45 protein-coding genes and 1 tRNA gene (2 of these 46 cut by a window edge) are annotated in these 57,671 nt (G+C 31.7%); 17 read left to right on the plus strand and 29 right to left on the minus strand.

Annotated features, from left to right (window positions below; translation table 11 throughout):
• The 4 genes from FQU21_RS05495 to FQU21_RS05510 all read right to left on the minus strand — a co-directional run.
• Positions 1 to 917 carry the 5' portion of a YveK family protein gene (locus FQU21_RS05495; protein ID WP_147676997.1) on the minus strand. The gene continues 139 nt to the left of window position 1, outside the view, so only the first 917 of its 1,056 coding nucleotides appear in the window; the start codon lies at positions 915 to 917; its stop codon lies beyond the left edge, outside the window.
• 4 nt (positions 918 to 921) lie between these two features.
• Complete coding sequence (locus tag FQU21_RS05500) at positions 922 to 2,607, minus strand: DUF6909 family protein (protein ID WP_147676998.1); 1,686 nt, start codon at positions 2,605 to 2,607, stop codon at positions 922 to 924.
• A 46-nt stretch (positions 2,608 to 2,653) separates the two neighbouring features.
• Positions 2,654 to 4,138, minus strand: coding sequence for a GH3 auxin-responsive promoter family protein (locus FQU21_RS05505; RefSeq protein WP_147676999.1), 1,485 nt, complete (start codon positions 4,136 to 4,138; stop codon positions 2,654 to 2,656).
• Between the two features lie 253 nt (positions 4,139 to 4,391).
• Entirely contained in the window at positions 4,392 to 5,261 is an 870-nt protein-coding gene (locus tag FQU21_RS05510) for a M23 family metallopeptidase (protein ID WP_147677000.1), read from the minus strand.
• A 142-nt stretch (positions 5,262 to 5,403) separates the two neighbouring features.
• On the opposite strand from FQU21_RS05510, the gene tatA reads away from it, so the two are divergent.
• Positions 5,404 to 5,589, plus strand: coding sequence for a twin-arginine translocase TatA/TatE family subunit (gene tatA, locus FQU21_RS05515; RefSeq protein WP_147677001.1), 186 nt, complete (start codon positions 5,404 to 5,406; stop codon positions 5,587 to 5,589).
• A 74-nt stretch (positions 5,590 to 5,663) separates the two neighbouring features.
• On the opposite strand, the gene FQU21_RS05520 is transcribed toward tatA, so the two are convergent.
• From FQU21_RS05520 to FQU21_RS05530, 3 genes are all read right to left on the minus strand, one after another.
• On the minus strand, positions 5,664 to 6,674 hold the full coding sequence (locus FQU21_RS05520; RefSeq protein WP_147677002.1) for a DUF4837 family protein: 1,011 nt from the start codon (positions 6,672 to 6,674) through the stop codon (positions 5,664 to 5,666).
• 18 nt (positions 6,675 to 6,692) lie between these two features.
• Positions 6,693 to 8,246, minus strand: a complete 1,554-nt coding sequence (locus tag FQU21_RS05525) for a lytic transglycosylase domain-containing protein (protein WP_147677003.1) — start codon at positions 8,244 to 8,246, stop codon at positions 6,693 to 6,695.
• 79 nt (positions 8,247 to 8,325) lie between these two features.
• Entirely contained in the window at positions 8,326 to 9,513 is a 1,188-nt protein-coding gene (locus tag FQU21_RS05530) for a phosphoglycerate kinase (protein WP_147677004.1), read from the minus strand.
• A gap of 580 nt (positions 9,514 to 10,093) precedes the next feature.
• Between FQU21_RS05530 and FQU21_RS05535 the strand changes: the two genes are divergently transcribed.
• Positions 10,094 to 11,248, plus strand: coding sequence for a DNA polymerase III subunit (locus tag FQU21_RS05535; RefSeq protein WP_147677005.1), 1,155 nt, complete (start codon positions 10,094 to 10,096; stop codon positions 11,246 to 11,248).
• 224 nt (positions 11,249 to 11,472) lie between these two features.
• On the opposite strand, the gene FQU21_RS05540 is transcribed toward FQU21_RS05535, so the two are convergent.
• From FQU21_RS05540 to FQU21_RS05560, 5 genes are all read right to left on the minus strand, one after another.
• Entirely contained in the window at positions 11,473 to 12,003 is a 531-nt protein-coding gene (locus FQU21_RS05540; RefSeq protein WP_147677006.1) for an OmpH/Skp family outer membrane protein, read from the minus strand.
• A gap of 348 nt (positions 12,004 to 12,351) precedes the next feature.
• Positions 12,352 to 13,212, minus strand: a complete 861-nt coding sequence (locus FQU21_RS05545) for a class I SAM-dependent methyltransferase (protein ID WP_147677007.1) — start codon at positions 13,210 to 13,212, stop codon at positions 12,352 to 12,354.
• 758 nt (positions 13,213 to 13,970) lie between these two features.
• Positions 13,971 to 15,842 (minus strand): tRNA uridine-5-carboxymethylaminomethyl(34) synthesis enzyme MnmG, encoded by a 1,872-nt coding sequence (gene mnmG / locus FQU21_RS05550; RefSeq protein ID WP_147677008.1) that lies wholly within the window; start codon positions 15,840 to 15,842, stop codon positions 13,971 to 13,973.
• Between the two features lie 85 nt (positions 15,843 to 15,927).
• Complete coding sequence (gene ybeY, locus FQU21_RS05555) at positions 15,928 to 16,338, minus strand: rRNA maturation RNase YbeY (protein ID WP_147677009.1); 411 nt, start codon at positions 16,336 to 16,338, stop codon at positions 15,928 to 15,930.
• Complete coding sequence (locus tag FQU21_RS05560; protein WP_147677010.1) at positions 16,331 to 19,747, minus strand: DUF4175 family protein; 3,417 nt, start codon at positions 19,745 to 19,747, stop codon at positions 16,331 to 16,333. The genes ybeY and FQU21_RS05560 overlap by 8 nt, the downstream gene beginning before the upstream one ends.
• Positions 19,748 to 19,916: 169 nt before the next feature.
• Here FQU21_RS05560 and gltX point away from each other — a divergent pair, with 169 nt between their 5' ends.
• Complete coding sequence (gene gltX / locus FQU21_RS05565) at positions 19,917 to 21,428, plus strand: glutamate--tRNA ligase (protein WP_147677011.1); 1,512 nt, start codon at positions 19,917 to 19,919, stop codon at positions 21,426 to 21,428.
• A 336-nt stretch (positions 21,429 to 21,764) separates the two neighbouring features.
• Positions 21,765 to 22,697 carry an SPFH domain-containing protein gene (locus FQU21_RS05570; RefSeq protein WP_147677012.1) on the plus strand — a complete coding sequence of 311 codons (933 nt, stop codon included), beginning with the start codon at positions 21,765 to 21,767 and terminating at the stop codon, positions 22,695 to 22,697.
• A gap of 68 nt (positions 22,698 to 22,765) precedes the next feature.
• Here FQU21_RS05570 and FQU21_RS05575 read toward each other — a convergent pair whose 3' ends face one another.
• The 3 genes from FQU21_RS05575 to FQU21_RS05585 form a co-directional block, all read right to left on the minus strand.
• On the minus strand, positions 22,766 to 23,923 hold the full coding sequence (locus tag FQU21_RS05575) for a GNAT family N-acetyltransferase (protein ID WP_147677013.1): 1,158 nt from the start codon (positions 23,921 to 23,923) through the stop codon (positions 22,766 to 22,768).
• A 129-nt stretch (positions 23,924 to 24,052) separates the two neighbouring features.
• Complete coding sequence (locus tag FQU21_RS05580) at positions 24,053 to 25,135, minus strand: TPM domain-containing protein (RefSeq protein WP_147677321.1); 1,083 nt, start codon at positions 25,133 to 25,135, stop codon at positions 24,053 to 24,055.
• A gap of 25 nt (positions 25,136 to 25,160) precedes the next feature.
• On the minus strand, positions 25,161 to 27,170 hold the full coding sequence (locus FQU21_RS05585) for a glutamine--tRNA ligase/YqeY domain fusion protein (RefSeq protein ID WP_147677014.1): 2,010 nt from the start codon (positions 27,168 to 27,170) through the stop codon (positions 25,161 to 25,163).
• Positions 27,171 to 27,284: 114 nt separating this feature from the next.
• Here FQU21_RS05585 and FQU21_RS05590 point away from each other — a divergent pair, with 114 nt between their 5' ends.
• The 3 genes from FQU21_RS05590 to FQU21_RS05600 all read left to right on the plus strand — a co-directional run bounded on the left by FQU21_RS05590 (position 27,285) and on the right by FQU21_RS05600 (position 27,979).
• Complete coding sequence (locus tag FQU21_RS05590; protein ID WP_147677015.1) at positions 27,285 to 27,494, plus strand: zinc ribbon domain-containing protein; 210 nt, start codon at positions 27,285 to 27,287, stop codon at positions 27,492 to 27,494.
• Positions 27,494 to 27,856, plus strand: a complete 363-nt coding sequence (gene folB, locus FQU21_RS05595) for a dihydroneopterin aldolase (RefSeq protein ID WP_147677016.1) — start codon at positions 27,494 to 27,496, stop codon at positions 27,854 to 27,856. Before FQU21_RS05590 ends, folB begins: the two co-directional genes overlap by 1 nt.
• A gap of 52 nt (positions 27,857 to 27,908) precedes the next feature.
• Positions 27,909 to 27,979, plus strand: a tRNA-Cys gene (locus FQU21_RS05600).
• A gap of 180 nt (positions 27,980 to 28,159) precedes the next feature.
• Here the strand turns inward: FQU21_RS05600 and FQU21_RS05610 are convergent.
• Together FQU21_RS05610 and FQU21_RS05615 are read right to left on the minus strand one after the other, a co-directional pair.
• On the minus strand, positions 28,160 to 28,378 hold the full coding sequence (locus FQU21_RS05610; RefSeq protein WP_147677017.1) for a hypothetical protein: 219 nt from the start codon (positions 28,376 to 28,378) through the stop codon (positions 28,160 to 28,162).
• Positions 28,379 to 28,389: 11 nt separating this feature from the next.
• The gene (locus FQU21_RS05615) at positions 28,390 to 29,070 is read right to left on the minus strand and encodes a LysE family translocator (protein ID WP_147677018.1); all 681 of its coding nucleotides are present in this window, start codon (positions 29,068 to 29,070) and stop codon (positions 28,390 to 28,392) included.
• Between the two features lie 285 nt (positions 29,071 to 29,355).
• Between FQU21_RS05615 and FQU21_RS05620 the strand changes: the two genes are divergently transcribed.
• The 3 genes from FQU21_RS05620 to FQU21_RS05630 all read left to right on the plus strand — a co-directional run bounded on the left by FQU21_RS05620 (position 29,356) and on the right by FQU21_RS05630 (position 31,583).
• Positions 29,356 to 29,715 (plus strand): hypothetical protein, encoded by a 360-nt coding sequence (locus FQU21_RS05620; protein WP_187269331.1) that lies wholly within the window; start codon positions 29,356 to 29,358, stop codon positions 29,713 to 29,715.
• A 60-nt stretch (positions 29,716 to 29,775) separates the two neighbouring features.
• Complete coding sequence (locus FQU21_RS05625; RefSeq protein WP_187269332.1) at positions 29,776 to 30,138, plus strand: hypothetical protein; 363 nt, start codon at positions 29,776 to 29,778, stop codon at positions 30,136 to 30,138.
• Positions 30,139 to 30,251: 113 nt separating this feature from the next.
• Complete coding sequence (locus tag FQU21_RS05630) at positions 30,252 to 31,583, plus strand: sigma-54-dependent transcriptional regulator (RefSeq protein WP_147677019.1); 1,332 nt, start codon at positions 30,252 to 30,254, stop codon at positions 31,581 to 31,583.
• On the opposite strand, the gene FQU21_RS05635 is transcribed toward FQU21_RS05630, so the two are convergent.
• Together FQU21_RS05635 and FQU21_RS05640 are read right to left on the minus strand one after the other, a co-directional pair.
• Entirely contained in the window at positions 31,576 to 33,990 is a 2,415-nt protein-coding gene (locus FQU21_RS05635) for an ATP-binding protein (protein WP_147677020.1), read from the minus strand. The genes FQU21_RS05630 and FQU21_RS05635 overlap by 8 nt on opposite strands.
• 150 nt (positions 33,991 to 34,140) lie before the next feature.
• The gene (locus FQU21_RS05640; RefSeq protein WP_147677021.1) at positions 34,141 to 34,809 is read right to left on the minus strand and encodes a head GIN domain-containing protein; all 669 of its coding nucleotides are present in this window, start codon (positions 34,807 to 34,809) and stop codon (positions 34,141 to 34,143) included.
• A 459-nt stretch (positions 34,810 to 35,268) separates the two neighbouring features.
• Between FQU21_RS05640 and FQU21_RS05645 the strand changes: the two genes are divergently transcribed.
• Entirely contained in the window at positions 35,269 to 35,796 is a 528-nt protein-coding gene (locus FQU21_RS05645; protein WP_147677022.1) for a sigma-70 family RNA polymerase sigma factor, read from the plus strand.
• Positions 35,797 to 35,804: 8 nt separating this feature from the next.
• Here the strand turns inward: FQU21_RS05645 and FQU21_RS05650 are convergent, their stop codons facing one another.
• From FQU21_RS05650 to FQU21_RS05660, 3 genes are all read right to left on the minus strand, one after another.
• Positions 35,805 to 38,024, minus strand: a complete 2,220-nt coding sequence (locus FQU21_RS05650) for an FUSC family protein (RefSeq protein ID WP_147677023.1) — start codon at positions 38,022 to 38,024, stop codon at positions 35,805 to 35,807.
• Between the two features lie 410 nt (positions 38,025 to 38,434).
• Entirely contained in the window at positions 38,435 to 40,630 is a 2,196-nt protein-coding gene (rnr, locus tag FQU21_RS05655; protein WP_147677024.1) for a ribonuclease R, read from the minus strand.
• A 193-nt stretch (positions 40,631 to 40,823) separates the two neighbouring features.
• Entirely contained in the window at positions 40,824 to 41,678 is an 855-nt protein-coding gene (locus tag FQU21_RS05660; protein WP_147677025.1) for a leucine-rich repeat domain-containing protein, read from the minus strand.
• 750 nt (positions 41,679 to 42,428) lie between these two features.
• On the opposite strand from FQU21_RS05660, the gene FQU21_RS05665 reads away from it, so the two are divergent.
• The 3 genes from FQU21_RS05665 to FQU21_RS05675 all read left to right on the plus strand — a co-directional run bounded on the left by FQU21_RS05665 (position 42,429) and on the right by FQU21_RS05675 (position 44,400).
• Positions 42,429 to 42,863 carry an RpiB/LacA/LacB family sugar-phosphate isomerase gene (locus FQU21_RS05665; RefSeq protein WP_147677026.1) on the plus strand — a complete coding sequence of 145 codons (435 nt, stop codon included), beginning with the start codon at positions 42,429 to 42,431 and terminating at the stop codon, positions 42,861 to 42,863.
• Between the two features lie 95 nt (positions 42,864 to 42,958).
• Positions 42,959 to 43,867 carry a cation diffusion facilitator family transporter gene (locus tag FQU21_RS05670; protein WP_147677027.1) on the plus strand — a complete coding sequence of 303 codons (909 nt, stop codon included), beginning with the start codon at positions 42,959 to 42,961 and terminating at the stop codon, positions 43,865 to 43,867.
• 89 nt (positions 43,868 to 43,956) lie between these two features.
• Positions 43,957 to 44,400, plus strand: coding sequence for a GNAT family N-acetyltransferase (locus FQU21_RS05675; protein WP_147677028.1), 444 nt, complete (start codon positions 43,957 to 43,959; stop codon positions 44,398 to 44,400).
• A 3-nt stretch (positions 44,401 to 44,403) separates the two neighbouring features.
• Here FQU21_RS05675 and FQU21_RS05680 read toward each other — a convergent pair whose 3' ends face one another.
• From FQU21_RS05680 to FQU21_RS05700, 5 genes are all read right to left on the minus strand, one after another.
• Positions 44,404 to 46,038, minus strand: coding sequence for a S41 family peptidase (locus tag FQU21_RS05680; protein ID WP_147677029.1), 1,635 nt, complete (start codon positions 46,036 to 46,038; stop codon positions 44,404 to 44,406).
• 11 nt (positions 46,039 to 46,049) lie between these two features.
• Positions 46,050 to 46,424, minus strand: coding sequence for a ribonuclease P protein component (gene rnpA / locus FQU21_RS05685; RefSeq protein ID WP_147677030.1), 375 nt, complete (start codon positions 46,422 to 46,424; stop codon positions 46,050 to 46,052).
• 140 nt (positions 46,425 to 46,564) lie between these two features.
• Positions 46,565 to 48,412, minus strand: a complete 1,848-nt coding sequence (locus tag FQU21_RS05690) for a M1 family metallopeptidase (protein WP_147677031.1) — start codon at positions 48,410 to 48,412, stop codon at positions 46,565 to 46,567.
• A gap of 49 nt (positions 48,413 to 48,461) precedes the next feature.
• Entirely contained in the window at positions 48,462 to 50,069 is a 1,608-nt protein-coding gene (locus tag FQU21_RS05695) for a S8 family peptidase (RefSeq protein WP_147677032.1), read from the minus strand.
• 21 nt (positions 50,070 to 50,090) lie between these two features.
• A complete protein-coding gene (locus tag FQU21_RS05700) occupies positions 50,091 to 50,951 on the minus strand; it encodes an MBL fold metallo-hydrolase (RefSeq protein WP_147677033.1) in 861 nt (286 codons plus the stop codon).
• Positions 50,952 to 51,255: 304 nt separating this feature from the next.
• Between FQU21_RS05700 and FQU21_RS17400 the strand changes: the two genes are divergently transcribed.
• The 3 genes from FQU21_RS17400 (at position 51,256) to FQU21_RS05715 (ending at position 55,291) form a co-directional block, all read left to right on the plus strand.
• Positions 51,256 to 51,465, plus strand: a complete 210-nt coding sequence (locus FQU21_RS17400; protein WP_187269333.1) for a hypothetical protein — start codon at positions 51,256 to 51,258, stop codon at positions 51,463 to 51,465.
• A gap of 134 nt (positions 51,466 to 51,599) precedes the next feature.
• Positions 51,600 to 53,918: a TonB-dependent receptor gene (locus FQU21_RS05710; protein ID WP_147677035.1), complete on the plus strand. Its 2,319-nt coding sequence runs from the start codon at positions 51,600 to 51,602 to the stop codon at positions 53,916 to 53,918.
• A gap of 134 nt (positions 53,919 to 54,052) precedes the next feature.
• Positions 54,053 to 55,291, plus strand: coding sequence for a PepSY-associated TM helix domain-containing protein (locus tag FQU21_RS05715; RefSeq protein WP_147677036.1), 1,239 nt, complete (start codon positions 54,053 to 54,055; stop codon positions 55,289 to 55,291).
• A 53-nt stretch (positions 55,292 to 55,344) separates the two neighbouring features.
• Here the strand turns inward: FQU21_RS05715 and FQU21_RS05720 are convergent, their stop codons facing one another.
• Both FQU21_RS05720 and FQU21_RS05725 read right to left on the minus strand, forming a co-directional pair.
• Positions 55,345 to 57,543, minus strand: a complete 2,199-nt coding sequence (locus FQU21_RS05720; RefSeq protein ID WP_147677037.1) for a SulP family inorganic anion transporter — start codon at positions 57,541 to 57,543, stop codon at positions 55,345 to 55,347.
• A protein-coding gene (locus FQU21_RS05725; protein WP_246124776.1) for a universal stress protein crosses the window boundary here: on the minus strand, positions 57,540 to 57,671 show its final stretch. It continues 738 nt past the right edge of the window; 132 of the gene's 870 nt are visible here — the last part of the coding sequence; the start codon falls outside the window, past its right edge; its stop codon occupies positions 57,540 to 57,542. Before FQU21_RS05725 ends, FQU21_RS05720 begins: the two co-directional genes overlap by 4 nt.

Consider the following 57,671-nt stretch of genomic DNA (forward strand, 5'->3'; position numbering starts at 1 on the left):
CTAGAAATAATATCAAAATAAACATCTTCTTCTACCTGTTGTGCATCTAGTTGTGTTAATTCATTTCTAAGTTCTAATTCCTTATCTAATAATTCATATTCTTTAGTTTTAACACGTTCTTGCACCAAAGCCATGCTTCCTTCTTTATAACTTAAAGGAGAATCGGCTGTTGATTCTTTTTGAACTAAAGAAATATACATCCTCTTTAAAGAATCTACTTCTACTAAATCTCTTTGAATACGAGCTCTGCTTAAACTTATTAAAGAATCTCGTTTTTTCATTTTCTTTACAGAATAATTATTAGAAAATGTAGAATTTATACCTTCCTCTAATGCTCTAAAAATATCTTTATTATGTGCCTTTACACCAATTTCAAAAAATTCCCCAGAATACACACTTCTATTTGCTAAGAAATCTTCATAAGATATTTCTTGTGCTCTCACACTATCTACGGCTCTAATAAATCTATCATACTGTAATATACGCTCGTTTTCTGTTTCTGGCCCTGGCTGAACGGTAAACTCAACTAAGCTATTAGCAGCTTCATTATCAATCTGAAATAGATTACTTAATTCTTGATAATCATTATCTTCAATTAATGCATTATAATAATTAATATTAGTAACCAATTGAAACTTACTTTCAAAATATGGTCTCACTAACATATGAGATTTATAAACAGGCGATTGTGTTTTTTCTAAACCATACCCTATTGCTGCCGCAACTAAAACAGATATTAAAATAATTTTAAAATTTAAGATTATAGCCTTTAATGCATAAATAAAAATTGAAAACAAAAAGCTAACTATAGATCCTATAAACTTAAATAATCTTTCAAACAAATTACCTATAAGGTTAAACAACTTTACCAAATCTATTTCTTCAGATTGTTGTAATTGTGGTGATTCTTTACTCATAATTTTAATTTAATATTTGTTCTAAAATAGTTCTTGTAATTATATATGTTGGCCTTACGCCTGAAGTCCCTAATCCTCCCGATGCTAATGTAGCACCTGTTTCTAATGGGTTATCACTAGCATAATAAGCATATCTCACTTTTACGTTTTCCCTTATACTACCCCTAACTTTAGATGCCGCTTGTATGGCTTTTTGATAATGTGCTCCCTCCATTTCTAAGCCTATGACATTCCATGTGGAATTATAAAAAAACTTCAATATATCTTTATTTTGAAGCGATGTTCCTAAAACAGTTATCATGGAACCGTTATAAACATTAACGCCTTTACCTTCTAAATCTTCTCGTTTTAATTCGTTTTCAAAAGGATAATTATCGGCTGTACCTTCAAAAATATGTGCCGATGGTATCATAATATCACCCTTACCGCCTTCTAGAATTCCAGCTTTACCCATTATAGATAACGATTCTACATTTAAATGTAGTTTTTTATTTCCTTTTAAAATATATGGTTTCAATAGCTCGTCTATAGTTTCATAAGCTTGCTCTCCAAAAGCATAGTCCATAACTATAATGACTGGTTTTTTGTCTTTTAAACCCGCCTCAGTTACCTGAATATCTAATTTTGAAAGATCTATTTTATCGGTATCAAATATTTGTACATCTATATTGGCTCCCGAAGTATCTTTAATATAAAACATCCCTTTCTGCAGGGCCTCTTTAGTTACTTTATGACGCAAATTTTCGTTATGACTTAACGACTCATAAACTTGAAATATGTCTTTTTTTCCTATAATAGATTTTAATGCTGTTGGTGCAAAAAGTGTATTCATAACACTATGCATATTTGCACTAATAACATGTATTGGTCTTTCTAACAAGCCGTTTTTATGCAAAGTTTCTTTTATAGTATCTGCCCATATTTCACCGTGAATATGATGCCCTATACGCTCCCTTAAAACAGGACTAAAAGTAATGGTGCGTTTATCTTTACCTACCAACTCCTCTATAGCTAACTTCCCTAACCAATACACAATATGTAATAAACGTTCCGGCTGTAAAGGCGTAGAAAAGGCATTATAAACGGTAGTAATTTCCTTAAATGTTCGTCCTAAAATATTTGCTGTATGTGATATTGCAACTTCTCGTTCTTCCTGTGTAAGTTTCTTTTTAGATAAAACGGTATTTTCTAGTTTTATCCAATCACGTGTGGTATCTCCATCTTCATTAATAAGTACCCGTGTACTTATTTTATGCGATTCGACAAAAAGAAAAGTAAGGTGGGTTAAAATATCATAAATTTCCGAACGTCCGCGCGTAATTTCAATATTCATTTGCTCATCATCAATACGATAACAATTACGACGCCTTTTTGGTGGAATAATAGGTTCAAAATGCGAATCGCCATAACCTTCATCACTCGTTAAATTGATAAACGTACACTCTTCAATACCAATTGGCAGTCTATCAATAACATAAAGTAAACCTTCAAGCTCGGCCTTTTCATCTCCAATAGAACCATAAATTTCTGGTCTTAGTAACAATAATGAACTTCTAAGCGTTTCGCCAGAAATCCCCATAGGCTTATAAAAACCGCGATTAAACAGGTGCCGCATAGTAATATACAGCCGTTCAATGGCATTCGAGCTTTCTTGTGCTCTAGTTCTTTCATGTCGCTTTTTACTGTTCATAGTTTATTTTGGAGCGGCAAAGGTAATACTATTTTAATTAATTTTCTTACTCAAGTAGATCAACAATTTTTCTATCGTTAGAAAGTCTTGGTATTTTATTTTGTCCGCCAAGCTTTCCAACCGATTTCATATAGTGTTGAAAACCACCTTTTTCAACCTTTTTAATTTTTAAGGGTTGCAACACTTTACCTTCAATTAAATCGAAATAATAACTGTTTTGCCTTTGAAGTGATTGATCTAATTTTTGCGCTAAAGCGGAAAGGTTTTGGGGTTCATTTTCAAACTCTACAAACCATTCATGATATGGTAATTCTTCCGATGGATTAATTTGAGGTGCTACTGTAAATTCTGAAACGCGAATATCGGTATTGGCTGTTGCTTCTTGCATAGCTTGCTCTACTTCTTTCCCAATAACGTGCTCACCAAAAGCAGAAATAAAATGTTTTATACGTCCCGAAACGATAACCCTATAGGGTTTTGTCGATGTAAACTCAACCGTATCCCCAATATTATAAGCCCAAAGTCCAGCATTTGAGGAAATAATCATCACATAGTTTACACCAACTTCAACATCCTTTATGGTGATTCGTTTTGGGTTGTCCTCAAAAAATTCATCAGCCTTTATAAACTCATAAAAAATTCCTGAATTTAATTGAAGTAACATCCCTTTTTCGTTCTGCTTATCTTGAAAGGCGAAAAACCCCTCGCTTGCCGGATAGAGTTCTATACTATCTACTTTTCTTCCGATAAGGTTCTCAAATTTTGCACGATAAGGCTCATAATTAACGCCACCAAATATAAAGAGGTTGAAATTTTTAAAAATGTCACCAACCTTTTTTCCTGTTCTTTGCTGAAGTTTTTCAAAATACATTTGCACCCAAGATGGAATTCCCGAAATAATGGTCATATCCTGCGGTAACGTTTCTTCAACTATAGCATCAACTTTGGTTTCCCAATCCTCAATACAATTAGTTTCCCAAGACGGTAACCTATTTTTTTGCAAATATTTAGGCACATAATGCGCAACAATTCCCGACAACCTCCCTAATTGCACGCCATTTTGCTCTTTTAAAATAGGACTTCCTTGTAAAAAAATCATTTTTCCATTTACAAATTTAGCATTACCTGTTTCATGAATGTACATTAAAATGGCATTCCGTGCCGCATTAACATGGCTTGGCATACTTTCTTTTGTAATAGGAATATATTTAGAACCCGAAGTAGTTCCGGAAGTTTTAGCAAAATAAATGGGTTTCCCTTTCCACAGGATATCCAGCTCGCCAGCAACTACTTTTTCAACGTAGGGTTTTAAAGCTTCGTAATCTCGAACAGGTACACGTTTTACAAAATCTTCAAATGAATGGATACTACTAAAATCGTGATCTTGTCCAAATTTAGTGCCCGCAGCCTTTGCTATTAAATCTTTAAATACCTTTTCCTGTGTTTCTACAGGATGATTTGCCCATTTTTGAATGGATTTAAAAACCCGTTTTGCGAAGGGTTTTGCTAATGCAGATTTTAATGAAAGCATATTATTTTGAATGCATTTTAAACCAGTTAATAATTAAACAATCTTCTTCAATATTAAAATTTAATAAGCTCATATTTCTTTTATGAAGTGATTGATACTTAAAACTTGTAATTCCTTATATATTGGCATAACAAATAAATACTGATTTGTATATTTCCGTATGACAATATACGCAGAACGGTTAAAATATTTTAAATTAGTTTAGAATTGTATTTTAAATTTTCTCCTTTAAAATATTATTCTTTCAAATAGCTTATTTGAAATCTATAAAGTTTGTTGGGTTTATAGGGTAACCATCGTTCCAAAGTTCGAAATGTAAATGAGGACCTGTAGATAACTCACCCGTATTTCCGGCAGTTGCAATAACTTCTCCTGCTTTTACTAAATCGCCTTGTTCTTTAGTTATACTAGCATTGTGTTTATATACCGAAATTAAACCATAACTATGTTCTAGAATAATAACATACCCCGTGCTAGCTGTCCATTCTGCAAAAATAACAATACCGTCGGCTGTTGCTTTTATAGGGGTATCTTTTGATAATACAATATCTACGGCATAATGTTTTTCTTTTACATTATACGGAGCACTAATAGAACCACTTGCTGGAGGAAATAATATAAAATTACTAACCGATGTTGCCGACTCGAATAAATTATACTTATCTTCTTTATCAACCTTGTCCCGAAGTAAAGAATCGGCTGGCGACGGATTTAAATCGACCTCACTGGCTTCTAATTTAACGGCTTCAATTATAGAATCTTTATTAAAATCGGACGGACTTAAATCGCCTTTTAAAACCTTTTTAATGGAGGCATAATACTTTTCGTTAACAGAAATAACGTTTTGTAATGAATCGGTTTTATAATTTAAGGCTATGGCTTTCTTTTTTAAAGCCGTAGAAGAATAGCCAGGAATATATTCTCTTAAAGGTGTAAATGCAATTAAGGCATAAGTTGCTGCAACTAAAAAAATGGACGATAAGGTAACTAAAACAAATACGTTTAAACGTGTTAATTTAAGTGACAACCGTTCCTCAAACGTGTTTTCATTTAGAATAACAAGTTTATATTTATCGAGTAATTTTCGTTTTATTTTTTTAGCTTTTTTCTTTTTTTCTTCCATCGTAAAAACAAAAATAAATAGAATTATTAAGTAATTATCAATACAACGATACAAATTAAGCTTTGCTCAATATGCTAAAGTTATGTTTAAAACGATGTTATTTAAGTTTAATTATTAACTTTGCATAACAAAATTAAAAGTTATGATATTATCAAACATATTTTTAGGCATGATTGGGCCAATGCAAATAGCGCTAATTGTAGTGATTGTTTTGCTTTTATTTGGCGGTAAAAAAATACCCGAATTAATGCGTGGCCTTGGTAGCGGTATCAAAGAATTTAAAGATGCTAGCAAAGAAGAAGATCCTGCAGGTGAAAAAAAAGAATAAAACTCATTATAGTTTAAAAAAAAAGACCAATATTTTAATAAATATTGGTCTTTTTTTATGTTCATATTTTATACCTATTCTATTTTAATCGATTTAATTATAGCTTCAAGTTCTAGCATATAATTACGTTTATCGACAGATGGTGCAAAAGCAAAACCTTCAACAACGACCCAACGTTTATTAATTTTATCTTCAATCACATAATTAATAAATGGTCCACCCATAAAATCGCCTTTTAAATCCCATAATCCTTTAGTTTCAAAAGCGGGTTTATTATCTACTATCGTTTCACCATAAAAAGGCGTATAAGCATTCTCTGTAACCATATACGACTCTATTTTTTCACCATTAGCTTTTAATTCACCATCTTGTCTTCCACGAATGTATAACTCACCAACAGAATCTCTTACTTTTATTATTTGATTCACCACACTATCGTTTCTTTTTATGGCACTATATGGTAAAGTGTAAAGCATTAAATTATTGGTTCCTGTTGTAATTTCTTTTCTTATCCAGAAAAAATTATCACTCTCTTTTGCTATTCTATAAATTGAAGGAAACTGGATAGTAAATCCTAACTTTTCTTGAATTGCAGTATAGTTATGCTTCGATTTACTCATTTGATTCATACGCTCATTAAGCTCTGTATTCCTAAAAACTTCTATAATTTTGGCTGAATTTTCATTAAGCGTACTTATAATCTCTTGTTTTGTTTTCCCCGAAATAGTAATCACCTTTTGCGGCTTAGCATATACATTATCGGCAATATTAATTCCAGCTGGTTTATTAGGTGCAATTTTTAAAATGGTTCGGTTTTTAGTTACAAAACCAGAAAAAACCGAAGTTGGAATCTGACTAACCGTAAACATAGGTTCGTCCTGTGGCAACCCATAAATAGGAGTTCCTAATATATTTCGAATAGCATCTCCTACACTGCCATCCCACATTTCGTTATTTAACACTACCGACACATGACTTATGTTTCCAGAAGAATCTGGTAACATATCTTGTTTTTCTGTTTTTTTTTGATCGCCACAAGACACTAATAGAATTACTGCCATTGCATAAAAAATAATTTGTCGCATAATACTTGTTTTTAGAATTTAGCCTTTGGCTATTTTAAGTTTCATTCCTATCTTTAATTTAGTACCACTAATACCGTTCCAATCTTTAATATTTTGTACAGAAACTCCAGGAAATTTTTGTGCTATAGTCCAAAGAGAATCTCCATTGGCCACTGTATAATAAACAATAGCCCCTTTAATAGGTTTTTCTTTTATTGTTTTTGATGATGATGAACTCCGGGAAACATGAGGTTTCTTAGGATAAATAGTTAATCGCTGGCCTATTTTTAAACTATTACTTCTTAGTCCGTTCCAACGTTTTATTTCACTCACCCGAACCCCGTAAATTCTTGAAATTTTTCCTAAATAATCACCAGATTTTACACGATATGTGGTTTTATCATCTGCTTTAAAAAATTGAGGTAACGGTTTTTCGCGTTTTGCAAATTCCGCTTTAGCAAATTCATAAATTTTGTCTTCATTATTAACAAAAGTTCCTATCACTTCATTGGGTAATCTTAAACTATAATTTTTATCTTTTATAAACGGAATAACATCTAATTTATATGAAGGGTTTAAGAACTGAAGTTTCTCTATGGGCACATCGGTTACTTCAGATACTTGATCGAGTGTAATCATTTGTTTTACCCGAATGGTATCTGTTTCAAAATATGCTATTTCAGGTTTATATCGTTTAAAACCATGTTCTCTAGCGTATTCAAAAATATACATATTTGCTAAAAAAGCCGGCAAATATCCTGCAGTTTCACGAGGTAAATTATGTCTAATATTCCAATAATTTTTATAACCACCCGAACGCCTAATCGCTTTGGTTACATTACCCGGGCCAGAGTTATAAGCGGCTAAAGCCAAATCCCAATCGCCGAAAAGACCATATAATTTTGATAAATATTTTGTTGCGGCTATTGTCGATTTTATAGGATCGCTACGTTCATCGACATAACTACTAACATCCAATCCATATTCTTTTCCGGTAGTGTACATAAATTGCCATAACCCAGTGGCTCCAACTCTAGATTTAGCACGTGGTTTTAAAGCAGATTCTACAATAGCCAAATATTTTATCTCTAAAGGAATATTTTGATTGTCTAATTCGCGCTCAAACATCGGGAAATAGAACGCACTAAGTGTAATGAGTTTCTGTAAATATTTTCGTCTGTACTTTAAATACGATTTTATAACACTTTCTAACGATGGATTATACTCCACATTAAAGGGTGTTTTGGCATCCAATACCTTTAAACGCGCTTTTAATGTTTCAGTAGATAATTCGGGGTAATCTACAGGCTCGTAAGTGAGCTCACTAACCGAATCGTAAATAGTATCGAAAAGGTTATTACTATAAAGTTCATCATACCATTCTTGATCAATTTTAGCCGCATACACATCGTCTAATAGTTTTTCAAAAGACATACTATCCTTATCAAGATCAATACCTATAACCGTTTTCAATGTATTGTCTATTAAAGAATCTTTTATAGATTTACTTTTAACCAAAGTAGAATCTACCTTTTGCGAAAAACAAAAATGAATACTAAAAAACAATACTATTGTAAAAAAACGAAACGCCATAAAATCTATTCAGTAAGTTATTGAATGATATTATGGCGAAATTCGTGTTTTTTAATAGAATTTAAAAACTTAATTCTATTTATTCTAATATAGCAGCAATTCCTGGTAGCGTTTTACCTTCTAAACTTTCTAACATAGCACCACCACCAGTACTTACATAACTCACTTTATCTTCAAAACCAAATTGTTTTACAGCGGCAACAGAATCTCCACCTCCAACAAGTGAAAAAGCTCCATTTTTAGTAGCTTCGGCAATAGAATTTCCTAATTCAATAGTGCCTTCAGCAAATTTTTCCATTTCAAAAACACCTAATGGTCCGTTCCAAAGTATGGTTTTACTTTGCATAACTACATCATGAAATTGTGCTCTAGATTTTGGTCCAGCATCTACGCCTTCCCAACCATCTGGAATTTCATTAATATCCACAACTTGCGTGTTTGCATCGTTACTAAAATCATCTGCAGCAACGGTATCTACAGGAATATGAATTTGTACATTTTTCTCTTTTGCTTGTTTTAAGATATCTAGTGCCAAAGGCATTTTATCATCTTCACAAATCGAGTTACCTATTTTTCCACCTTGTGCTTTAACAAAGGTAAAAGCCATACCTCCACCAATAATTAGGTGATCTACTTTATCTAAAATATTTTCGATAATGGTAATTTTAGACGATACTTTTGCACCACCAAGAATAGCTAAAACAGGTTTTTCTCCAGTTTTCATTACTTTTTCAATACTTTCAATTTCCTGAGCTAATAAATTTCCAAAACATTTTTTACCTTCAAAAAACTGAGCAACTATAGTTGTAGATGCATGGGCACGGTGAGCTGTTCCAAAGGCATCGTTTACATAAATATCACCTAATTTAGATAGTTTTTCAGCGAAATCTTTATCTCCTGCAGTTTCTTCTTTATAAAAACGTAAGTTTTCTAATAATAGAACTTGTCCTGGTTTTAAGTTTGCGGCTAAGGCTTCAACATCATCACCAATACAGTCGGCAGCCATAATCACTTCAACACCAATAATATCTTCAACTTTATTTACAATGTGTTTTAATGAAAATTCATCTTGAAAACCTTTTGGACGACCTAAATGAGACATTAAAATACAGCTACCACCATCTTCTAAAATCTTAATAATTGTTGGTTTAGCCGATACTATTCTAGTAGCATCAGTAACTTCAAACTTTTCATTTAATGGGACATTAAAATCTACACGGATTAATGCTTTTTTATTCTCGAAATTAAAATCGTTAAGCGTTTTCATTTTATTTATATGTTTTAATTTTTAACTATTTGATTCACAAATGTAACTAAATAAATAGCCAATTAAAACGAGTTTTTTCACGAAAACGATATAGTCTTAAATATTTTTTAGATTACAGTAAAACAGAAAAAATAAATAAAATTGTTATTAAAAACACAGTCTACTAATAACCGACCGAATACATTTAAAATATCGTAAAATAAAATGGTTTGACTATAAAAAATTACACCCAATTTTTTCATTAAAAACCAAATATTTTTAAATTCATTATTTCAACTAAACCCTTTTATTTATTGATAAAATGAATACCACGATATTAACTCAAAATTTATTTTATGCCATTTTTTTTATTCTGATTTTTTTACCTTTTAAAATTTTAAATCCATCAAAATTATATACTATTTTCATTTAAAATCACTTTATTCAATAATTAACTTATTTACATTAATAAGTGCTTATTTCGATATTCCATATAAATGATTAATAAAAGGAAAAAATAAGGTTAAAACAACAACACAATAATCCAATTAGATTGTAATTTCAGTAATAAAAATTTAATTTTTTTATGTAGGTTTGTTTTATGCTATTTAAAGACGTTTTAGGACAAGATCATATAAAAAAACATTTAACCACAAGTGTTGATAATGGACGAATTGCTCACGCCCAATTATTTGTTGGTAAAGAAGGTTCGGGCACATTACCCATGGCCATAGCTTATGCGCAATACATATTATGCTCCAATTCTGCTGGAGAAAACAACACCGGAAACCAAGCTTGCAACCTGAAATTTAACAATCTTTCGCATCCAGATTTACACTTTGCGTTCCCAGTAACCACCAGTGATAAAGTAAAAAGCAAACCAATTTCCGATTTTTATTTAGAAGAATGGAGACAACTTGTAAAAGAGCAGCCCTACGGTAATTTATTTGACTGGTATAAGCTTTTAGGCGTAGATAATAAACAAGGGCAAATAGGTGTAGATGAAGCACTCAATATTGTGAAATCGCTTACGCTGAAGTCTTATGAAGGCGGCTATAAAGTAATGATAATTTGGATGGCCGAAAAAATGAATGGTGCCTGCGCTAATAAGCTTTTAAAACTTATTGAAGAACCACCGAACAAAACCATTTTTATATTAATTACTGAAGAAGAAGAGCAAATTATAAACACCATTCGTTCCCGTTGCCAAATATTACATTTTCCACCATTAGCAGAAGACGTAATTGTTGAAGGCTTAGTTAAACAATTTAATATAGACCGAAATGTTGCAACAAAAATAGCATACCAAAGCAACGGAAATTACAATAAAGCTTGCGATTTAGTCTATCAGGATACCGAAGATAACCAGTTTGAAACTTGGTTTATTTTCTGGATTCGTAGTGCCTTTAAAGCCAAAGGAAACAAGGCGGCTATTCTAGATCTTATCTCGTGGAGTGAGGATATAGCCAAAACGGGTAGAGAAACTCAAAAGCAATTTTTAAACTTTTGTTTAGACTTTTTTCGCCAGGCATTATTAATGAATTATAAGGCCGATAATCTAGTGTTTTTTGAACCAAAAACAGAAAAATTTAAACTTGAAAACTTCGCCCCTTTTGTACATGGTAACAACATAATGGACATTAGCAACGAGTTACAAGACGCTATTTACCACATTGAACGCAATGGAAATTCTAAAATTATTTTAACAGATTTATCGATTAAATTAACCCGTTTACTTCATAAAAAAGCTGAGTAAATTCAAAGTTTATTCGAATTAAACAAGACATAATTAGTTTGGTTTACTATATATAAAAACCTGTTAAATTACATTCAACAAACCAAAATCATTTACACCATTTTATTTATTATTATTAGTTGGTAAATAAACCGTTACAACTAAGTTTTAAGCTAACTAAAAACCATAAAAAAAGTCCTATAAATTTTCATTTAATAGGACTTTTAAAATATATAATTTTAACCTTACTCTGCCTTTTTATAATCAGCATTTAAAGCTTCTAAAATAGTTTTCGTTAAATCGCTCTCCTCTGCCCCATACATAACCGTAGCAGCGGCTTCGCTAGTTCCTAAAATGTAATTGTAACCGTTTGTTTTTCCATAATTACTAACAAAATCCTTTACTTTTACAATAACAGAATCTATATCTGTTTGAAAAGCTTGTGTTAACTGCTGTTGCTCTACTTGCATTTGTTGTTGCAATTGTTGTTGTTTTTGTTGCAAACCTGTCATTAATTCTTCAGCCTTTTTTCTGTTACTTCTAGCTATTCTTTGAGCTTCTGCCTGCGTTTTTTGAGCTTCTGTTTGAAAAGCTAACCCAATACTATCTGCTCGTTTTCTAAAAGCTTCCTCTTTTGTTTTGTATTTTGCTTCTAAATCAATTTTTCCTTGAAAATCGTTAATAACAGTTCCGTTATCTACAAAACCTATTTTGTTTGGTTTTTCACAAGATGCTAAAACAAGCATCGCGATGGCAACATAAAGTATGTTTTTCATTTTATTTACTGATTAGTTTTTGGTTAATATTTTTAATCCGAACAAATGTAACAAAGTAAGTTTAAAACTAAAGCCGAATTATTCTGATTTTAACATAAATGACTTATTCATATAAAATAACGTGTAACACAAACCAATATTTTAATTTTCTTTAATAAACCCTAATTTTAATCAAATTTATTAGAAAACTGTTATATATAACAAATACTTATAGAGAATTCATATATGAATAATAAATTTTTATAAAAAACAAAGCATTTTAAAGCGTTTTAAGAAGTTTTTAAAAAACAGACTAGTGTTTGGACGTTATCAAATATTACAATCAAAAAAGATATTTCAAATTAGATTTTAACTATTTTTAATCACATAAATCAACGAAGACCCCTCTTTTGTGCTTAAAGATTTAAGATTTGAACGCAATCCCACCCAAAAGCCTTTTACCGGATTCATCTTTCCCGTTTTGTATTTTTCCGAAAGCATACTCACATAAAACGCATCAAACAACATGGGTTTAACTTCAACAACTTTCATATTTTGCTTAGCAACTAAATTAGAAATTGAATTTTTATTAAAATGCCAAAGGTGCCTTGGCACATCATAAGCCGCCCAGAATTCTTTGTAATGTTGCGCATCAAAACTTTTATAATTTGGCACAGCTATCACTAAAGTTCCCGCTTCTTTTAAAAGGTTTTTAAACGTTTTAATATGATCTTCTAAATTTGGTAAATGCTCTAACACATGCCAAAGCGTAATAACATCGAAACTTTTTGACTCAAATTCTTGAAGCTTTTCAGCCTCCAAAACTGACTGATTCGTCTTTTTATTAGCAATAGTTCTTGCTTCATTATTTGGTTCAGTACCCGAAACAGTCCACCCATTTTGTTGTGCAGTTTTCAAAAAATCACCTGTTCCGCACCCCACATCTAAGAGTGTTTTAGTTTCCTTCGAAAAAGAATTAATAAGTTTTAGTTTCTTTTTAAGTGAAATACTTCGCACTAAATGATACACCTTTTCGAATAAATTCCTCTTAGAATCGGTATGAGAAATATAGTCTTCGCTCTGATAATATCCTGGTAGTTTATCTGAAGTTGGCTGCGGAGAAGTCTCCAAAAAACCATATTCTTTATTTTCGATTAACTGAAATTCTTCTCCAGAAACGGAAAAATCTTTAACTTTTAAAAGACTATTTACTGATTGATTATTGGTCACTGACTATATAATTTACTTTATGATTAAACTTAAAACTATTTTATTTTGTGTTTTAATGGATGATAATTTGAAGTTTTTATGAGGTATTTAAATATATTGAAACTGTTAAAACAAGCTAAAATGATATTTTTTCACTTCAACAAGCCTAGAATAACGATTATAATTTGAATTAAAATAAGATAAAACTCTTTACAATTTTATTAAAAGCACTTCAACAAGCTCAGCGTGACATTACGATTTTGAATTAAAATTATATAAATACCAGTAACATCTGCCTTTTTTTTATGAACTTATATTAAGCTAAAAACATCATTAAATAACTCTTCAATAAACTCAAAAAGACATTCTTTTCTTGAATTACTAATGAATAAACATCAAAAATTTTATTCTATTGAACCTATTTAAATAAACTCAAACCACTAAATAGTATCTTAATTTTATTAAAAAACACCATTAATAACACTTCAATAAGCTCAACGTAGCATTGTTATTTTGAAACATTTCCAGATAATTTTCTTAATTCTATAGCGATTTCCAAACTCAAATTAACACTTAATATTATAAATTGTTCTCAGAATCATGAATTAAAACAACTAAAAAACACCCTTCAATAAAGTTGACAAGACATTTTTTTTAATTTATTTGACACTCGAAACATAAAAACAAAGCACAAAAACCAAACATGTTCCACGTGGAACGTTTAAAAAAATAATCTAACCAAGCTTAATTAAGCACCAAAAAAACACATTAATTAAACATTACCTACCCATATAAACAAGCAAAACAGAAATATCATTTGGAGATACCCCACTAATTCTTGACGCTTGAGACACGGTAGTTGGTTGTACTTTTCTAAGCTTTTCACGAGCTTCAAAACTCATAGATTTAATCTGAGAGTAATCAAAATTAGCTGGTATTTTTACATATTCTAAACGCGAAAGTTTATCTGCATTCACCTTTTCTTTTGCAATATATCCAGAATATTTAACTTGAATTTCCGTCTGTTCGATCACTTCCCTATCCAAATTATTTTCTTGAATATACGCCTCAACACTTTCAACTTTACGTATATCATCCATATCAATATTAGGCCTTGCAAACACCTTAAAAAGTTTTCCTGATTGATTGACTGTAGACGATTTTTTAGATTCTAATATCGGATTTATTTCTTCCGGCTTTACACTTTGTGTCTCAAAAAAGCTTACAAATTTCTCCGCAGCTTCATGCTTTTCTTCCATACGTTTTAAACGTTTTTCAGAAGCTAAACCTAATTCAAATCCTTTTGGTGTTAATCGAATATCCGCATTATCCTGACGTAAAAGCGTTCTATATTCAGCACGAGATGTAAACATTCTATAAGGTTCTTCCGTTCCTTTAGTTATTAAATCATCCACCAACACACCTATATAAGCCTCGTCTCTTTTCAAAGTAAACGCATCCCTTTCCTGAGTTTTTAATGCTGCATTTATACCAGCCATTAAACCTTGAGATGCTGCTTCTTCATACCCCGTAGTTCCATTAATTTGACCAGCGAAATACAAGCCTTCAACCAACTTCGTTTCCAACGTATGTTTTAATTGCGTTGGCGGAAAATAATCGTATTCAATAGCATAACCAGGTCTAAAGAATTTTACATTCTCAAAACCAACCACAGATCGTAAAGCTTTAAATTGAACATCCTCCGGCAACGATGTTGAAAACCCATTTACATAAACCTCACAGGTATTCCAACCTTCCGGTTCAATAAATAATTGATGACGATCCTTATCAGCAAAACGATTAATTTTATCTTCAATAGACGGACAATATCTTGGCCCTAAACTTTTAATTCTACCGTTAAACATAGGCGATCTATCAAACCCTTCACGTAGTAAATCGTGAACCTCAAGACTCGTATAAGTCATGTGGCAAGACCGTTGTTTTTCTAATGGTTTTGTAATATCCAAATAAGAAAACTTCTCAGGGTTAGCATCACCAGGTTGCTCTGTCATTTTAGAGAAATCTAAACTTCTACCATCCACTCTTGGAGGAGTTCCTGTTTTCATTCTACCAGACTCAAAACCTAATTCAACAAGTTGTTCTGTAATTCCAGTAGCAGCCCTTTCACCTGCTCTACCTCCACCAAAATTCTTATCCCCAATATGAATAAGACCATTTAAAAAAGTCCCATTTGTAAGCACTACCGACTTTGCTTTTATTTCAATTCCGAGTGATGTTTTTACACCAACCACCTTATGATTTTTAACCAATAATCCAGAAACCATATCTTGAAAAAAATCAAGATTAGGAGTCCCCTCCAACATCATTCTCCAATCCTCAGCAAAGCGCATTCTATCACTTTGAACCCTTGGACTCCACATTGCGGGTCCTTTAGATTTATTCAACATTTTAAATTGAATCGCCGATGTATCGGAAACAATCCCGCTGTATCCACCAAGCGCATCTATCTCTCGAACAATTTGCCCTTTAGCAATTCCGCCCATAGCAGGATTACAAGACATCTGAGCGATGTTTTGCAAGTTCATGGTAACCAACAGTGTTTTACTTCCCATATTAGCAGCAGCGGCTGCCGCTTCGCTTCCTGCGTGCCCTGCACCAACTACTATAACATCATAAACATCATTAAACATGCTTTTCCTCTTTTTTAAACTTGTAGTGTTCCACGTGGAACACAAATATTATTATCTTGAAATTTTATTTCTGAAAGGGACTTTACTACTGAATTAAATTCAAATAATACTCCTCCTTTTCACGCATTAAAGCCGCGTCGGATTCCGTCTTATCTTTATATCCACAATAATGCAAAACACCATGAACCATAACACGATTTAATTCTGAAAGAAATTCAACTTCAAAATCCTTAGCGTTATCAATAACCCTTTCTACAGAAATAAAGATATCGCCTTGTATAATTTTACCAACCGAATAATCAAAACTAATCACATCTGTTAATGTGTCGTGATCCAAAAACTCCACATTCAACTTATGCAAATATTCATCATCACAAAACACATAATTTATTTCTTCCAACTTAAAACCTTCGTTCGCGATGGCTTCAATAATCCAATTAGAAATCTTTTCCTCGTCTTCTAATTTAAAATCTATTTCGTAATTAAAATTAATCATTGCTTTGCTTAAAATATTCTTGAACCTTCTTTTTGTAAATTTGCTGCAAAGGTAAGCTTTGTCTATTCAATATTTCAGTTGTATTAAAATATTGTTTTGCGCTAGGTATTTCACTATTAGTTCCATTATTAAACTCACCTTTATTTGTTTCGGATTCGCGTTTATTTTCTTCTCCTTGCTGAAAACTAGCTTTATCTAATTTTAATAGTTGATGTTGTAACTGCATCATCTTTTGCAAGGTTCCATCGTTAAAACCTTTATTTAATAATTCCAATTCTATATCTTCCATTTGCTTAACAAGCTTATCACCCTCACCGCCTTTACCAGACTCTCCTTCTTTATCTAGTTGCTCTTCCAATGCTTGACGTAATTGTTGCTGCTGCTGATAAATTTTAAAAAGCTCCCCATTTAAATCTTCACTATCACCTGCTTCACCTTCTCCTTTAGATTTTTCCTTCTCTCCTTTTCCATCGTCACCTTCTCCTTCATTCTTGCCCTCTCCTTCTTTTTTATCTTCACCATCTTTAGGCTTTTTTCCTTTTTCTTTTTTCATTCCTTCTCCCATCATTTTATTCAGTTCCTCTTGACTCATAATAATATCAGGTAATTGTATATCTCCATTTTGTCCCTTACCCAAAGACATGCTCATATTCTGTTGCAAATTATCGAGTGTGTTACTTAAAAAGTCTGCCAAATTATTGGCAGCCGTAACCGCGAATTGCTGGTTAGACACCCCTTGATACAATTGATTCTCCGCTAACAATTCCATGGCTTTATCCATATTGTAATACACCTCCGTAATTTCTTTATTTACTTTCTCGGACAATTTAGGCTGGCGCAAAGAAAGCGCAAACAAACTATCGTCTACATGCTCAAAATTTTCCTTTAAATCATTTTGTTTTTTTAAGTATGAAGCGAATTTGTTATGATTCACTTCAATAGATTTAAAGTTATTCATTAAGGCTTCTTGATCAAAAGAGAACAACACTAAATTATCCAAAATCTGACGAAGCATTTCTACATCTTCTTGTATTTGTTCACCCTGCATGCCACTCATGGCCGCACCCATTTTCATACCCATTTGTTTCATTTTTTGAGCAGCATTCTTTTGACTTTTTTTCGCATCATTGGAGTTTTCACTTGGAGCATCGGAAGGTTGATCTTCTGGTTTATCTCCCCCATTTTCACCTTGCTTTTCTTGCTCCTTTTTATCTAACGCTTCCAAAGCTTTCTTCTGTTCGTTCTCAATTTCCTCTTCATCCAACTCATCACGCGGCACTTCCATTGGTTTTTTTAAAGCCTTACCCTCCTCTTCAAGATTTTCAATTTCCTTCTTAAAATCTTCAAAGGCTTTATTCAATTCCTCTTGCTTTTCCTTAGTATTCTCTTCATCTGGTTTATTCGCCAACTCTTCTTGCTTCTTTGCCAAATCCAACAAATCATCCTTTAGCTTTTCAAGTTTCTTTTCAACATAAAAACGTTTGGTTAATTCTAGTAACTGCTCTAAACTTTTCTTCTTATTTTTATTCTGTTTAGCCAGTTCGTCCAACTTGTTTACCAATTCCTCTTTACTTAATTTTTCTTCGAGCTTCTTTAATTCTTCTAACAGTTTTTCATCCTGTTTTAGTTGTTCTTCATTATCTTTTAAGCGCTTTTTTAAATCTTCTTTAAACTGATCTTCTTTAGGATTCTCTTTTTGAAATTCCTCCAAATTTTCTTTCAACTTCTTATTGAAATTTTTCATCATTTCGTCCTGCTCTTTCTGACGCTTAAAAAATGATTCTAATTTTTTCTTATCATTAAAATTTAAAGTCGATTTCTCTTTTTGAGTTTTCGTTAATTCCTCTAACTGCTTATCTTGTTTTTCGAAATTCTCTAAAGACTTGTTTAAATCCTGAATTCCTTCCTTCTGTTCCTCCAGTTGTTTTTGCTCTTCTTCCTCTTTAGTCCGTTTTCTATACGAAAAAACCTTGCTTTTTGTACTTTTATAGCTATTAACAACATCATTATCAGTGACTTGAAAATATAAACTATAAGAAATACCCGCTTCAATCAGTAAATTATCAGGAAAAGCACTAATAAACGATCCGATATTAGAATTATTTATAGGAATATTCTCAACTTGTTTATTTTTCTCATTTTCCGAAGGATAATAAATTAATTCTAATTTACTAAACCCATAATCGTCGCTCACCTGTCCATAAAAATATAAACTCTGCAAATCCACAGAATCCGTTTCAACTTTCACCCGTAATTCTGGAAATTCATCTTTAACCACATGTATATTAAAAGCTAGGTTCTCATAATTCTTTAAATCTGCGTTGCTCGTGCTTAGCGTATATTCAAAATTTTTAAATATTTTTTGTTTTGCGCCAAATACGCCAGCGGCCATTTTTTCAAAATTTAAGGTATCCTTAGAAAATAAATGTACAGCATTGGTCGATTTTGTATTTAGCCTCCAACTAATTTCTGTGCCTTCAGGTACCGTTGCATTTCCCGTACTTTTTAAAATCTGCTTTTGCTTATTCGTATAATGAGGATAATCCAAAACCATTTCGAAATCCAAAAGCGAAGGCACTTCAACCACGTTTATGGTATACGGTCTTGATGTTACATTATTTGCTGTTAACTCAAAATCTATGTTCTCTTTAGGTTGCGAAAACACATACTCAAACTCCCCTATCCCTTTTTGTTGCAAAAAATAAGTTTCATTATTATATGTAATCTGCACACTTTCTGGCATAACATCGCCAGCGGTTTTTACTATGAGTTTAAAATCTTTATTTTCAATAGCGTTTAAATTTTCGTTTAATACAAAAAATTCAAAAGGCGCTGGTGGTTGGTAAGCCGTTTTATAATTTACAACTCGCGTATAACTTTCGGAAAACCAATTAAAATGCCCCGTAACAAAAGTCAGCAATAAGATTAAAATAGGAATAGCCGCATATTTTAAATACCCCAAGTTTTTTTTAAAATTTACAGCCAGTTTAAACGGAATAGGATTTAACTCCAAAGATTTTTGATCGATACTCGCTAACAATAATTCGGGCTTAGAATCACTCTCATTTAGCTGAAGAACATTCAGTAATTTATCATTCACCTCAGGAAAATGTTTTCCGATAAGTTGAGAAGCTTCTTTATAATCAATCCCTTTTTGAAGATTAAATAATTTAGCCAGCGGAAAAATGACAAACTTAACAAGCAGCGCCAATTCCACAGCAATAAATAGCCAAAACAAAATACTGCGCGCCGTGGTATTTAACCATAAAACATATTCTATAAAAAGCGTCAATAGAAAATAAAGCAAACCAATCGCAAAGAACAAAATGATGCCTTTAAGCAGTTCGTTTATGTAAAAGCGCTTAATAAATGCTTCTAACTTACGCTGTATATTTTGAAAATTATTCATCCTTTCTTAAAACTATTCTATACTAAAGTATTAACCCACTAAATTACAATTTTATTTTTTACAAGGTTTATAATTAGCTGTTAATTGTATCTTTGCCCTAATTCCAAAAACAAAACCATTTCAATTAACACTTAAATGTAAAAATTTAAGCTTTACTATAAATTACAAAATGACTAAAAATGTTCGTGTGCGTTTTGCACCAAGCCCAACAGGACCGCTACATATTGGTGGGGTTCGTACTGCTTTATTCAATTATTTATTCGCTAAAAAACACAATGGAACTTTTATTTTAAGAATAGAAGATACCGACCAAAACCGTTATGTTGAAGGTGCCGAAAAATACATTATTGATGCCTTAAAATGGTGCAATATGCCATTTGATGAAGGCCCGAACACTAACGAAAAATTTGGTCCTTACCGCCAAAGTGAACGTAAACCCCTTTATAAAGCTTACGCTGAAGAATTAATTGCTTCAGGAAATGCTTATTATGCTTTTGATACTGCCGAAGAATTAAATTTCCAAAGAAAAGATCACGAAGCCAATAAAAAAACATTTATTTATAACTGGCATAATCGTTTAAAACTAAACAATTCATTATCGCTTAGCGCGGAAGACACTCAGGCAAAATTAGATGCTGGCGACGATTACGTGATCCGTTTTAAAAGTCCACAGGATGAAACACTTCATCTAAAAGATATTATTCGTGGCGATATTAAAATTGATACGAATATTTTAGACGATAAAGTGTTGTTTAAAAGTGATGGTATGCCAACTTACCATTTAGCAAATATTGTGGACGATCATTTAATGGAAATCTCACACGTTATTCGTGGTGAAGAATGGTTACCGTCTTTGGCATTACACTACCAATTGTACCAAGCTTTTGGATGGGACGCGCCAGAATTTGCACACTTGCCATTAATACTAAAACCAACGGGTAAAGGAAAATTAAGCAAGCGTGATGGTGATAAATTAGGATTCCCTGTTTTTCCATTATTATGGGAAGATCCAAAAACAAACGAAATTTCTAGAGGTTATAAAGAAGATGGCTATTTTGCGGATGCCATGGTCAATTTCTTAGCCTTTTTAGGCTGGAACCCAGGAACCGAACAAGAGATTTTTAACATGGAGGAATTAATTGCTGCCTTCGACTTAAAGAAAGTAAACAAGTCTGGAGCTCGGTTTGATCCAGATAAAATAAAATGGTTTAACCACCATTATATGAAAGAACAAAATAACGACGAGTTAGCAGATATCTTTAAAAATTCAAGACCAGAATTAGCAGATATCGATACAAGCTATATTGCGATGACCGTAGATTTAATTAAAGAACGCGCCACTTTTGTTAGTGATTTTTGGGACTTAACAAGCTTCTTTTTTGTTACACCAACAGTATATGACGCTAAAGCCTCTAAAAAAGCTTTAAAAGAAGGTACAGCAGACTTAATGAACGAGGTTATAAGCCTTTTAAACGCGAATACGCACTTTACAGTAGAAACACTTCAAACTGAAATAAAAGGTTGGATTACAAGCAACGAAATAAGCTTTGGAAAAGTTATGATGCCATTACGTTTAGCACTGGTTGGTGCTTTACAAGGCCCTGATGTTTTCGATATTATTTACATGATTGGGAAAAATGAAACCGTTAAGCGTATTGAAAATTTGATAAAAACGATATAACTTTAATCTAATATACGTGATAGTTCAAAGAACCTTACTATTATAAAATAGCAAGGTTTTTTTATGACATAAAAGTGGATAGCATTTTAAAAATATTAGATTAGTTGAACCACCACAGCAATTAAAAGTAATTTAATAGTATAACTATATTCATAGCATTCTAAAATCTAAAAATAAAGCAAAATCGAAGTTTGTGTAATTCAATAATTACTTTAATAAAAGTTTTGTGTAACAAATTTAGAAAACCAATTACCAATAACTAAAGTTGCTTAAAAAAAAGAAATTTAAACAACAAAATATTGTATCTTAATCTTTTAACTTTTAAACAGAACAGCTATGAGTTTTATCGCCATTCCTTTCCTATTAATTGGAGCAATAATATTGTTCTCCTCCTTCTTTATTGTCAAACAACAAACCGCAGCCATAATAGAGCGTTTTGGTCGCTATCAAAATATTCGTCACTCTGGTTTACAAATGAAAATACCATTGGTAGACCGTGTAGCAGGTCGATTAAGCCTTAAAATTCAACAATTGGATGTTATAGTTGAAACAAAAACTAAAGATGATGTATTTGTTCGTCTTAAAGTTTCTGTGCAATATAAAGTGATTAGAGACAAAGTTGAAGATGCCTTTTATAAACTAGATTATCCGCACGATCAAATTACAAGTTATGTCTTTGATGTGGTACGTGCCGAAGTTCCTAAAATGATTTTGGATGATGTGTTTTTGAAAAAAGACGATATCGCTATTGCTGTAAAAACAGAACTAAATGATGCCATGCAAAATTATGGTTACGATATTATAAAAACCTTAGTCACCGATATTGATCCAGATGCCCAAGTAAAAGCAGCCATGAACCGTATTAATGCAGCCGATAGAGAAAAAACAGCTGCCCAATATGAAGGTGATGCCGCACGTATTTTAATTGTAGAACGCGCCAAAGCAGAAGCCGAAAGCAAACGTTTACAAGGACAAGGTATTGCAGATCAACGTCGTGAAATTGCACGTGGTTTAGAAGAATCTGTAGATGTGTTAAACCGTGTGGGTATTAACAGCCAAGAAGCGTCGGCGCTTATTGTAGTTACACAACATTATGATACCCTACAAGCTGTTGGTAGCGAAACCAATAGTAACCTTATTTTATTACCCAATTCGCCACAAGCAGGTAGCAATATGCTAAACGATATGGTAGCTAGTTTTACAGCCAGTAACCAAATTGGTGAGGCCATGAAAAATTCTAAAAATAATCCTAAAACAAAGGAAGAATAACCCTACTATTATATTACAAAAAAATCCTCAAGGTTCACGCTTTTGAGGATTTTTTTTTGAAGCGTTTTTTAACGTTTAAAAGGATGGCGTTCTTCCCAATCTTGCGACGGATTCATCAGTTTAAATATCTGTTTCAATAGGGCATTCATTAACTTATTAGTGTGTTTTAAATACACCAACATAGGCTTGGCCTCCGCACCTACCGAACTCTTAATTTCCATGGCAGTACGTGCATAAACAATAGTACTAAATCTATGCTCAATTCCAAATTTAAGCATGTCATAAAGCATGTTTAAATACAGCTGATGCGAATATTGGTGTTCACTATCATAGCCTAAAAAATAAGTTTCTAAAGCTTTATTATTCTGAATTAACGTATAAAATCCAACCAGCTTATCATCTAAATAATATCCAAAAATTTTAAAATGATTTTTTAGTTGAAGTTTCAAACTATAAAAATGATTTTGAGGCAAAATAAAGGTGTTAAACTTCGCGTTATTTGATATGTTTAAATATAACTGATGTAATGCTTCGGAATTGTTTTTAACATCATCCAAAGCTAATTCTATCGTTTTAATGGCATTGAATTTCTTCCGAGCTCGCTTATACCGATCTCTATATTTTTTTTGTAGCGCTGCCATATAATCTTCCATAGTAAACCAAGCTTTACTAACCGAAAGTATCATATTGGGTTGCATACTCACCTGATGCAATTTAGCCCTATCCAAGCTTTCTTTTTCATTGTGAATAGGATCATTTTCAAAATAATCTTTCAACACAAACATTCTAATGGTTTTATTCTGCTTGGTTTTTATAATGGATTTTATATCGCTTAAAGCGGAATGAATCACGTTGAAAAAAGCCTTTTGAGATAAAGCTCGTTTTTGAAAAAACAAACCATGTTGCCCAGTGTGCGTTAAGTTTCCTATAACTAAAATATTACCTTTTAAAATTTTAGACACCACATCCCGAACTAATGTTTTAAAACAAGATACTTTGGTTTTTCTAAACATGTCCTGCAAATACAATTGCACACGTTGTACAACAGCTACACCTACCAAAACATCGGCTTTAAACACCCCAATATAAAATAATTGTAAATTGTTTGGCGAGGATTCTTCCAAAGCTTGCAAATAGCGTGTCTGCAAGAAAACATCGTGTTTTACAAGGGCGTCCCAATCTTCTGGAAGTTCTTTAAATGAGTTATAAATATTATAGTGTATCAATAGAAAATGAAAAAGACTGAAAATTACAATTCTCAGTCTTCATAAAGGTTAAAAGTTTACAAAAAATTATTTTCAATCATAAATAAAGATTATCAATATTAGCAAATACAGGATCTTTATACCTCATAATTACCAACTTCCGCTAGCCCCACCACCGCCAGAGCTTCCACCACCTCCAGAAAAACTACTACTAGACGATGAACTTCTATAGCTTGAGCTAGAACCTCTAGAAGAAAAGTTTTTGCTCATATATTTTTTATCGTTTTTTAAAAGTGAAAACTTTAAAGGCTGATATTTTATACTAGACCGCGTAGAAAACACAATAATTAATGGCAGAATAATAAACAACACCACAGCAAAAATAAGGAGGTTAGTTGGGTTTAAAAATGAGGCTTCTTCTATAAGATTAAAAGGATCTATCATAGTATTTTCACCAACTTGTGTACTAATAATCATGACTGCAAAAAACAGCGGCAAAACTATAAAAGGAAGACTAAACAACACCAAAAATAAAGATGATAATAGTAAAAATGGAAAGGAAATAACACTCACTTTTCCTATTATTAAACCTCTAAATACATTAAGTACTTTTTTATAACCTGTATAAAATGTGAAACCACCAGCGCTTATAAAAATACTAAAAAATAAGGTAAGCATTACACCTAATAATACTTTTCCCCACAGGGGTATTTTATCCTCTTCCTTTATTAAAGTAGCAAACTCGTCCCGGTATTTAGGATCATCAATAAGCTGAATGATCTCGGTAGTTCCAGCGTTTACACCTTCATAAAAACGCCCGTCTTTAAACTTTGGCGTCATGGTTTTTCTAATAATTCTAGACGCAAAAGCATCTGTAATTATAGGTTCTAAACCATAACCAACTTCAATTCTAAATTTTCTATCGTTTTTAGCGATTAGAATTAATAGTCCATTATCGGCATCTTTTTGTCCGAGTTTATTCTTATTAAAAACTTGATTGGCGTAATTTTCAACCGTATTATTTCCTAAGGAATTAATAGTTAACACCACAATTTGGTGTGTTTTTTCGGTTTCGTAAGCTTTTAATTTTTCTCTAAGTTTTAGGGTTTCGCTTTCGCTGAAAAGTGCCGCGTTATCGGTTACTATTTCGGTTAGAATAGGAAAATCCTCTTGCCCGTTGGTCTGTTGAAACCAAACAAAAAACAAGAGGATTATTACTTTTAATTTACTCAAATGTTATAAGTAACCTACTATTTAATTAATTGAAAGTTTTAGCTTCTTCAACTAATAACTCATTTTTATCGTCCAATGCTTTTTCAATAAACGCCTTAATATCGTCGTTTTTGGCTTGTCCGTTTTCTAATAAAACTTTTAAAATAAGCGCCACAGCAATACGTGTTCCTACTTTTTTAACAGCGGTGTTAAAAAGTGGTTGAACCTCATCATAAGAAACATCTTTGGCGAGTTCTAAAATTTCAGCTCTAACTTTAAGACGCTTTTCTTCTGGTAAATTGGTATATTTTTTTCCTAATTTTTGGATGATATCAATGGCCTTTCTTTGCGATTGTTGTTGTTGTGGTTTTTGCTGATTATTCCCATTCTTATTAGCTGCTGGTTGCGGCTTTACCTTAGCCCAAGAATCCCGCAATCCAACGGTTTTATTAAATACTAATTTATCTGAAGAAGAATCATCGTCCACATTAAAATACCCTAAACGTTGAAATTGGAACCTCTGTCCTTTTTCAACCGTTTTTAAACTAGGTTCTACAAAAGCTTGAATAGTTCTTAAAGACTTTGGATTAATAAATTCCATAAAGTCTTTATCTTGATGACTATCTGGAGTTTCGTCTAAAAATAAACGATCGTATTCTCTTACTTCAGCCGTTATTGCATGTTTAATAGATACCCAATGTAACGTCCCTTTTATACGGCGTTCGGTATCATCAGAATACGTACAATGTATTTCTGTAATGTTGCCATTAGCATCTTTTACAACAGATTCTGCTTTAATAATATAAGCATTTTTCAATCGAACTTCTCCACCTAATTTCAAACGGAAAAACTTATTACTCGCTTGTTCTTTAAAATCTTCTTTTTCAATAAAAATTTCACGAGAAAAAGGCACTTTTCTAAAACCTGCAGCAGCATCCTCTTGATTATTTTCAGCATCAAACCATTCCTCTTTATCTTCCGGATAATTTGTAATAACCACTTTAACAGGATCTAAAACCGCCATAACACGTGGTGCTGTTTTGTTTAAATCCTCACGAATACAAAATTCTAAAAGCGAGACATCTATCATATTTTCACGTTTGGCAACACCAACTGTTTCTACAAATTTTCTGATAGAATTTGGGGTATATCCACGACGACGTAGCCCAGAAATGGTTGGCATACGTGGGTCGTCCCAACCATTCACCACACCATCTTCAACCAATTTAAGTAACTTACGTTTACTCATTATGGTATAACTTAGGTTTAAACGGGCAAATTCACGTTGTTTAGGACGTAATTTATCGGTTGTAACCACTTGATCTAAAAACCAATCGTAAAGTTCTCTATGGGGTTTAAATTCAAGCGAACACAACGAGTGCGATATTTGTTCTATATAATCACTTTCACCATGTGTCCAATCGTACATAGGATAAATACACCAATCGCTTGCTGTTCTATGATGATCTTTTTTTAAAATACGATACATGATGGGATCTCGCATCAACATATTAGTATGTTGCATATCTATTTTTGCACGTAAAATATGTTCGCCTTCATTAAATTCTCCCGCTTTCATACGTTGGAATAAATCGAGGTTTTCTTCAACCGTTCTATTTCTAAAAGGGCCATCGATACCAGGTTGTGTTGGCGTTCCTTTTTGTTCGGCCATCGCTTCGCTCGATTGCGAATCAACATAAGCTTTACCTTCTTTAATAAATTGAACGGCCCAATCGTAAAGCTGCTGAAAATAATCTGAGGAAAATAATTCCTTATCCCATTTATATCCCAACCAAGCCACATCTTGTTTAATAGAATCTACATATTCCTGCTCTTCCTTAGCTGGATTGGTATCATCAAAACGCAGATTTACAGGGGCATTATATTTTTCACCTAAACCAAAACTAATACCAATAGCTTTGGTATGGCCAATGTGTAAATAGCCGTTTGGTTCTGGTGGAAACCTAAAACGAAGATGGTTTTTTGGCATTCCGCTTGCCAAATCTTCTTCTATAATTTGCTCTAAAAAATTAAGTGATTTTCTTTCTTCCGACATATTTAAATAAATAAGCTTCAAAATTACGTAAATTCAAGTTATTTTTGACCTAATTCTAACTAAGAAGCGTAACAAATTTGGATTTATTGCAACTCATATTTTAAAAGTTATACCATGCAAAATAATAATTATAGTTGTCCAAAATGCCAAAATAGAGAATTTGAAACCAGTGAAATGCGCGCCACTGGTGGTCGATGGTCGAAAATATTTGATGTACAAAACAAAAAATTTACTTCGGTAACTTGCAAACGTTGTACCTACACCGAATTTTATAAAGCCAAAACCAGCGCCTTGAGTAACATTTTTGATTTATTTACAAACTAATGGGAATAATTAAAGTAGAAAACATTCGGGTATTTGCATACCACGGTTGTTTAAAAGAAGAAACAAAAATTGGTAGTGATTACCGTGTAGATTTAACGGTTAAAGCGAATTTACAAGAGTCGGCAAAATCGGATAAATTGAGTGATACCGTAGATTACGTATTATTAAATAGAATTATAAAAGAGGAAATGAGTATACCATCCTATCTTTTAGAAACTGTAGCCAAGCGTATTTTAAACCGTATTTTTAAAGAAGATACCATGGTTACCAAAGCCACGGTTTGGGTAAGTAAATTGAATCCTCCCATTGGTGGAGACGTTGCCCGAGTAACGATAAAAATGACCGATAAAAAGAAAAAGTAATTTTATATATTGAGAGTTGTAAATTTTTTTTACATTTGCACACTCAAATTAAGGTGTCGTGGCCGAGTGGCTAGGCTCAGCTCTGCAAAAGCTGCTACAGCGGTTCGAATCCGCTCGACACCTCAATAAAAAAGCTTCTTATTTAGTTAAGAAGCTTTTTTTATGTTTAAAGATATTTATTGGATAGGTTTCTGCTTTGTTCCTCGAAAATTAATAATTTCGATTAATTCTTTTTCAGACTGAATTCTATAAATAATATAATTGTTTCTATCTACTAATCCTTTATGAGAATTTCTAATGCCATTAATCAAAACGTTTCATAACAGAATTATTATCTATATAATCACCGTTATCTGCATCATTTAATCCTTTTATAATTTCTTTTTGCTCACTTTCTGATATTTCATTCCACCAATCACCTGCTTCCTCTTCAAAAACAACTTGAAGTTTTTTAAGTAAACTCTCTTTCTGAGTTTGCAATAACAGATGCATCAATTCTAATTTTGTAGCTTCTATATTCAAAATAAAAAACTCTAATTTATAGGATTAATTTGTTCAATTTTTTCTTTTAAAAGTTCCTTTTCCTTCGGAAAAAACCCTTGTATTAAAAGCAATACACCAAAACCTAATATAACTAACGCAATCACTTTTTTAGTTTTATAAATAAGCCGAGGCGTTAATTTATTTTTAAGTTTTTTGGCAACTAATATTTTTCCTAAATCGGTTAAAAAATAGACAATTAAAATGGTACTCAAAAAGACAACAACTCCATTTTCTGAAGTAGTTAACGAGTTTGCCAATACTATAAAAGCAACCCAACCCAACAACACACCAATATTAATAAAGTTAAGCAGAAAACCCTTTAGAAAGAGCTTTCCGTAACCTTTTTTAATTTCAACTCTATGGTATTCACGTACAATTTCACGAAAAGATTTCGATGTTTTTATAAAGGAAATAATACCGTAAGTTACTAGTAACACGCCACCAAACACTAAAAAATTAGGATCGGCTTCTATTTTATCAAGCAATTTATTGGTACTAAAAAAGGCGACTAGAATAAAAATAATATCGGCCAACATGACGCCACTATCAAATATTAATGCACTACGGAACCCTTTTGTTGCACTTGTTTCTAACAACACAAAAAATACAGGCCCTATAGTAAAGGCTAGTATAATACCAAAAGGTACGGCTGCTAAAATATCGTCGAACATAACAAAATACAGATTTACACAAAGTAACAAAATATATTATTTAGAAAGAAAGAAACAGATCATATATGTTTCCTAAGTTCAACATAGTGTATTTTTTACCCATACCCCTTTCGGTTTTACTCACTTTTTACACAAAAAAAAAGTATTCAAATTTTACAAAAAAATCATAAAAACTTGTTTTATAGATAGTTAATAATAAAACACGGTTTAATTAGACTTGTGGCATATTTATTTCAATTAACTCATCGTAAAACAATTTACAATAATCATAAAAACAAAAAAATCATGAAAAAATTAATTTTAACAGTAGCAATCGTAGCCAGTGGATTTTCAACATTCGCATTAGTAAACCATTCAATTGAAAATGAAACTATCGCCGTTTCAATTGCCGATGAATTCAAAGAAATTGCTTTAGAAAACTTACCTGAAACGATAACGGCTGCTATGGCAAAAGATTTTCCGCAGGCAACCATTAACAAAGCTTACTTAAATAGTAATGAACAATATAAATTGGAATTTACCATTGATGGTACAGAAAATATAGTCTACGCCGATAAAGATGGTAACTGGTTAAAAGAAGCCGATGTGATGCCAAAAAAAGAAGAAACCACTGAAGAAGAAGAATTAGAACCTAATAATAAATAGCATCATCTAATTTCAATAAAAAATTGCAAACTATAATATAACCTCAAAAACAAAAAAATCATGAAAAAATTAATTTTAACAGTAGCAATCGTAGCCAGTGGATTTTCAACATTCGCATTAGTAAACAATCCAATTGAAAATGAAACTATTACCGTTTCAATTGCCGATGAATTTAAAGAAATTGCTTTAGAAAACTTACCTGAAACGATAACGGCTGCCTTAGCAAAAGATTTTCCGCAGGCAACCATTAACAAAGCTTACATAAATAGTAATGAACAATATAAATTGGAATTTACAATTGATGGTACAGAAAATATAGTCTATGCCGATAAAGATGGTAACTGGCTAAAAGAAGCTGATGTAATGTCTAAAAAAGAAGACGATAATACAACAGAAAATGAAACTACAGATTCTACTAATTAATAGTAACTCCTAATTAAAAAAAAAGACGTTTTATTGTAAAACGTCTTTTTTTATGTTTTTTTTAAATATAGGAACCAAGTAAACTTAATACATTTGTTAATCAATAACTATTTATGAAACAAATCTTATTAGTTGAAGATGATGTATCCTTTTCTAAAATGCTAAAACAATTTTTAGAACGCCATCACTATGCCGTGACTATAAGTTATAATTTAAACAGTGCCTCTACCCTTCTAAAAAAGGAACATTACGATTTAGTTTTTACAGATTTACGCCTTCCAGATGGTAATGGCATAGATTTACTAAAACAAATAAAAGATAAAAAAAATACAGTTCCCGTGGTTTTAATGACGGGTTATGCCGAAGTGTCTACCGCCGTACAAGCCATGAAACAAGGCGCTTTCGATTATATTTCTAAACCCTTTAATCCGGATGAAGTTTTAGAAGTTATTAGTAATGCCTTGGAACAAAAAACCACTGCACCAGCGGAACAAAAAACGAAACAACCAAAGGCTACCCCAAATTTAGGTTTTGTAAAAGGTATTAGTGCCGCATCAACCACTTTAAACGAATATATTAACTTGGTATCTCCAACAGATTTATCGGTGTTAATAACAGGCGAAAGCGGTACCGGTAAAGAGGTTGTTGCTAAAACGATTCATTTAGAAAGTTTACGACATGATAAACCTTTTGTGGCCGTAGATTGTGGTGCCATACCTAAAGAAATAGCATCGAGTGAATTTTTTGGACATAAAAAAGGATCTTTTACTGGGGCTACCGATGATAAAATAGGACATTTTGAAGCGGCCAATGGCGGTACTTTATTTTTAGATGAAGTTGGCAATTTAACCTACGAAAATCAAATACAATTACTAAGAGCTTTACAAGAAAGAAAAGTGAAACCCGTAGGAAGTAATCATGAAATAAATGTGGATATCCGATTAATTACAGCCACCAACGAAGATTTACTTGAAGCTGTTGAAAAAGGAACCTTTCGTGAAGATTTATACCATAGATTAAATGAATTTTCGATTAAAATACCTAGCTTAAAAGATAGACATGACGACTTAATTCTTTACGCCGATTTCTTTTTAGAAAAAGCGAATAATCAACTTAACAAATCTGTTGTTGGTTTTTCTAAAAATGCCTTGACTATTTTTCAAAATTATGAATGGCCAGGAAATTTAAGAGAATTATCGAATGTGATAAAAAGAGCGACTTTATTAACACAAACCGAACTTATAGATACCAACGTTTTACCCGCCGAGTTAAAAGAGGTTAAAGCACAAACTTCCACGAATTCCTTTTCTACTAAAGAAAATGAAAAAGCACTAATTATAAAAGCATTAAACGAAGTAAATAACAATAAAACAAACGCGGCCAAACTATTAAAAATTACCCGAAAAACGCTTTACAATAAAATGAAAGAATACAATCTTAGCTAAGGTAAGTTTCTAAATTTTTAATAAAGATTTCTAAACGGTTTTCAAACTCTGAAAACTGAAGATTATCAATCATTTTTACCGATTCAAATTCTTCTAAAAAAGGAATAATAGCATCTACCTGTAACTGATTAAACATGGTAAGCATTTTATGACTAATATTATTAAAACTGTCAATATCGTTATTGTTTTTTGCTGCTTCTAATTGTGTATAATTCTGTTTTGTATCTTCTAAAAAAGTATTTAATATCTGCTTTACTTCCACCGCATCGTTATTAAAAAAATTATTTAAAGCTGCCAAACTAAACCCTTCTGTTTTTATAGTAATATCGTTACTTAATTTTATTGGTGCCACAACCTTTTCTATACTAAAAAAATGCTTTAAAACATCCTGTATTTTACTAGAACTAAAAGGCTTTATTAATACTTCGGAAAAGCCACTGTTTATATAATCTTGGGCCGACATATTGGCGCGTCCCGTCATAGCAATTATAGGTTGTTGTTTGTACGATGGATGATTTTTAAGGATTTCCATAAAATGAATACCGTTCATTTTAGGCAATTGAATATCGGTTAAAACGAAATCGTAGCTTATATTATCAATATCATCTAATGCTGTTTTTGCATTATCAAACACGACAACTTCAATGTTATATTGTTTTAAAATATCATGAATAAGCAATTGTATCGAGGCATCATCCTCAACCACTAATGCTTTTAAATTAAATATAGGAGTTTCTAAAGGTGTACTAGAAGTGTTTAAAAGTTTATCAGAAAGCTTTACAGGTATTTTTAGCATGAATGTACTGCCTTTGTTTAATTCGCTCTCTAAAGTGATTTTACCACCTAAAAATTCAACTAATTTTTTAGAAATAGTTAAACCTAAACCAAAACCATTATGGTTATTATCTTGGTTATTATCGGCCTGTGTAAAGGCATTAAAAATATGCTCTTTTTGATCTTCACTAATACCTATTCCAGTATCAGTCACTTTAATTTCTAAGGTGTTTTCATCTAAAAAACTAGTGATAGTAATACTGCCTTCATTAGTAAATTTAGAGGCATTTATAACCAAATTATATAGAATTTGCTTTAATCGAAATGGATCTGTAATAATGAGATTATTTATAGAATTATCATGTTCTAAAATAAACGTAATGGGTTTATTTTTAACAATACTTTTTGCATTTTCAACCACTTCATTAATATGCTTTTCTAAATTAAATGGCACTAATTCTACAGCTATATTTCCATGTTCGAGTTTAGAAAATTCTAAGAGATCATCAACCAACTGCCCCATATAATTAGAGGCACTAAAAATATGTTCGATGTAATTTTTTTCCTTTTTATTTTCTGTTGATTTCTGAAGTAATTCACTAAAGCCAATAATGGTACTTAAAGGCGTTCGCAAATCGTGACTCACCATAGATATTAATTGTTCTCTACTTTTTAAAAGTGAAGATGTTGTTTCGTTGGCTTGTTCTAATTGTTTCCGGTAACGTTGGGTTTTCCAAAAATCGTTTAAAAAAATAATGGAAAAAATAATGATAATAATAAAACCAATACCGGTTGCAAATAAAATAATATTTTCACTACGCTTTAGGGTTTCCTCCCGTTGTTTATTAATAGTTGTAGTATTATTAACAATATCATTTTCTAAAGTACTTAATAATTCTTGCAATTTTCTAAAAATAATTAAATCGTTCTCAACCAATTCACGTTCTTTTTTTTGCAAAGACCGCCGTTGATTATTCGATTTAATTTGAACATCTTTTAGCATATTCTTCGAAATAGATATTAAAGAATCTATTTGCTTTTGGTCCATTTTACTAATAGAATCTTTAGTATTATACTTATTAAGTATTCTTACATATTCTTCAAAATTATCACGTGTTTTTTTATCTAAAGTTTTAGGATTACTAACAAGATCACTTATAGTTACTTTTCCTAAAACCGAATCTATGGAGGTGAGTTTATTAATAGCTTTATTTATGGATTCATTAGAATTATCACGATTTTTCAATCGTTTTAAATCGGTAATATTTTTCAATTTCTGATCTACAAATACTTTAATACTATCTAAAATAACTTTCTGAGAATCACTATTAATAAGTAAGTTAAGCGAATCTATTTTTAAAATAAGTTGTTCATTTTCAACAACATAATCATTAAATTTTTGAGATGAATTTAATTGAATAGCCGCCCGCGCTAAACTTTCATTTTCATAAATATCGGCTATTAAACTTCCTGTTTTAATAACTTTACTTCTATCGACAATATCTTGCTTTTGTAAGTTGGTAAAGGTTTTTATTTCATAAAGTATTAATAACCCCGAAGTACTCGCTAAAATAGCCAGTATAATATAACCGATGATGACCTTAAAAGTAATGGTATTTTTAGCAGATTTCATACAGAATAAATAATGCTTAATATATTATTTTAACCTTAAAAAAAGGATAATAATATGTGTTATAATTAAACTCTAAATAATTATAAATAAAAAAAGGCAGTAATTAAACTTACTACCTTTTTAAACTACTTATTTTTTATTTTATTTTAACTACATTCTTTTTACTGTACCACCCAAAACAGTCGTTTCGTTTAAGGTTTGTGGTTTTCCATAAACACGGATTTCACCACCTGCTTTAACGTTAGCATCTACAAGTTTGGATGCCTTTACAGAAGCTTCACCACCAGCACTTATAGAAACATCTGTTTTTTCAGTATTTAAATCCATGCCATTATAAATACCCCCTGTTCTTATTAAAATATTTTGAGAAGTAGCTTCTCCCGATACTTCAATATTACCACCTGTAACCGCTTTAATATTGGCATACGAAACATTGATAGCTAAATTAAGCGAAGCACCTTCTTGTGCTCTTAAATCAATCTCATATTGTTTAATAGGATCTTTAGAAAATACTTTAGCGCCTTCATTAACATCAATTACGTCCAGTTTGGTATAAAATAGTTTGATTTTTATATTATTACCGTCAAAGCTTTTATTCAAACTCATTCTTATTTTTAATATGCCGTTTTTATTAACAATAACGACATCATCGGCATTTTCTCCTGTAATTTCAATTTTATTTTCGCTGCTTTTTACAAGTTCAACTTCTATTAAATCATAGACCTTAACGGTAGAAAATTCGCCAACTTGTTTATCAATATTATTTGCAAATAGCGTTGTTGTGATAAAAAGCACTAATATTTTTACAATTGTTTTCATCTGTATTTTATGTTTTTTGATTTCAATTTTCTTATTAAACGTAAAATTATCAATAATTATTCCGAAGTATGACCTTTTGGCAAAACATTATCAATTCATAACAAAATGAAAACTCAATTTCAATGAAAATAATTACTACATCTGTTTCATCTGAAAGTTATTTTATTTTAAAATATTAGTACATAATTTACTGATAATGTTTTCACTATGTATATTTAATATAAATTTCACTAAAAAAAAAGTATCTTTTTTAACTCTTATCCGTCTCCTTTATGAACGATAAAATATATAAATTATGAATACTTGTAAATGCATGAATTGCGAATGTACCCAATGTAATTGTACAAATTGTTTAGAAAATAAATGCAGTTGTACTCAATGTAAGTGCAATAACTGTACTTGTTGTTAAACCCATTATAAAGGTTGGTATTACTACTAACCTTTTTTTTACTTTTGAATATGGACACTCAAAATATATGGAATACTTTCAATGATGAGCTTTATTTTTTCATTCTTAAAAGAGTAAAAAATGAAAATGATACCAATGATATTTTCCAAAATACCTTTTTAAAAATTCATAAAAACCTAGAAAAACTTAAAGACGAAGCTAAAGTAAAAGCTTGGGTTTTTCAAATTGCAAGACATGAAATAGCCAATCATTTTAATAAAGAATCTCTTTATACAGAACCTGTAAATACAAACAAAGAAATCCCTCAAAATCTATATTTTGATGTCTGCTGTTTTGATCGATTTATTAGCAATTTACCAAAAATTTACAACGAGGTCATCGAACTTGTTTATATCAAAGGTTTAAAACAAAAAGAAGCCGCACAGTCTTTAAATATTAGCTTAGAAAATGTAAAAGCTAGAATTAAACGATCTAAAGAAATTTTAAAGAAGAATTTTAAAAGCTGTTGTAAATACAACTTAGATAAACATGGCCATTTAATTGGAGAGCCAGACTGTGCTGCATGTAAACCTTGTTGAAATTTCACTTAAATTTTACTTACTTTTTTCACTAAACTTTCCGATAAATTAAACAACCATCTTACCTGCTCGGATACTAATTGTGTTTCGTGTAATTTCATCCGCATCTCTTTAGAAATAGGCAATCCTTTTTCAATTTCTATATCTCGTTCTTGCGCTAGGTTTTGAAAATAATCGTCGTAATTCTTAGTTGCTAAAGCTAATTCTTGAGGTTCTAAAGTTATATTATACTCTTCTTTATCATTCAATATGGCTATTGCAATTTCTAAATTTGATAAAATATGTTTTACATAAATTTCAAACTGTTTTGGAGCTTTGCCTGTTTCATTAGTTCTAATGTACATACCTAAGGCCGAAAGTGATGATAAATAGGTATTGATAATAGTCATTAAATCATAAATTATAGCACTATTTTCTTGTTTAGATTTTGGTTCTTGAATCAATCTTTGGTAAGCTGCATTTAAATTTCCGACTTGTAAAAAAGCTTCTTTTCTAGCCAATTTATATGCTGTAGAAGCCTCACCTTTTACATGATATAGCGTATCTATTTCTTTAAAAAATTCTAAAAATGACTCCAATGCATGTGAAAAAGATTCTTTAATATTTTTAGATTCCCAAGCGGGCCAAAAAAAGTAATTCCCCACAAAAGCTAATAAGGATCCAATTAAAGTATCGAAAACTCTAAACTTGATAACGGTTAAAATATTGGGGTTAATTAAGGCATACATAAAAATAACATATACCGTAATAAAGGCAGCCGCGTTTCTATAATTGTTTTTAACTAAAGAAAAACCAATAACTAATGATGATGCCGCAATAATGGCGTAAACTATTGGATTTTGTGTTAAAAAAACAATACCAACACCAATTACAGCACCAATTAAGGTACCCACTACCCTATGTATAGTGCGCTCTTTGGTTAAACCATAACTGGGCCGCATAATAACAACCACTGTTAATAAAATCCAATAAGGTTGTTGCATTTCAATAACGTTACCAATAATAAAACCAATAAGCATGGTAAGTGTTAACCGCAATGAATGTCTAAATATGGGCGATTTAAAACTAAAATTTGCCTTTAATCTTTTAATATCGTAATCCTGAGGCGTTATAAATTGTTCGGCATCTTTAATGGCTCTAATTTTATCATTTTTAGAATAGCCATCCAAAATCCTAAACATATCATTTAGGTTACTTATTTGTTTTTCTTGATAGGTATTATAGTTTAATAAAAATATAATCTCTTCTCTATATTGAGATAATCCCATATTGACTTTATAAATTTCAATATGGTTTTCTATTTTTTTAAGTAATACTTTAAAATTGTTATTAAAAGATAATTTTTCCTCTTTTAAAATAACTTTTGAAATATGGTTTAATCGTTTTGAAACTTCCAAAATTAACAGTTTAAACTCATCTATAATTTCAGGATGATTTTTAAACGATGCATCTAATTTATCATAATCAATAGTGTTAGAAATAGCCAACTCATAAATTTGCATAATTTTAGAAAAAAACAGTTGTTGCCTTCTCGTTCTATTACTAAAACCAGCGCTTAATCTTTTTTCTAGAATCACTTCTCTTATGGTTTCATGAAGCTCATTAATCTCCGTTTGAAGTTTAAAATTTTCTTCTAAAAGGTTGGTTCTATCATCAGTTTCAACCAATAATTTTCCTCTAATTTTTATAAATTCCGCTGTTTTTTCAATCAGTTCAACAAACAAAAAATCTACCTGAACGCTTGGTAATACTAACTGCGTTAACATGGTTAAAAATAAAAACCAAACACCGCCCAAAGCAATAAATAAGGCATGTTCTAAAATAGAGGTTTCTGCATTTTGATGAGCAAAAGCTAAAACCAACGATAATAACCCCACTAATGAAATTAATGAAGCTCTAAAACCAAATACCGAAATATAAGACACTGAAAATACCAAAATGGTTAATAATGGTACCATTACAAAAAAATAACTACTAAAATATCCGATTAAAAAAGTAATAGCAAACGATAAAATTATGGATACCAATATACCGTAAAACTTATGTTTAAAACTCCCCGGAACATCCGATGGCGCGCATAAAATAGCCCCTAAAGCAATACTAAAACCTATATCCAATCTATCAAAAAAATAAATAGATATTAACACCGGTATTGCCATGGCTAAAGCCACTAAAAAAGCTTTAATAAAATGTATACTTTTAAAGTATCTAATTAAATTATTAACCATACGCCTAATTAAGTTTCAAATTTAAGAAGGATTTTTAGGGAAGGCTATCTATTTTGTATATTTAAATTTAAAATCATACTATAAATTTATTTAAATAAATTAACGTCATAAAATTTTATGTATGATGATGTACAGTTTTGTCATTTCGAACGAATAGAGAAATCACATAAAACTATATTATTTTAGTTTTTTATAATTATTAGATTTCTCTTAAACTAGAAATGACAGCATAAAAAAACCCTTCAATATCCCCTGAAACATAACAAATACATGCGTTAGGGATTGAACGGTTTGTTTGAAATCCTTTTTGTTTTCCTTAAAAAACAAAAAGATTGAGTAGTGAAAGCCCGACTCTAGCTGTACTTTTATGATACAGCTAGAGTAACGCCCAAATTATATTTTTATAGATATTATTCTGGTTTTCCTATTAAATTAAAATCTAAATGTTTTTTAACTAAATCGGCATTTTTAACACTTACAATAATCTCGTCTCCAAGCTGGTAAGAAATTTTATTTTTACTTCCCACCATGGCGTAATTATCTTGATCGAAAGCGTAATGATCGTCTTTCATATCACGAACACTCACCATACCTTCGCATTTATTAGAAATAATTTCTACGTAAATTCCCCAATCGGTAACTCCAGAAATAACACCTAAAAATTCTTCATCTTGATGATCTTGCATGAATTTAATTTGCATGTATTTTATAGAATCGCGCTCGGCTCTAGTTGCCAAACCTTCCATGTTACTGGAATGCTGACATTTTTCTTCGTAAATATCTGCATTTGCCGATTTTCCGCCATCTAAATACAACTGTAATAAACGATGCGCCATTACATCGGGATAACGACGAATTGGCGATGTAAAGTGACTGTAATAATCGAAAGCTAAACCGTAATGCCCAATATTTTTGGTGGTATATTCAGCCTTACTCATGGTTCTAATGGTTAAAGTATCCACTAAATTTTGTTCTTTTCTACCGTTTACTTCTTTCAATAAATTATTAAGCGATGAGGATACGGTTTTACGATTTTTAAAATCTAATTTATAACCAAATTTTCCAACTACAGTTTGTAATGTCTCTAATTTACTTTCGTCCGGCTCATCGTGCACACGATAAACAAAGGTCTTTTTTGGATCTTTTTTACCAACAAATTCCGATACTTTTCGGTTAGCCAATAACATAAATTCTTCAATTAATTTATTAGCATCCATGCTGGTTTTAAAGAATACACCAACTGGATTTGCGTTTTCATCTAAATTGAATTTTACTTCAACTTTATCGAAAGAAATTGCACCAGAACCCATACGTTTTCCTCGCATTATTTTGGCAAGCTCATCCATTTTTAAAATGGCATCGGCTACTTTTTGATCGGTTTTATAAGCTTCACCCGTTAACGATACTTCTTTTGGAATTGCATTACTGTTGCTTTCTATAATAGCTTGCGCTTCTTCGTAAGCAAAACGCGCATCGCTATACGTTACCGTACGTCCAAACCATTCGTTTTTAATTTCACATTTATCATTCATTTGAAAGACTGCAGAGAAGGTTAATTTCTCTTCGTGCGGACGCAACGAGCAGGCGTTATTCGATAAAACCTCTGGAAGCATAGGTACTACCCTATCCACCAAATAAACCGATGTAGCGCGTTCGTAGGCCTCATCATCCAAAATAGTACCTTCTTGTAAATAATGAGACACATCGGCAATATGAATACCTATTTCGTATAAACCGTTGTCTAATACTTCAAAAGACAGGGCATCATCAAAATCTTTAGCATCTTTTGGATCTATGGTAAAGGTTAAATCTTTACGCATATCCCGGCGTTTTCCAATTTCTTCTTCGGTAATGGTAGTATCGATATTGTTAGCAAACTCCTCAACTTCGTGAGGAAATTCCATGGGTAAACCGTATTCGGCTAAAATACCGTGAATTTCTGTATTATGTTCGCCTGGTTTCCCCAGTACTTTTAAAACTTTGCCGTTTGGAGAATCGGATTTTTCGGGCCAATCTTCTAAAGAAACCAGTACTTTATCGCCATCTTCGGCCTTATTAATTTTGTTAATAGGTACAAAAATATCTTTAGACATTTTGTTACTATCGCAAACTACAAAGGCAAAATTCTTTTTTTCGTGAATTTGAATCACCCCAACATATTCGCTTTTAGCACGTTTAATAATATTGGTTATTTCACCTTCCATTCTACCGCGAACTTTACGTTTGTACACGTAAAATTCAACTTCATCTCCATTTAAGGCTTTGTTAATATTGTTTGAGGCAATATAAACATCGTCCACAAACTCATCGGAAATAATATAGCCATTACCTCGGGCTGCTAAATCTAAAATTCCGGTGTGGTATTCTGCATTAACAACGGCTTTAAACTTACCGCGTTCTACTTCTTCAATTTCTTTTTTACCTTGTAAATCGCGAAGTTTCTTTATAATTTGATTTCGACTACTAGCATCGTTAACCCCTAATTTAGCGGCAATTTGCTTATAGTTAAACGTTTGGTTTCTTTCTTTTTTTAATATACTTAAGATTGTATTTGATAGGTTGGAAATCCCTTTACGTTTGGATTTTCCTTTTTTATTTCTTGTCATGTAATTTGTAATCATTTTAATTTCCTAAGATACTGGAAATTCTGTTATCTAATAGCGCTATTTAAAGAGAAGATGCGCTATTTATTTTGTACAAAGTTACGGTTTTAATATTAAATGATGTTTCGTAAAAGTTAAATAATAAAAAAAGGCTTACAAATTAATGTGAGCCTTTTTTTTCTTTATTTATAATAAACTATTGCTTAACTATTTTTTTTATTAATTTTCCTTTATTGGTTTCTATTTCTAAAATATACAAACCTGATTTTAATGTACTTATATTGGTACTTAAATTTTCACTTTGTTGAATCAACTGCCCTAAATTGTTAAATAAACGAGCTTGTTTAAACTGGATACCTTGATTTAATTCCATAGCCAATACATCCTTAACAGGGTTTGGATAGATTTGTACAGCTTTTGTGATATTAAAAGTTGATTTACCTAAAATAAGAGGATTAAAATCTTCCCAAATAGGAGCATTAGAATAAGCATCATGGGTACCGTTTAACACAATTAATTCTATATTTCCAGTCCATTTACTTTCACCAAACACATCAGTAGCTAAAACTAATGGTACAGGCCAACTAACGGTTACGGTTTCTAGACTATCTAAATTAGCAAAAGCATTTTCACCTATATAAGTAACCGTATTTGGTATAACAAGATCTTTAATTTTCATACATAAATTAAAAGCATCTTTTTCAATAGTAGTTACACCATTTGGAATAGTAACTTCAAATAAATTCTCGCAATTACCAAAAGCACCTGACAAAATAGTAGTAACGCCCACTGGTATAGTAATTTCTGTTATGTTCGAATTATTTGCAAAACCAAATTTTGCTATGGTTGTAACATTATACATTATACCTCCATTTACAACTGTTCCGGGAATGTTTAGAGTTCCAGATATAAAAGCAGTAGATAATGCTTTTATAGATACATCGGTACCACTAAGTACCGTATATTCATACAAACCATCATTAAAAGTAGTTTGTGCTTGACTTATTGATATACTGAAGAGAGTTATAAAAAAAAGTAGTTTTATTTTCATTATAATTAATTTTAATTTACTGATATTAAACAGTTTATTTTATTTTAGTGTTCAAATTTACTTAAAAATTATCATATTATATTAATATCAGGTTAAAGATTATGATAGAATTTTTTTTACAGAAAAAAATATAATTTTATTGTTATTCACATTTATATATATATAATTAATTTTTCTTTTAAATTTAAAAAAAACAATAGTGGTTATTATAGCTTGTGAATAGCGGTATAACTTTTTTAATATTTATTTTGATTTGTATTTTATTGAATGTTGTTGATAATAAATGAACAACTTGAAAAACTCTAACTATCTAAAATTTAAGGTTTTTTTAATTGTTATTAACAATTGTTAGTAATCTATATTAACAACTATTTTTAATAAATTAAACTATTAACAATTCTAAAAACTATACTTTTTGATGCTAATAACTTAACAGAAAATTTACGTTAACTTATTTGGATGTTAACTAAATGTTACTGATTGTAAAAATTATTAAATATTCAAACTTTTTCTTTTACAAACTAATCAACACTTATTAACAAGTAATCAATATAATAATACACATTAAATAACTATTGTTAATAACCCAAGTACAAATTACAGATTTCAATTTACAAGCTATTGATTTGTAAAGTCTTAATCTATTTTAGCACAAATTTAGCATTTGTATCTATAGATAACCCAATGCAAATATATAACAGGACTACATTATTTAGTACCTTTGCTTAAGTTTACTTTAATATATATACAATGACCATCTCTATAGGAAACGATCACGCAGGAACAGCATATAAATTTGCAATTATAAAGCATTTAGAAGCCAAAGGAATTACCATGATTAACCATGGTACAGATACCGATAATAGTGTAGATTATGCCGATTTTGTACATCCCGTAGCAAACGATGTTGAAAACAACACTTCAGAATTTGGAATTTTAATTTGCGGTAGTGCCAATGGTGTAGCTATGACAGCTAATAAACACCAAAAAATACGTGCAGGTTTATGTTGGAATAAAGAAATTGTACATTTAATACGTAGCCACAATAATGCTAATATTTTATGTATTCCGGCGCGATTTACTGCAATTCAACAAGTTATAGAAATGGTAGATGTGTTTTTAAATACAGAATTTGAAGGCGGTCGTCACCAAAATCGTATCGATAAAATTCCATTGTCTTGTTAATATCAATTTTAGCTATTAATAATTTTAAAAGGTTAAACCTGAAAATTGTTAATAGCTAAACTATTTGCTTCTTCAAACTATATTTTTATAACATAATGGGGCACCATCATTCGCATAGTCATCAACATGATATCAAGGATAAAAATCTAATGATTTCTATTCTTTTAAATATTGTAATTACAGTGGCTCAAGTTGTTGGTGGTTTAATTTCTGGAAGTTTATCGCTGTTGAGTGATGCTTTACATAATTTTAGTGATGTTATCTCGCTTTTGGTGAGTTATGTAGCTTCTAAATTATCTAAAAAGAAGGCTTCGGAATATAGAACCTTTGGTTATAAACGGGCCGAAATTTTAGCTGCTTTTATTAACGCATCTACGTTAATCATAGTGGCTTTTATTTTAATTAAAGAAGCGGTAGAGCGGTTTCAAAATCCGCAAGTTATTGAGTCTAGTTTAGTTATTTTTTTAGCCTTATTAGCCATTGCTGGTAATGGTTTTAGCGTATTATTATTAAAAAAAGATGCCAGTAATAATATTAATATAAAATCGGCTTATATTCATTTATTAACCGATATGTTGGCGAGTGTTGCGGTCTTTATTGGTGGCATGTTAATGAAATATTACCAGTTATTTTGGGTAGATAGTTTATTAACATTTTTAATCGCTTTATATTTAATTTGGGTAGGTTTAGATCTTTTAAAAACTTCAACCAAAATGCTCATGCTTTTTACACCCGAGCACATCGATATTAATAGCTTAGTTAGTGATGTTAATAAGTTAGATAAAGTAAAATTATTGCATCATGTGCATATCTGGAATTTAAGCGATAATGAGTTGCATTTAGAAGCGCATTTAGATTTGGAAGAAAATGTGTTAATAACTCAATTTGATACTATTTTAAACGAAATAGAAACATATTTACATGAAAATTATGATATTAACCATGTTACTATTCAACCAGAATTTAATAAAAACGACTCTAAAGATATTATAGTTCAAGATTAAATAGATAATTTTTTTTATTTCCGTGAAGACGGAAATCTTGTGATAAAAAGATCCTTAAAGGTTTAAAAATCTAGTAGGTATAAAAAAATATGATAAATATAATTGTTAAAAAATTTGCGGAACTTACAACCATAGAGTTGTACAACTTACTTCAATTACGAAGCGAAGTTTTTGTTGTAGAACAAGATTGCGTATATCAAGATATTGATGGTAAAGACGAAAAAGCACTGCATATTTTAGGTTTTAAAAATGAAAAAATAGTGGCTTATACCCGCGTTTTTAAACCGGGCGATTATTTTGAAAAAGCCAGTATTGGTAGGGTAGTAGTGGCTAAAAAAGAACGATCTTTTAAGTATGGTTATGATATTATGAATGCTTCAATTGAAGCTATTGAAAATCATTTTAAAGAGAAAAAAATAAAAATTTCCGCGCAAGCGCATTTAAAATCATTTTACAATAATTGTGGTTTTAAGGAAACCGGAGAGGAATATTTAGAAGATAATATTCCACATATTGCCATGCTAAAAGGTTAATATCTATTTTAAAAATTCTTCATATTTTTTAGGATTATTAAGAATTTCTGTAGCTTTTTTTATTCTCGAATCGTGTGTTTTGTAATAATCGTATAGACCTTCACTATAAGCATAATGTTTTATAATATTTTCGGTTAATGCTTCCATTAAAAAAAGCTTATTTTCATCAATAAGTTCCGTTTTCGATTGCTGTAAATTTGCTATTAGGGTATTATAATCCTGTTTAATATTATCATTTAATTCTTCTTTAGTAGCCATTTCAAAAGCTTTATTAAGGGCTTTTTCAGTTTCAGTTTCAAAAGAAAAATCGTTTGTTTTTAAGTAGGTTTTAAAATCGGAAAAATCGGAATCCGAAATTTGAAAACTCATAATATCCTCTATTTTATGCGTATAGTAGTAGTTTGTGGCGTAGTTAAAAACTAAATCGTTATCAATAATTGCCGTAGCCACAGGCGATTTTTTATTTTGGCCAACTACAACATCTGGAAATATACCGCCACCATCAAATACCTGACGGCCATTTTTGGTTTTGTAGGCATTATAATTTTCTTGTTTTACACGAACAGCTTCCCCATTATCATCGCGATGCCAATAATCTAACGCTTGAATACAGCGTCCGGAAGGTGTGTAATATCTAGAAATTGTAATTTTAACTTGGGTACCATAAGTCAGATTTTTTGGGCGTTGTACAAGGCCTTTTCCAAAACTTCGAGAGCCAACAATAACGGCACGATCTAAATCTTGCAAAGCACCCGAAACAATTTCACTAGCCGATGCGCTTCTACCATTAATTAAAACCACTAATGGTATTTCGGTATCCACAGGTTCTCCGGGGGTGTAATAGCTTTTATTATATTGTTTAACTTTAGATTTTGTAGTGACTACCAATTGGCCTTTTGGCACAAAAAGATTTACAATTTTTATAGCTTCTACCACTAAACCACCAGGATTTCCGCGTAAATCTAAAACTATACGTTCGGCACCTTGAGATTTTAAATCGCGTAAGGCATATTTGGTTTCTTTAGAGGCTTTGTTATTAAATTTACTTAAAACAATATAGCCTGTTTTATCATTTATCATAGAAAAATAAGGCACCGCTTTTATTTCTACTTCAGCTCTTTTTATAATGGCTGTTTGTGTTTTTCCTTGACGGTTGTAAGTGACTTCAACTTCGGAATTTGGCGCACCTTTTAGTAAATCTCCTGCATAATCTTTATAGGTTTCTATGGCAATTGAACCAACTTTTATAATTTCGTCGCCTGCTTTTAAACCCGCTTTATCGGCAGGATAATCTTTATAAGGTTCTACAATAACCAATTTATCTTTAAAGGTTTTTACTTTAGCACCAATACCCGTGTAATCGCCGGTATTATTAATTCTAGCAGCTTCCACATCCTGCTCGTTCATAAAATTGGTGTACGGATCCAAACTGGCTAGCATGCTTTTTATAGCCGTATCCATTAAATCTCCCGGATTGGTTTCATCCACATAATTCATATTAATTTCTTTGAATAATGTGGTAAAAATTTCGAGTTGTTTAGCAATTTCAAAAAAATCGTTCTTAAAAGCTGTCGTGGTTAAAAACAGCATACAAGCTATAACTGGAATTATTATTTTCTTTTGGAAGAATTTTTTCATGTGCTGTAATTTTATTCAGATATTTTATTTGAAAACTTTTCGAAGAGTTGTTTCATTTTGGTTTCAACTTCAGAATATGTAGGCTTTTCTTTGCCAATGTACAAAATCATAAACGTATATTGGTTTGTTACATTGTTAAAATATTCGGCCTTGTTTAAGCGGTAACATTCGCGTAGCAAACGTTTTATACGGTTTCTGTCGGGGGCTTTTTTAAAGTTTCGTTTACTTACCGAGACGCCTGTTTTTGCTATAACAGCATCATCAAAACTTGTTGATAAATAAACCATACGCAATGGATATGCCGAAACCGAATTTCCTTCGGTAAACAACTTATCGATAAGCTTTTTGCTTTTTAATTTTTCTTTTTTTGAGTATGTAAAATTCAAGGCATTTATATTATTAGGTCAAAGGTAATGAAATAAAAAAATCGGGATGAAGTGCTTTGTGGGAAATGTTGGAATTTTTAAGCACAAAAAAGCCTTTTCATTTTCACAAAAAGGCTTTTCAAAATGATATTTTAAATTTTTTACTTGATATTGTTCGAGGCATTCACATCGGCCATTAATCCCGATGGATCAATTTCAACGGTTTTTACGTCTTTTTTTGCATCAAAGGTATAAGTAGGGTAGGCCCAAGCCCAATCGCTAATTATAGTAGCTTTGGTTGGTTTTTCGCCACGCATCATTTGTAAAGGAATGTAGAAATCTTCCGAAGAACCATCAATATACGTTACTTTTAAATCTATAGGCATTGGCATTAAACCAATACGTTCTAGGGTAATTGTTTTTCCTTCAACGGTTTTTACGCCATAATCAATGGTGTTTGTGGTTTGTCCAAAATCGGTTAAATACCAATCCAATTCTAAACCAGAAACACGCTCTGCAGTACGCACAATATCCAATGGTTTTGGATGTTTAAAAGCGAAATCTGTAAAATATTTTTTAATTGTTTTTTTTAAGTTTTCCGATCCAATAACATAACCTAACTGACTTAAAAACACGGCGCCTTTACTGTATGCTGCTATACTATAAGAGCGGTTGTATGCATAGCGATCGGAATGCGTGGTAAGTGGTTGTTCTTTACCAGAATTAGCTAAGTAAATATAGCTTTTATAGGCATTTTCTAAAGGATGTGATTTTCCTTCGTTCATAATGTCGTTCTTAGCTAAAGTGCTTATGTAAGTGGTAAAACCCTCGTCCATCCATTCGTGTTTAGACTCGTTTGAAGCTAATAAAAACTGAAACCAAGTATGCGCCATTTCATGAGCAGTAACGCCAACTAAACTACCGTAACTTCTATTACCTGTAATTAACGTACTCATGGCGTATTCCATACCGCCATCACCACCTTGGATAACCGAGTATTGTTTGTATGGATATTTACCAACATGTTCACTGTAATACTGCATAAGCTCAACCGTTTTAGATTGCATTTTTTTCCAACTGGCTTTGTGCTCGGCATCTAACGTATTTTTATATAAAAAATGTAAAAGCGGTCCGTTTGGTACTTGTTTGGTATCGTGAATATAAGCAGGATCCGCAGCCCACATAAAATCATGAACGTTTGGTGCTACAAAATGCCAAGTTAATTTATCTGAATTCGATTTTGTAACGGTTGAAGTTTCATAACCATGCCCAATTTGGTTTGGATTTTGTAAATAACCCGTTCCGCCAAGTGTATAATTTTTATCAATCGTTATGTTAACATCAAAATCGCCCCAAACACCATGAAATTCGCGACCGATATAGGGGTCGGCATGCCAACCTTCAAAATCATATTCGGCTAGTTTTGGATACCATTGCGACATAGATAAAGCAACACCTTCAGCATTATTTCTACCCGATCTACGAATTTGTGCAGGTACTTGTGCATCGAAATCCATGGTAAAGGTTACTTTTTCACCGGGTTGAATAGGTTTTGCTAACTGTACTTCTAAAACCGTACCCACGGTTTCGTGTTTTAAAGTGGTACCGTCTTGTTTTAAACTGTTTACTTTAATGTAACCAATTTCGTTTGGTTTTAACTGTCCAATTCTATTGCCAACACGAGAATCTGGATCGGCAATGGTTTGCGAGCGTACATCCATTTCGCTACCGGGTTGAAAGGCATTGAAAAATAAATGATAATACACACGGTCTAAAACATCGGGGGAATTATTGGTATAAACTAAGGTTTGCTTGCCTTGGTATTGATAGTTATTAACATCCATATCAATATCCATTTTATAGTCCACATGCTGTTGCCAATAGGTAGCGGTTGCAGGCGAATTTAGAACCATTGATGTACTAGAATATGTTGTAGACGAAATACTTTTAGTTGTTGAACAAGATAAAAGTAAAGCGATACTTAGGATAGAAATATAAATTTTCTTCATAATATATGGAATAAAAAAAGAGGCCGAAGAGCCTCTTTTTAAGTTTTAATTAATGCGTTTTGGAGGCTAAAATTAATGCGTTGTAGGCATTTACAATTTTACCAGATTTGGATAGATCTGCAAATGGTTTTATATTGTTAGTATCGCCACCAACAATAACCTTGCTTTTTATAGCTAAGCCAGAATCCATAATAATTTGTTTTACTTGTGCGGCACTTAATTTAGGATAATACGAACGTATTAATGCAGCAACACCGGCTACAGCAGGAGCAGCCATTGAGGTACCGCCTTTAGTGTCATATTCATTTTCTGGAACGGTAGAGTATATTTTGGCACCAGGTGCAAATACATCTACATTTATTTTACCATAATTTGAAAAACTAGCTACAATACCAGAACCGTATTTAGGTTCTAAAGCACCAACTGTAATAAAGGTATTTGAAACTTCTGGTCCTATACCAACAGCATCATTTGGATAGACATCTACTTTATCTAAATTTTCACCTTCATTACCAGCAGCGTTTACAAAAAGCACATCTTTTTTTCCAGCATAAGCAATAGCTTCACGTACCCAATCGCTATGTGGTGAGTAGTATTTACCAAAACTTCCGTTTATAATAGATGCGCCATTATCAACCGCATAACGGATAGCTAAAGCAACATCTTTATCATACTCATCGCCGTTTGGTACGGTACGAACACTCATAATTTCAACGTTGTTTGCTACACCGTTTACACCTTTATTATTGTTGCGTTCTGCAGCAATAATTCCGGCAACGTGTGTTCCGTGGCTTTCGGTTTTTACAGTAGGTTTTACGTTTCCATTTCCGTAATATTTAGTCGACATATCATCTGGATTATCGCCTTTTATTCTACCGTTAAAATCTTTGTTTAGATTATAGTTTAATCTATCGTTAATTTGAACAACACCATTTTCAATTTGTTTTTTAGCTTCGGCTAAAGATTCCATATCGTTGCTGTAAAAATATTTTGCAATTTGTACGGCTTGAGATACGCTTTCATCTTCGGTTTTAATGGCGTTTACATCGGCTTTGGTGTAATCTGTTTTGTTTAAATATTTAGCAAGTGTTTCATCGGCATTAGAAATTTGCAGCGCCATTTGGTCATAATTGGTTTTATAACCCATGTATTTTTGATATTCTTTATCGTATTCCGCTTTAGCTTTAGCATAGTCAGGATTACTCGTGTCTCCTTTTGCTAAAATTCTAACAAATTCTAATTGTTCGTTGTAAGTATCACCTAGAAAATTCCATCCGTGAATGTCGTCAATATAGCCGTTTTTATCATCATCTATGCCATTGCCTGGAATTTCTTTAGGGTTGGTCCAAATCACATCATTTAAATCTTCGTGGTCAATATCAATACCCGAATCTATAACCGCAACAATAACTTTATTTCCTTTTTTGTTTTTAATAATTTCAGCGTAAGCTTTATCTACACTCATCCCAGGAATGGTGTCTGTTACTAAATCTAAATGTCCCCAGTTATGTTTTTCTTCTTTGGTTAAATCTGAAACTTTTAAAGGGGTATTATCAATGTTTTCAACAGGTGTAGAAAGTATGGGAGCTACGCCTCCACAACCTGTAATTAGTAGCGCTGCAAATGCAGATACGGTGATCGATTTAAATGTATTCATGTTAAGTATTTGAGTTTATTTTTATTTGAAAATATCTTGAGTAGTATAAGTTTCGTTTAATCGCACACCTTTTTCGGTATGTTTTACGGTAATAATTTCGTTGTGTGCATCGTGTTCTAAAAATAGATAGAACTTATTATCGGCTGCTAAATTAAGGAAAGATTCTTTTTCGTTTAGCGTTAATAATGGTCGGGTATCATAGCTCATTACAAAAGGTAAAGGGAGATGCCCAACGGTTGGTAATAAATCGGCCATAAAAGCTATGGTGTTTCCTTTGTAATTAATAAGCGGAATCATTTGCTTATCGGTGTGGCCGTCGGCAAAAAAGATATCGAATCCTAAATCTGAATTTTTAAGTAAATTAGACTCGGGAAGCTGCATAAATTTTAATTGCCCGCTGTCTTCAATAGGAAGAATATTTTCTTTTAAAAAGGAAGCTTTTTCACGATTATTGGGTTGGGTTGCCCATTGCCAATGGTTTTCATTACTCCAATAATGCGCATTTTTAAAAACGGGTTGGTACCCTGTTCTATCTTTATTCCATTCTATAGCTCCACCAGAATGATCGAAATGTAAATGGGTTAAAAAGACATCGGTAATATCATCTCGATGAAAACCATGTGTTTTTAGTGATCCATCGAGTGTATCGTTACCCCAAAGGTGGTAATAACCAAAAAACTTATCGGGTTGCTTGTTTCCCATACCTGTATCAATTAAAATGAGTTTGTTACCATCTTCAATAAGTAAGCAACGTGCAGCTATATCTATCATATTATTAGCATCTGCTGGGTTAGTACGTTGCCAAAGTGTTTTGGGTACCACCCCAAACATGGCGCCACCATCTAGTTTAAAATTACCGGAATTTATTGGAAAAAGCTTCATATGGATGTAAAATTAAAAAAAAGGCAACGATATTAGCTAATGGTTATGAATTTATTAAGAATAAATTTTATTTAAAAAACCTATAGGTTTAATAGGATTTTAACTTAACTTTGTAAATTATTAGTTACTCTATAATTTTTAATTGAAGGTATTTTTTTCATATATTCTTTTGTTTGCTTTAATTATCAGGCCCTTATACAATATTGGATATATTGGCTATTTTGAGTTAAATATAAATTACATTATTGAAACGTATTGTGTTAATAAAGAAAAGCCGGAATTACAATGTAACGGAAAATGCCACTTGGCAACTCAATTAGGTTCTAAAAAAGACTCTTCAAACCAAACTTCTGCTTTAAGTGCTTTATTTGAAGCTTTTGTACCTGTTTATTTTAAAGAATACAAACAAATTTCTTTTTTTAATTATAATGTAAAAACCTCGATATCTTGGGATTATAAAGATTTGTTAACTCATGTTTTTATAGATAAATTAGATCCTCCTCCAAAAGTTTAATTTTTAACAAGCTATAATATTTTTATGCGCTTGTAAAATATTTTATTAAACAAGAAGGCGTGTTAAGTTTATTAACTTTTGTATAAATAGTTAGTAAATGCAATGGGCTATTATCTAATTTTCAAAATTTAAAAATGAAACAATTATTAATGCTCGCTATTTGTTTAGCGGGTGTGTTTACTTATGCACAAAAATCGTACAGAGGTCAGGTTGTGGATCAAAATAACAATCCATTACTAGGAGCAACAGTTCAATCTAAAACTAATTTAAATAATGCGGTAATTACCGATAGTGAAGGCAAATTTTCCATCATTTTACAAACTGGTAATATGGTGGTTGTAAAATTTATGGGGTTTTTAACTGAAGAAAAAGCGCTTTCTAGTTCTAACCATATTATTCAATTAAGCGAGAATGATGAGCTTTTAGAAGAAGTTGTAGTTTCTGCAAGTAGAGAAAAACAACTTAGAAAGGAAGTACCAGCATCTATTTCTGTAATTTCTTCTAAAGCAATAACAGAAACTAAAGCCTTTGGTATAGATCAATTATTAAACAATATGCCCGGTGTTGTGATGACGATGTCTAGGGCTGCAGGAAACGAGCAACACATGATGTCTGTACGCTCACCAATTAGTACCAAATCGCTTTTTTTATACGTGGAAGATGGCTTACCTATAAGGCCAACAGCTGTATTTAACCATAATGCGCTTTTAGAAATGAACGATGTTTCTTTTAATCGTATCGAGGTTTTAAAAGGACCTGCATCCAGTATTTATGGTAGTGAAGCTATAGGTGGCAGTTTTAATTTTATTACTAAAAACCCAACTAAAGATTTATCTGGTGGTGTTGGTTTTCAAATTAATGATATGGGACTTACTAAATACGAATTGGATTTTTCTAAATACGCTTCGGAAAAGGTTGGTTTTTACCTTGGTACGCAATATGTACAAAGAAAAAATGGTCCTGTTTCTCATAGTGATTATGAAAAGTTTGCTTTAACTTTTAAAAATGTAAATCATATATCACCTTCTGCTAATTGGATAAATGTTTTTGATATTATCGATTACAGATCGGATATGTCTGGTTCTTTAAGTGAAGAAGATTATAGAGCAGGAAATTATGAAAGCGATCAAACGTTTACCGAACGCGAAGCACTTGCTTTTCGTTTTAGAAGTACAATAGATAAAACATGGAATGCCAATAATAAAACCGCATTTAACTTTATGTTTAGAAGAAATATTATGGATCAAATTCCATCTTATCGTATAAGCCAACGTACTGCTAGTGGTGAAATTAATAGCAATAAATTTAAAAGTTATGTAGGTTTATTGCAACATAAAATAGATTTCAATTTTGCAAAATCTTCTTTAATTTTAGGTGGAACTCTAGATTATTCGCCTCAAGATTATGAAGCAGAAAGTATAGCCGTAACCATAGATCGTGATACAAATATAAATACGGGCTATTCTGTAAATACGGGAGATTATATACTTAATTACGACGCTAGTATTTTAAATTACGCTGGATATTTACAATATGAAATAAATCCTATAGAAGCCTTAAAAATTACAGCTGCATTACGTTTCGATAAGTTTGAATACGATTATGATAATTTAGCTGAAGGTGTTGCAGGGCCAAGTGATTCTAAAAATAATTACGATAATTTTTCACCTAAAATAGGTGCAAATTATAATATTTCTAGAAACTTAGGTATTTATGCCAATTATTCTAATGGATTTACCCCACCCCAAACATCTAGCTTATACAGAAACAGTTATTTAGATGAAGGTGATGAGGTTTTCGATTTAAAACCTAGTGCTTACGATAACTATGAAATAGGAACCTATTTCAATATTTCAAACACCTTTAAAGCAGATATTGCCATGTATGTATTAGAAGGCAAAAACACTTTAATTACGCTGCGTGACGACAATGATGATTTTTTTAATGTTAATGCTGGAAAAACCCGATCTTATGGTATTGAATATGGTCTAAACTATACACCAATTCAAGGTTTGAAAATTAGCCATAACGGAAGTTTTTCTAAACACAGATATATTGAATTTTTTGATAGTGCTGTAGATTACTCTAATACAGATAGAGAAACAGCACCTTCGCTTATTGGTACTTCTAAACTAATATTTGTGCCACAAGATATTAAAAATTTAAGCCTGAGTTTAATTCACGAAATGGTTGGTGAGTACAACACAAGTTATGAAAACCAAATAGATAATCAAGATGGAACTTTTAGTACAGCAACTTATAAAGGGCACCATGTTATTAATGCTTTGGTTGCGTATAAATTTAAAAATTTTGAAATATGGGCTCATGCTTTAAATATTTTTGACGAGCTGTACTCTGCCAGGGCATCTTACAGTAAATGGACAAAGAATAATACCTATACAGTGGGTAATCCGCGAGCGTTTCATTGTGGAATAAAATATAATTTTAAATAAAAAAGAAGCTGCCAGTAAAGTAAGTTGGGGGAGATATTGAGTTTTAGAAATATGTTTTTTACGCTATTAATTAATTTTAACATACTCAATATTATTAAGATTTACTTGGTGGCTTTTTTTATTAATATTTTCTTATGAAGAATAAAAAATTAAATCAATGGCTCTGGAAGTGGCATTTTATAGCTGGTCTTGTTAGTTTACCTTTTGTAGCTTTATTAGCCATTACAGGTGGTATTTACTTGTTTAAAGATAAATATGAAGCACCGCGCCAAGAGCATATAAAAATTGTTGAGGTTACAGGAGAAGCTATATCATATCAACAACAATGGCAATTAGCGAAAACGGCGCTGCCCAAAGGGCCAAATACTATGGTTCTTTCTAATGAAAAAAATAGAGCAACAGAGTTTACCTCGGGTATGTTTAGTCATAAAAACAGTGTGTTTATAAATCCTTATAAAGCTGAAGTTTCTGGGCATATTACTCCAAAAAGTTCTAATATGTATACCGTTAGAAAATTACACGGAGAATTGCTTTTAGGTAAATTTGGAACCAAAATAGTAGAACTTATTTCTAGTTGGCTTGTTGTTTTAATTATTACAGGAATTTATGTGTTTTGGCCTAACAAAAACGAAGGTATTAAAGGTTTGTTTAGAATACGAACATCACATGGAAAACGCACATTATTTAGAGATTTACATACCGTTTTAGGCTTTTGGATTTCTATATTGTTGTTAATGACGTTGGCTGGAGGAATGCCCTGGACCGATGTTTTTGGAAGTAGTTTTAAATGGGTGCAAACCGCAACAAATACAGGTTTTCCTAATACATGGGATTCTAGAGGTTTAAAATCTAATACTCAAGGAGAAGCCATTACATTAGATCATATGGTGAAACTTGCTAATTCTATGAATTTAAAAGGAGAAGTGAGCATCGGTCTACCAAAAGATGAGAAAGGTGTATACAGTATTTATAACTCTACCTTTGATTTGGGTGCGCAAAAGCGCTTTCATTTCGATCAATATTCTGGTAAAGAATTAGTGCACCATAATTGGGAAGGTGTAGGTATTTTAATGCGTGGCCGTTTATGGTTTATGGCATTTCATCAGGGGCAATTTGGGTTATGGAATTGGTTGTTAATGCTTGGTATTGCAACATTGCTTGCCTTTATTGCTATAGCAGCTTTAATATCGTATTTAAAACGAAAAGAACCTGGTAAATGGGGAACGCCAAAAGTTCCTAAATCGTTTAAAGTAGGTTATGGTGTTGTTGCTTTAATATTAGTACTTGGTATGGTATTTCCTCTATTTGGTGCTAGTATTATTCTAATTTATTTAATTGAAATATTAAGAAACAAACTCAAAGTAATCGAATAATATTTACAGAGATAAACTCTACATAAGTTTTGAAAACTATGTAGGGTTTATTTTTAATTATTTATAACGGTTTTTAAGCGTTTTCCAAAATCGAAAAGGGCTTTTATTTCTTTCATACCGGCTAAACGTTGTTTTCCATAAATGAGTAAATCAGAGCCATTAGACTCGACGTGATAATAGGGATTGCTTTCGAAAAAATGGATAACGTCATCATTAAAAAACTGACTAATTTCATCGATATTTTCACCTAAAAGGTAAAAACGATCCGAGAAATCATCGTGATTTTTAATTTCTATATCTTTAAATCCAGCCAGAGCCGATACTTTTTCTAAAAAACCTTCTTTGTCTAAAGTGAATTTTGGAATATTGCTATTTATATTAATGTAAAGCATGGTTTTCCTAATCACTTCTTTGGTTATAAATTCACCTTCGGAAAATTCAATATCAAACAGTTTCATTTTTTTATCTTCATGAGATAATTTGTTGTAAATATGATTGATATGTTTAGTATTAAAAAATTGAAAATGATTTAAAAAGGAAACTTCTTTTTCTTTTTTAGAATCGTAATTATAATGATAATCGCTGGCCAAACGTGCCATACTGGTTTGACGTTTTGTTAAGTTCTTTTTTAAAATTTTTGGTACTGGAAGCATTCGTCTTAAAGCGAATGGGTGTTTGGAATCGGTATCGTGCATATCTAAACCAATAACATCAAAACTACCTCCACGTTTTTGAAATAATTCTTGGTAATTATTCATGTTTTCCATAACGGTGTGATCTACAAATTCACAAAGTGAAAAATCGACAATAATATCTTGATTTTCTGGTACGGCATCGAGTTGTTCTTTAAGGCGGTAGTAATTTAAAAAACTGCAAAAATGCTTTACACTTACATAATAGTTACGATCTAAACCTGTTTCTTGATACATTAAAACATTGGGCTTTAATACATTTCTAATAAACAAACCAGCACTTTTATTAATGATAATATGAATAATTAACGTAGCAATAACACCAGAAATAATACCCGATATTAAACCTATTTTTAGAGTGATAATAAGGGTTACAAAAAAGATTACCAGCTGTTCTTTTCCTATAGAGAATATTTTGGTAATAACATCTGGCGAGGCTAATTTGTACCCGGTATAGACCAAAATACCCATTAAAGCAGGTAACGGAATTCGGGTAAGTTGGGAACTAAAAAGTACAATAAATAAGACTAAAAAAACCGCATGGAAAAAATTGGATGATCTGTTAGATGCACCATTATTAACGTTTACCGAGCTTCGTGCTATTACGGTAACTACGTTTAAACCACCAAGAAAACCGCTGCCAATAGTGGCTAACCCTAAGGCTTTTAAATCTCTATTTACGTTGGAGCGTCTTTTTTCAGGATCTAGTTTATCCACGGCTTTTATACTTAATAACGATTCTATACTGGCAATAAGGGTGAGCGCTAAAACACTGGCCCAAAAGGAAAAACTCCAAATACCATTAAAATTTGGTGTAGGAATATCGGCAATAATAGCTTGAAAACTAGGTATGCCAGAAATCATGTATTCTTTGGCTATAGGATTGGGTTCGTGCAAGCCAATTTCAAAGTAATAGCTAAACCCGATAGAAAGAAGAACAATCCACATTGGTGCTGGAATAAGTTGTAAATATTTATTTCTAATTTTAGAATAAAATAGCATAATAGCTAAACTAATAACACCAGCTAAGGCGGCATAAATTAATCCTTTATTTTCGTAGTGCAGGGCATCGTTAATAGTAAAAGGTATTTCTAATAAATAATCTATAGTATCCTCGCGTTTTATTTTATGCGCAAACATAATATGGAATTGTTTTCCTAAAATAATTAACCCAATAGCAGCCAACATACCTTGAATGGCAGATGATGGAAAAAAATTAGCCAAAGCACCCATACGTAAAAAGCCAAGTCCTATTAAAAGCAACCCAGAAAAAATAATAGCGACATAAGCGTTTTCTAATCCTAAAGTAGTAATTGCTACTAAAATAACGCCCACTAAACCATTTCCTGGACCTACAATAGTTACATTGCTTCCTCCTAAAACAGACACAACAATACCACCAATAAAGGCGGTAATAATACCAGAAATTGGAGGAGCATCACTAGCCATCGCTAAACCTAAACCAATAGGCAGGGCAATAAGGCTTACCACAAATCCAGAAAAAATATTTTGGGGTAAAGTTTTAAAAAAATGGATGATGTTATTTTTTTTCTGACTCATTGTAAAATTAACACGTCGGTTGGTAATTCGGTTAAAATATGCTCAATATCATGAGGAAATAAACGGTCCCAAAAGGTCATTTTTGTGGGCGCATTCATAACTAATAAATCGGCACGTGAAATTTGTGC

The sequence above is a fragment of the Algibacter pacificus genome (assembly GCF_008033385.1).
Lineage (GTDB): Bacteria > Bacteroidota > Bacteroidia > Flavobacteriales > Flavobacteriaceae > Algibacter > Algibacter pacificus.

Excerpts from the sequence above, each read along its gene's own strand:
- FQU21_RS05500 (WP_147676998.1), bottom strand. The coding sequence starts at position 2,607 with ATGAACAGTAAAAAGCGACATGAAAGAACTAGAGCACAAGAAAGCTCG.
- FQU21_RS05505 (WP_147676999.1), bottom strand. The coding sequence starts at position 4,138 with ATGCTTTCATTAAAATCTGCATTAGCAAAACCCTTCGCAAAACGGGTT.
- FQU21_RS05510 (WP_147677000.1), bottom strand. The coding sequence starts at position 5,261 with ATGGAAGAAAAAAAGAAAAAAGCTAAAAAAATAAAACGAAAATTACTC.
- tatA (WP_147677001.1), top strand. The coding sequence starts at position 5,404 with ATGATATTATCAAACATATTTTTAGGCATGATTGGGCCAATGCAAATA.
- FQU21_RS05520 (WP_147677002.1), bottom strand. The coding sequence starts at position 6,674 with ATGCGACAAATTATTTTTTATGCAATGGCAGTAATTCTATTAGTGTCT.
- FQU21_RS05525 (WP_147677003.1), bottom strand. The coding sequence starts at position 8,246 with ATGGCGTTTCGTTTTTTTACAATAGTATTGTTTTTTAGTATTCATTTT.
- FQU21_RS05530 (WP_147677004.1), bottom strand. The coding sequence starts at position 9,513 with ATGAAAACGCTTAACGATTTTAATTTCGAGAATAAAAAAGCATTAATC.
- FQU21_RS05535 (WP_147677005.1), top strand. The coding sequence starts at position 10,094 with ATGCTATTTAAAGACGTTTTAGGACAAGATCATATAAAAAAACATTTA.
- FQU21_RS05540 (WP_147677006.1), bottom strand. The coding sequence starts at position 12,003 with ATGAAAAACATACTTTATGTTGCCATCGCGATGCTTGTTTTAGCATCT.
- mnmG (WP_147677008.1), bottom strand. The coding sequence starts at position 15,842 with ATGTTTAATGATGTTTATGATGTTATAGTAGTTGGTGCAGGGCACGCA.
- ybeY (WP_147677009.1), bottom strand. The coding sequence starts at position 16,338 with ATGATTAATTTTAATTACGAAATAGATTTTAAATTAGAAGACGAGGAA.
- FQU21_RS05560 (WP_147677010.1), bottom strand. The coding sequence starts at position 19,747 with ATGAATAATTTTCAAAATATACAGCGTAAGTTAGAAGCATTTATTAAG.
- gltX (WP_147677011.1), top strand. The coding sequence starts at position 19,917 with ATGACTAAAAATGTTCGTGTGCGTTTTGCACCAAGCCCAACAGGACCG.
- FQU21_RS05570 (WP_147677012.1), top strand. The coding sequence starts at position 21,765 with ATGAGTTTTATCGCCATTCCTTTCCTATTAATTGGAGCAATAATATTG.
- FQU21_RS05585 (WP_147677014.1), bottom strand. The coding sequence starts at position 27,170 with ATGTCGGAAGAAAGAAAATCACTTAATTTTTTAGAGCAAATTATAGAA.
- FQU21_RS05590 (WP_147677015.1), top strand. The coding sequence starts at position 27,285 with ATGCAAAATAATAATTATAGTTGTCCAAAATGCCAAAATAGAGAATTT.
- folB (WP_147677016.1), top strand. The coding sequence starts at position 27,494 with ATGGGAATAATTAAAGTAGAAAACATTCGGGTATTTGCATACCACGGT.
- FQU21_RS05615 (WP_147677018.1), bottom strand. The coding sequence starts at position 29,070 with ATGTTCGACGATATTTTAGCAGCCGTACCTTTTGGTATTATACTAGCC.
- FQU21_RS05620 (WP_187269331.1), top strand. The coding sequence starts at position 29,356 with ATGAAAAAATTAATTTTAACAGTAGCAATCGTAGCCAGTGGATTTTCA.
- FQU21_RS05625 (WP_187269332.1), top strand. The coding sequence starts at position 29,776 with ATGAAAAAATTAATTTTAACAGTAGCAATCGTAGCCAGTGGATTTTCA.
- FQU21_RS05630 (WP_147677019.1), top strand. The coding sequence starts at position 30,252 with ATGAAACAAATCTTATTAGTTGAAGATGATGTATCCTTTTCTAAAATG.
- FQU21_RS05635 (WP_147677020.1), bottom strand. The coding sequence starts at position 33,990 with ATGAAATCTGCTAAAAATACCATTACTTTTAAGGTCATCATCGGTTAT.
- FQU21_RS05640 (WP_147677021.1), bottom strand. The coding sequence starts at position 34,809 with ATGAAAACAATTGTAAAAATATTAGTGCTTTTTATCACAACAACGCTA.
- FQU21_RS05645 (WP_147677022.1), top strand. The coding sequence starts at position 35,269 with ATGGACACTCAAAATATATGGAATACTTTCAATGATGAGCTTTATTTT.
- FQU21_RS05650 (WP_147677023.1), bottom strand. The coding sequence starts at position 38,024 with ATGGTTAATAATTTAATTAGATACTTTAAAAGTATACATTTTATTAAA.
- rnr (WP_147677024.1), bottom strand. The coding sequence starts at position 40,630 with ATGACAAGAAATAAAAAAGGAAAATCCAAACGTAAAGGGATTTCCAAC.
- FQU21_RS05660 (WP_147677025.1), bottom strand. The coding sequence starts at position 41,678 with ATGAAAATAAAACTACTTTTTTTTATAACTCTCTTCAGTATATCAATA.
- FQU21_RS05665 (WP_147677026.1), top strand. The coding sequence starts at position 42,429 with ATGACCATCTCTATAGGAAACGATCACGCAGGAACAGCATATAAATTT.
- FQU21_RS05670 (WP_147677027.1), top strand. The coding sequence starts at position 42,959 with ATGGGGCACCATCATTCGCATAGTCATCAACATGATATCAAGGATAAA.
- FQU21_RS05675 (WP_147677028.1), top strand. The coding sequence starts at position 43,957 with ATGATAAATATAATTGTTAAAAAATTTGCGGAACTTACAACCATAGAG.
- FQU21_RS05680 (WP_147677029.1), bottom strand. The coding sequence starts at position 46,038 with ATGAAAAAATTCTTCCAAAAGAAAATAATAATTCCAGTTATAGCTTGT.
- FQU21_RS05690 (WP_147677031.1), bottom strand. The coding sequence starts at position 48,412 with ATGAAGAAAATTTATATTTCTATCCTAAGTATCGCTTTACTTTTATCT.
- FQU21_RS05695 (WP_147677032.1), bottom strand. The coding sequence starts at position 50,069 with ATGAATACATTTAAATCGATCACCGTATCTGCATTTGCAGCGCTACTA.
- FQU21_RS05700 (WP_147677033.1), bottom strand. The coding sequence starts at position 50,951 with ATGAAGCTTTTTCCAATAAATTCCGGTAATTTTAAACTAGATGGTGGC.
- FQU21_RS05710 (WP_147677035.1), top strand. The coding sequence starts at position 51,600 with ATGAAACAATTATTAATGCTCGCTATTTGTTTAGCGGGTGTGTTTACT.
- FQU21_RS05715 (WP_147677036.1), top strand. The coding sequence starts at position 54,053 with ATGAAGAATAAAAAATTAAATCAATGGCTCTGGAAGTGGCATTTTATA.
- FQU21_RS05720 (WP_147677037.1), bottom strand. The coding sequence starts at position 57,543 with ATGAGTCAGAAAAAAAATAACATCATCCATTTTTTTAAAACTTTACCC.